The sequence below is a fragment of the Aeromicrobium sp. genome, assembly GCF_047607065.1.
Classification (GTDB): Bacteria; Actinomycetota; Actinomycetes; order Propionibacteriales; family Nocardioidaceae; genus Aeromicrobium.
Genome location: NZ_JASGDU010000062.1, coordinates 1 through 57671, shown reverse-complemented (window position 1 = coordinate 57671; position 57671 = coordinate 1). Strand labels below are relative to the sequence as shown.

At 68.7% G+C, this 57671-nt stretch carries 52 protein-coding genes and 1 tRNA gene (1 of these 53 running past the window's edge); 27 read left to right on the top strand and 26 right to left on the bottom strand.

Annotated elements, in window-relative coordinates; all coding sequences use genetic code 11:
* The coding region annotated (locus tag QM597_RS10715) for a transglutaminase-like domain-containing protein (protein WP_415004880.1) crosses the window boundary (this coding region is incomplete at its 3' end): on the bottom strand, positions 1-2037 show 2037 of its 2328 nt. 291 nt of the annotated region lie to the left of the window's left edge.
* A gap of 91 nt (positions 2038-2128) precedes the next feature.
* On the opposite strand from QM597_RS10715, the gene QM597_RS10710 reads away from it, so the two are divergent.
* A complete protein-coding gene (locus tag QM597_RS10710) occupies positions 2129-2422 on the top strand; it encodes a GIY-YIG nuclease family protein (RefSeq protein WP_415004879.1) in 294 nt (97 codons plus the stop codon).
* A 218-nt stretch (positions 2423-2640) separates the two neighbouring features.
* Here the strand turns inward: QM597_RS10710 and QM597_RS10705 are convergent, their stop codons facing one another.
* From QM597_RS10705 to glf, 9 genes are all read right to left on the bottom strand, one after another.
* Positions 2641-3912 carry a DUF58 domain-containing protein gene (locus tag QM597_RS10705; RefSeq protein WP_415004878.1) on the bottom strand — a complete coding sequence of 424 codons (1272 nt, stop codon included), beginning with the start codon at positions 3910-3912 and terminating at the stop codon, positions 2641-2643.
* A gap of 165 nt (positions 3913-4077) precedes the next feature.
* Positions 4078-5049, bottom strand: coding sequence for an AAA family ATPase (locus QM597_RS10700; RefSeq protein ID WP_415004877.1), 972 nt, complete (start codon positions 5047-5049; stop codon positions 4078-4080).
* Between the two features lie 483 nt (positions 5050-5532).
* The gene (locus QM597_RS10695; protein WP_415004876.1) at positions 5533-11424 is read right to left on the bottom strand and encodes an Ig-like domain-containing protein; all 5892 of its coding nucleotides are present in this window, start codon (positions 11422-11424) and stop codon (positions 5533-5535) included.
* 166 nt (positions 11425-11590) lie between these two features.
* Positions 11591-12295: a hypothetical protein gene (locus QM597_RS10690; protein ID WP_415004875.1), complete on the bottom strand. Its 705-nt coding sequence runs from the start codon at positions 12293-12295 to the stop codon at positions 11591-11593.
* Positions 12296-12723: 428 nt separating this feature from the next.
* On the bottom strand, positions 12724-14274 hold the full coding sequence (locus QM597_RS10685; RefSeq protein WP_415004874.1) for a serine/threonine-protein kinase: 1551 nt from the start codon (positions 14272-14274) through the stop codon (positions 12724-12726).
* Entirely contained in the window at positions 14271-15515 is a 1245-nt protein-coding gene (locus QM597_RS10680) for an FHA domain-containing protein (protein WP_415004873.1), read from the bottom strand. The genes QM597_RS10685 and QM597_RS10680 overlap by 4 nt, the downstream gene beginning before the upstream one ends.
* A complete protein-coding gene (locus QM597_RS10675) occupies positions 15515-16372 on the bottom strand; it encodes a PP2C family protein-serine/threonine phosphatase (RefSeq protein WP_415004872.1) in 858 nt (285 codons plus the stop codon). Before QM597_RS10675 ends, QM597_RS10680 begins: the two co-directional genes overlap by 1 nt.
* A gap of 376 nt (positions 16373-16748) precedes the next feature.
* Complete coding sequence (gene leuS, locus QM597_RS10670; protein WP_415004871.1) at positions 16749-19433, bottom strand: leucine--tRNA ligase; 2685 nt, start codon at positions 19431-19433, stop codon at positions 16749-16751.
* The gene (glf, locus tag QM597_RS10665; RefSeq protein WP_415004870.1) at positions 19430-20596 is read right to left on the bottom strand and encodes a UDP-galactopyranose mutase; all 1167 of its coding nucleotides are present in this window, start codon (positions 20594-20596) and stop codon (positions 19430-19432) included. Before glf ends, leuS begins: the two co-directional genes overlap by 4 nt.
* A 126-nt stretch (positions 20597-20722) precedes the next feature.
* Here glf and QM597_RS10660 point away from each other — a divergent pair, with 126 nt between their 5' ends.
* Together QM597_RS10660 and QM597_RS10655 are read left to right on the top strand one after the other, a co-directional pair.
* The gene (locus QM597_RS10660) at positions 20723-21589 is read left to right on the top strand and encodes an ABC transporter permease (protein ID WP_415004869.1); all 867 of its coding nucleotides are present in this window, start codon (positions 20723-20725) and stop codon (positions 21587-21589) included.
* Positions 21573-22880 (top strand): ATP-binding cassette domain-containing protein, encoded by a 1308-nt coding sequence (locus QM597_RS10655; RefSeq protein ID WP_415004868.1) that lies wholly within the window; start codon positions 21573-21575, stop codon positions 22878-22880. Before QM597_RS10660 ends, QM597_RS10655 begins: the two co-directional genes overlap by 17 nt.
* A 41-nt stretch (positions 22881-22921) precedes the next feature.
* Here the strand turns inward: QM597_RS10655 and QM597_RS10650 are convergent, their stop codons facing one another.
* Together QM597_RS10650 and prfB are read right to left on the bottom strand one after the other, a co-directional pair.
* Complete coding sequence (locus QM597_RS10650; protein ID WP_415004867.1) at positions 22922-23464, bottom strand: DUF4245 domain-containing protein; 543 nt, start codon at positions 23462-23464, stop codon at positions 22922-22924.
* Positions 23461-24567, bottom strand: a complete 1107-nt coding sequence (gene prfB / locus QM597_RS10645; protein WP_415004866.1) for a peptide chain release factor 2 — start codon at positions 24565-24567, stop codon at positions 23461-23463. The genes QM597_RS10650 and prfB overlap by 4 nt, the downstream gene beginning before the upstream one ends.
* 152 nt (positions 24568-24719) lie before the next feature.
* Here prfB and QM597_RS10640 point away from each other — a divergent pair, with 152 nt between their 5' ends.
* Positions 24720-25343 carry a hypothetical protein gene (locus QM597_RS10640; protein ID WP_415004865.1) on the top strand — a complete coding sequence of 208 codons (624 nt, stop codon included), beginning with the start codon at positions 24720-24722 and terminating at the stop codon, positions 25341-25343.
* A 208-nt stretch (positions 25344-25551) separates the two neighbouring features.
* Here QM597_RS10640 and QM597_RS10635 read toward each other — a convergent pair whose 3' ends face one another.
* The 4 genes from QM597_RS10635 to QM597_RS10620 all read right to left on the bottom strand — a co-directional run bounded on the left by QM597_RS10635 (position 25552) and on the right by QM597_RS10620 (position 29043).
* Positions 25552-26019, bottom strand: coding sequence for a DUF2505 domain-containing protein (locus QM597_RS10635; RefSeq protein ID WP_415004864.1), 468 nt, complete (start codon positions 26017-26019; stop codon positions 25552-25554).
* A 53-nt stretch (positions 26020-26072) separates the two neighbouring features.
* Positions 26073-26834: a PspA/IM30 family protein gene (locus QM597_RS10630; protein WP_415004863.1), complete on the bottom strand. Its 762-nt coding sequence runs from the start codon at positions 26832-26834 to the stop codon at positions 26073-26075.
* Positions 26835-26902: 68 nt separating this feature from the next.
* Positions 26903-28336 (bottom strand): sensor histidine kinase, encoded by a 1434-nt coding sequence (locus QM597_RS10625; protein ID WP_415004862.1) that lies wholly within the window; start codon positions 28334-28336, stop codon positions 26903-26905.
* Entirely contained in the window at positions 28333-29043 is a 711-nt protein-coding gene (locus QM597_RS10620; protein ID WP_415004861.1) for a response regulator transcription factor, read from the bottom strand. Before QM597_RS10620 ends, QM597_RS10625 begins: the two co-directional genes overlap by 4 nt.
* A 140-nt stretch (positions 29044-29183) precedes the next feature.
* Here QM597_RS10620 and QM597_RS10615 point away from each other — a divergent pair, with 140 nt between their 5' ends.
* Together QM597_RS10615 and QM597_RS10610 are read left to right on the top strand one after the other, a co-directional pair.
* The gene (locus QM597_RS10615) at positions 29184-29546 is read left to right on the top strand and encodes a hypothetical protein (protein WP_415004860.1); all 363 of its coding nucleotides are present in this window, start codon (positions 29184-29186) and stop codon (positions 29544-29546) included.
* A 184-nt stretch (positions 29547-29730) separates the two neighbouring features.
* Positions 29731-31248 carry an adenylate/guanylate cyclase domain-containing protein gene (locus tag QM597_RS10610; RefSeq protein ID WP_415004859.1) on the top strand — a complete coding sequence of 506 codons (1518 nt, stop codon included), beginning with the start codon at positions 29731-29733 and terminating at the stop codon, positions 31246-31248.
* A 128-nt stretch (positions 31249-31376) separates the two neighbouring features.
* Here the strand turns inward: QM597_RS10610 and QM597_RS10605 are convergent, their stop codons facing one another.
* Positions 31377-31796, bottom strand: coding sequence for a DUF1801 domain-containing protein (locus QM597_RS10605; RefSeq protein ID WP_415004858.1), 420 nt, complete (start codon positions 31794-31796; stop codon positions 31377-31379).
* A gap of 157 nt (positions 31797-31953) precedes the next feature.
* On the opposite strand from QM597_RS10605, the gene QM597_RS10600 reads away from it, so the two are divergent.
* Genes QM597_RS10600 through QM597_RS10570 form a run of 7 tightly spaced genes read left to right on the top strand, consistent with a single transcriptional unit; the run spans position 31954 to position 36337 of the window.
* The gene (locus tag QM597_RS10600; RefSeq protein WP_415004857.1) at positions 31954-33192 is read left to right on the top strand and encodes a CpaF family protein; all 1239 of its coding nucleotides are present in this window, start codon (positions 31954-31956) and stop codon (positions 33190-33192) included.
* On the top strand, positions 33180-34001 hold the full coding sequence (locus tag QM597_RS10595) for a type II secretion system F family protein (protein WP_415004856.1): 822 nt from the start codon (positions 33180-33182) through the stop codon (positions 33999-34001). Before QM597_RS10600 ends, QM597_RS10595 begins: the two co-directional genes overlap by 13 nt.
* Positions 33998-34915, top strand: a complete 918-nt coding sequence (locus QM597_RS10590) for a type II secretion system F family protein (protein ID WP_415004855.1) — start codon at positions 33998-34000, stop codon at positions 34913-34915. Before QM597_RS10595 ends, QM597_RS10590 begins: the two co-directional genes overlap by 4 nt.
* A 13-nt stretch (positions 34916-34928) precedes the next feature.
* On the top strand, positions 34929-35117 hold the full coding sequence (locus QM597_RS10585; RefSeq protein WP_415004854.1) for a hypothetical protein: 189 nt from the start codon (positions 34929-34931) through the stop codon (positions 35115-35117).
* Positions 35110-35505 (top strand): TadE family protein, encoded by a 396-nt coding sequence (locus QM597_RS10580; protein WP_415004853.1) that lies wholly within the window; start codon positions 35110-35112, stop codon positions 35503-35505. The genes QM597_RS10585 and QM597_RS10580 overlap by 8 nt, the downstream gene beginning before the upstream one ends.
* Positions 35502-35936 carry a hypothetical protein gene (locus QM597_RS10575; RefSeq protein ID WP_415004852.1) on the top strand — a complete coding sequence of 145 codons (435 nt, stop codon included), beginning with the start codon at positions 35502-35504 and terminating at the stop codon, positions 35934-35936. The genes QM597_RS10580 and QM597_RS10575 overlap by 4 nt, the downstream gene beginning before the upstream one ends.
* A complete protein-coding gene (locus QM597_RS10570) occupies positions 35933-36337 on the top strand; it encodes a pilus assembly protein TadG-related protein (protein ID WP_415004851.1) in 405 nt (134 codons plus the stop codon). Before QM597_RS10575 ends, QM597_RS10570 begins: the two co-directional genes overlap by 4 nt.
* A gap of 160 nt (positions 36338-36497) precedes the next feature.
* Here the strand turns inward: QM597_RS10570 and QM597_RS10565 are convergent, their stop codons facing one another.
* Genes QM597_RS10565 through QM597_RS10550 form a run of 4 tightly spaced genes read right to left on the bottom strand, consistent with a single transcriptional unit; the run spans position 36498 to position 39983 of the window.
* Entirely contained in the window at positions 36498-36800 is a 303-nt protein-coding gene (locus QM597_RS10565) for a hypothetical protein (protein WP_415004850.1), read from the bottom strand.
* Complete coding sequence (locus QM597_RS10560) at positions 36797-38203, bottom strand: WS/DGAT/MGAT family O-acyltransferase (RefSeq protein ID WP_415004849.1); 1407 nt, start codon at positions 38201-38203, stop codon at positions 36797-36799. Before QM597_RS10560 ends, QM597_RS10565 begins: the two co-directional genes overlap by 4 nt.
* A gap of 11 nt (positions 38204-38214) precedes the next feature.
* Positions 38215-39381, bottom strand: coding sequence for an AAA family ATPase (locus tag QM597_RS10555; protein WP_415004848.1), 1167 nt, complete (start codon positions 39379-39381; stop codon positions 38215-38217).
* Positions 39378-39983 (bottom strand): hypothetical protein, encoded by a 606-nt coding sequence (locus tag QM597_RS10550; RefSeq protein WP_415004847.1) that lies wholly within the window; start codon positions 39981-39983, stop codon positions 39378-39380. Before QM597_RS10550 ends, QM597_RS10555 begins: the two co-directional genes overlap by 4 nt.
* A gap of 185 nt (positions 39984-40168) precedes the next feature.
* Here QM597_RS10550 and QM597_RS10545 point away from each other — a divergent pair, with 185 nt between their 5' ends.
* From QM597_RS10545 to QM597_RS10535, 3 genes are all read left to right on the top strand, one after another.
* Positions 40169-40405, top strand: a complete 237-nt coding sequence (locus tag QM597_RS10545) for a helix-turn-helix transcriptional regulator (RefSeq protein ID WP_415004846.1) — start codon at positions 40169-40171, stop codon at positions 40403-40405.
* Between the two features lie 57 nt (positions 40406-40462).
* The gene (locus tag QM597_RS10540) at positions 40463-43015 is read left to right on the top strand and encodes a hypothetical protein (RefSeq protein ID WP_415004845.1); all 2553 of its coding nucleotides are present in this window, start codon (positions 40463-40465) and stop codon (positions 43013-43015) included.
* A gap of 51 nt (positions 43016-43066) precedes the next feature.
* Positions 43067-43142: transfer RNA gene (locus tag QM597_RS10535), tRNA-Lys, on the top strand.
* Positions 43143-43239: 97 nt separating this feature from the next.
* Here QM597_RS10535 and QM597_RS10530 read toward each other — a convergent pair.
* Positions 43240-43599 (bottom strand): DoxX family protein, encoded by a 360-nt coding sequence (locus QM597_RS10530; protein ID WP_415004844.1) that lies wholly within the window; start codon positions 43597-43599, stop codon positions 43240-43242.
* Positions 43600-43836: 237 nt separating this feature from the next.
* Between QM597_RS10530 and QM597_RS10525 the strand changes: the two genes are divergently transcribed.
* On the top strand, positions 43837-45318 hold the full coding sequence (locus tag QM597_RS10525) for an ABC transporter permease (protein WP_415004843.1): 1482 nt from the start codon (positions 43837-43839) through the stop codon (positions 45316-45318).
* Between the two features lie 27 nt (positions 45319-45345).
* Positions 45346-46029 carry an ABC transporter ATP-binding protein gene (locus QM597_RS10520; protein ID WP_415004842.1) on the top strand — a complete coding sequence of 228 codons (684 nt, stop codon included), beginning with the start codon at positions 45346-45348 and terminating at the stop codon, positions 46027-46029.
* A gap of 18 nt (positions 46030-46047) precedes the next feature.
* Here QM597_RS10520 and QM597_RS10515 read toward each other — a convergent pair whose 3' ends face one another.
* On the bottom strand, positions 46048-46458 hold the full coding sequence (locus tag QM597_RS10515; protein ID WP_415004841.1) for a CoA-binding protein: 411 nt from the start codon (positions 46456-46458) through the stop codon (positions 46048-46050).
* A gap of 233 nt (positions 46459-46691) precedes the next feature.
* Here QM597_RS10515 and QM597_RS10510 point away from each other — a divergent pair, with 233 nt between their 5' ends.
* From QM597_RS10510 to QM597_RS10485, 6 genes are all read left to right on the top strand, one after another.
* Positions 46692-46931, top strand: coding sequence for a zf-TFIIB domain-containing protein (locus QM597_RS10510; protein ID WP_415004840.1), 240 nt, complete (start codon positions 46692-46694; stop codon positions 46929-46931).
* 31 nt (positions 46932-46962) lie between these two features.
* Complete coding sequence (locus tag QM597_RS10505; protein ID WP_415004839.1) at positions 46963-47262, top strand: DUF503 domain-containing protein; 300 nt, start codon at positions 46963-46965, stop codon at positions 47260-47262.
* A 187-nt stretch (positions 47263-47449) separates the two neighbouring features.
* On the top strand, positions 47450-48415 hold the full coding sequence (locus tag QM597_RS10500) for an HpcH/HpaI aldolase/citrate lyase family protein (protein ID WP_415004838.1): 966 nt from the start codon (positions 47450-47452) through the stop codon (positions 48413-48415).
* Between the two features lie 133 nt (positions 48416-48548).
* Positions 48549-49418: an HpcH/HpaI aldolase/citrate lyase family protein gene (locus tag QM597_RS10495; protein WP_415004837.1), complete on the top strand. Its 870-nt coding sequence runs from the start codon at positions 48549-48551 to the stop codon at positions 49416-49418.
* 603 nt (positions 49419-50021) lie between these two features.
* Positions 50022-51167, top strand: a complete 1146-nt coding sequence (locus tag QM597_RS10490; protein WP_415004836.1) for a ferredoxin reductase — start codon at positions 50022-50024, stop codon at positions 51165-51167.
* Positions 51164-52372, top strand: coding sequence for a fatty acid desaturase family protein (locus QM597_RS10485; RefSeq protein ID WP_415004835.1), 1209 nt, complete (start codon positions 51164-51166; stop codon positions 52370-52372). Before QM597_RS10490 ends, QM597_RS10485 begins: the two co-directional genes overlap by 4 nt.
* A gap of 88 nt (positions 52373-52460) precedes the next feature.
* Here the strand turns inward: QM597_RS10485 and QM597_RS10480 are convergent, their stop codons facing one another.
* A complete protein-coding gene (locus QM597_RS10480; protein WP_415004834.1) occupies positions 52461-53339 on the bottom strand; it encodes an alpha/beta fold hydrolase in 879 nt (292 codons plus the stop codon).
* A gap of 85 nt (positions 53340-53424) precedes the next feature.
* Here QM597_RS10480 and QM597_RS10475 point away from each other — a divergent pair, with 85 nt between their 5' ends.
* Entirely contained in the window at positions 53425-54051 is a 627-nt protein-coding gene (locus QM597_RS10475) for a winged helix-turn-helix transcriptional regulator (protein WP_415004833.1), read from the top strand.
* Positions 54052-54085: 34 nt separating this feature from the next.
* Here the strand turns inward: QM597_RS10475 and dapC are convergent, their stop codons facing one another.
* Entirely contained in the window at positions 54086-55198 is a 1113-nt protein-coding gene (gene dapC / locus QM597_RS10470) for a succinyldiaminopimelate transaminase (protein ID WP_415004832.1), read from the bottom strand.
* A gap of 5 nt (positions 55199-55203) precedes the next feature.
* A complete protein-coding gene (fdxA, locus tag QM597_RS10465; RefSeq protein WP_415004831.1) occupies positions 55204-55527 on the bottom strand; it encodes a ferredoxin in 324 nt (107 codons plus the stop codon).
* 76 nt (positions 55528-55603) lie between these two features.
* On the opposite strand from fdxA, the gene QM597_RS10460 reads away from it, so the two are divergent.
* Positions 55604-56542: a GNAT family N-acetyltransferase gene (locus tag QM597_RS10460; RefSeq protein WP_415004830.1), complete on the top strand. Its 939-nt coding sequence runs from the start codon at positions 55604-55606 to the stop codon at positions 56540-56542.
* 225 nt (positions 56543-56767) lie between these two features.
* The gene (locus QM597_RS10455) at positions 56768-57616 is read left to right on the top strand and encodes an intradiol ring-cleavage dioxygenase (RefSeq protein WP_415004829.1); all 849 of its coding nucleotides are present in this window, start codon (positions 56768-56770) and stop codon (positions 57614-57616) included.
* Positions 57617-57671: the final 55 nt, after the last annotated feature.

The following is a 57671-nucleotide window of genomic DNA, read 5'->3' as shown; positions in this document are numbered from 1 at the left end:
CCGCACGCCGAGGTCGCGGGCGCGGTCGGTGACCTCGCGCCAGCCGCCGCTCAGTCGCACCGCCGGGTCCTCGGCGTTGCGCCGCGCACGGCGCCGCAGCAGTTTGACCACCAGCAGGCCCCACAACGGCGACAGCAGCAGGATCTTCAGCAGGTCGAAGATCACCCCGACAATGGTCATCAGCAGGCCCCACAGGTCGAAGCCCTCGTCTCCGCCGGCACCCTGCGGCGGCGGCTGCTCGGCCTGCTGCGGGTCCTCCGGCACCTGCGGCGGCTGCGGGATGTACGGCTGCGGAACCGGATCGGGTTCCTCCTGCTGTTCCTTGAGGATCTGATCGTCCGGCGGCGTCGGCGTGAGCGGAACCCACCCCAGCCCCTCCAGATGGACCTCCACCCAGGCATGCATGTCGTCGCCGCGCACCACGCCGCCAGACGGCACCACGGCACCGATGACGACCCGCGAGGGGATCGCCCGGTCTTGCAGCGCCACCCCGAGGGCGGCCGCGTACTGCTCGTCGTTGCCGACGATCTCGCGCGGCTTAGCGGTCAGGTCGGAGATCCGTTTGAGTCCGTGACCGGCCGGGGACGGGTACCCCGTGGGCTTGCCGTCGCTGTAGAAGCCGCGCTCGTGGAACTGGCTGGCGAGATACTGCGCCAGCGCGCCCTCGTTGGACGGCAGCTGCTTCTCGCCGAGCCAACGGTCCACGAGTTTGTCGAGGTTCTCCGGCACCTGTTCGGGCCATTCGATGTGGTCGCCTTGGGCTGCGGCGGCCGCCTCGATCTCCTTGTCCGAATACGTCTGCGGCAGCACCGTCTCGTAGACGTAGGTGGCTCCCGGTTCGAGTCCGCCGACCTGGGCCACGGTGCCGGTAGCGTGGTTGTAGAGGACTGAGGTCGCCAGTTGCGCGTCGACGTCGCCGTCGGCGTTGCGCACGGTCACCCGCTCGGTCTGGCCGATGGACGGCACCCAGACGCCGCTGAACTTGTCGATGGTGACCTCGACCGTGCTGGCCTTGGCCGACGCGGGACGGTCCTGGAGCCGGACGAACGTGCCCGAGGCGTCGCCGTTTCCGGCACCGCCGGTGACGTTCCAGACGATGCCGTCGTACATATCCATCGTGGCGACGCGCACGAGGCTGCCGGACTCGACGCCGTCGACGCTGAACAGCTTGACCTGCTTGAGGTTCGTCTGGTCGGCGTAGGCGCGGAACTTCGACAGCGGGCTGGGGTAGTCGCGCGGATCGAACGGCGGGGTAACGTAGTCGCGCAGGACCTGGCGGTCGTCTCCGGCGGTGACGGCGGTGAGTCCGACCGCGCCGACGGTGACCACGGCGAGGGTCGCTGCGGCCAGCACGATGCGTCGCATCCAGGCCGCCTTGACGTGCCGCATGGCCCGCCACCGGGTCCACATCAGCAGGGCCAGCGCGAGCACGACCCCTCGGGTCAAGGTGAGGTCCGACATCGCATCGCCGAAGGCGGCCGAGGCCACGAATACTGCGGCGATGACGCCTGCGGCGGCACCCGGCCACCGGCTGCGCCACAGCAGGACGCCGGCGAGCACCCCGCCGAGCAGACCGATGACGAACGGCACGATCAGGACGCCGCCGACCGAGCCGAGGGGTGCCACCAGGGTCAGCGAGTCCCGCCAGGAGTCGACGATCCCGGTGAGGAGTTCGCGCATGGCATCGAGCGAGGGGAGGACCGTGGCGGCGGCCAACTGCGGGGTGGCCAACGCGGGACCGAGCAGGAAGTACGCCACGGTCAGGGCCAGGGCGGTCAGCCAGGGGCCGAGCCGGTAGACCCGTGAGGCGAGCGCGACCAGCGACCCGAGCAGCAGGCCGCCACCGGCGGCGACCAGCCAGCGCCATCCGCCATAGGCGTCGGCCAGCGGGCTGGCGGCGACGATGCCGAGGGCGAGCAGGGCCAGCACGTCGACCACGGCGAGCCGCAGCGACAGGCCGGTGTTCGAGGCACCGCCGGTGCGGATCGTGCGGGCGCGTTCGGTGTTGCCCCGTCCGGTGCGGGAGTTCTCAGTCATGTCCGTACTCCTGTCCCGTGGCGGGTGGCTCCCCCGGGCTGCCTGTGGAAAAGCAGGTGCGCCAAACGGCAACACGTGGTGTCCTCGGCCTATGGCTGCCGTCTATCTCCTCCGGTGCGCCGACGGCACGTACTACGTCGGCAGCACCCGCAACCTGTCGCACCGCCTCCAGCAGCACGCCTGCGGCAAGGGAAGCGCCTACACCAGCACTCGCCTGCCGGTCGAACTCGTGTGGGCTTATGAAACCGACCGCATCATCGACGCCTACGGGTGGGAACGACGTATTCACGGCTGGTCCCGCGCCAAGAAGGAAGCGCTCATTCGCGGTGACTTCGAGTTGCTCCCGTCGCTGTCGAGCCGCCGAGGCGGGCGTCCGCAGGGTTAGTCCGGTGGCGGGTCCCTTCGAGGCTCCTTCGTCGCACCTCAGGGACCGGGGACCGGTGGCTGAGGTGCGCAGGCCGCCCGCGGCCGAAGCCTCGAAGCCACCTCGCGCACGTCCCTTCGAGGCTCGCTCGTTCCTCGCTCGCACCTCAGGGACCGGGTGGCCCGGTCGTCCCTTCGAGGAGCCTCGAAGCCACCTCAGGGGCCGGGGATGGCGGCCGGTCATGTGGCCAGCCTTCGCATGGTGGAGGGGAGATCGTCGAGGCTGCCGAGGGTCGCCACGTCGAGATCACCCATCGGCGCAATCGTGGTCTGATCCCCCAGCCGGGACTTCACGACGATGGTCCGCACGTCGACCGGCAGGAACCGCCGCGCCCGGCGCACCTCGGCCGCCTCCACAATGGATCCGCACACGATCACGGCCACGCTCGCACCGTCGACCTCGCGGGCCAGCCGCCGCACCACCTCCGACAGCCGAGGCGCCTGACGCTCGAACTCGACGCCCGAGAGCTGGTCGAGCAGCTGCCGCGGCGTCGGCGTCCTCAGGCGGCTGACCGACGTGGCCGCCGTCAGCGTCTGCCCCTCCCCGAGGCACTGAATGCCCAGCGACCCGGCAATCGACACGGCCGTCTCGAACTCGTCGTCGCTGGCGTAGTCGTCGAGGCGGGTGCTGAGCGCGACGAGCAGATGCGAGCGCCGCGTCTCCTCGAACTGGCGCACCATGAGCATGCCGGTCTTGGCCGTCGACTTCCAGTGGATGTAACGCCGGTCGTCGCCGGGCACGTACTGGCGCAGCGCGTGGAAGGCGACATCGCTGTCGGTGAGTTTGCGGACCGTCTGGCCTTCGAGGTCGCGGATCAGGCCGGTGGCCGACCCCTCGATACGGACGGTGCGCGGATGCACGTAGAGCAGGTGGTCGTCGGTGAGGTTCTGCTCGCGGCGCAGCAGGCCGAAGGGGTCGGTCCGCACCGACAGCACCGGTCCGACCGTGAGCACGGCGCGGCGCTGCGTGGGGATCGCGAACAGGTCTTCGTGCTCGCCTCCGGCGGGCAGTGACGGCAGCTCGAAGGCGGCGCTTGCCGACCCGACCGGTAGTTCGATGGTCAGCGGGAGGCTGCGGCGTTTGGAGGCGTTGGTCAGCAGCAGGCGGCCGTTGGCGCGCTCGCCCACGACCACCCGGTCGCGGTTGAGGTCAAGTTCGGCGGCGAGCTGGTGGCGTCCGATGACGAACAGCGCGCACACGGCCAGCAGGGTCAGGCCGATCCAGAAGCCGGCGACGGCTTCGGTCCAGTCCAGCCGCCAGCCCAGCAGCCCTGCGGCCACGGCGAACAGCAGCACCACGACGGCACCGGGGGTGATGACCTCGGTGACCGGACGTAGTCGTGTGCGGATTCCGGTGGTGTGGTCGGCGAGCCAGGCGCGCGCGTCGAGTAGTCGATTGACTGCGGTGCGGCGCGCCCCGACCGCGCGCCGCGCGATCACCGATTCAGTCATCGGAGAACCTCCCGTACGTCCCTTCGCCCTTCGAGGCCGCTCCTTCGTCGCGGCACCTCAGGACCCGGCTCGCAAGCTCGCACCTCAGGGACCGGGTCCGCCGAACCCGGTCCCTGAGGTGCGACGAGGAACGAGGAGCCTCGAAGGGACGCTCCCGCAGACCGGTCATACGGCGGCGCGCTCCTGGGGGGCGACCTCGGTGTCGAGGATGCGCTGCACGATCTTCTCCGTGGTGGCTCCGCGGAACTCCTCTTCGGGGTCGAGCACCATGCGGTGCGCGAAGATGGAGACGGCCAGCGACTTGATGTCGTCGGGCAGCACGTAGTTGCGGCCCGAGGCGGCGGCCCAGGCCTTGCTGGCGCGCACGAGCGCCAAACCAGCGCGGACCGAGCAGCCGAGTTGCACCTCGGGGGCTTCGCGGGTCTGCTCGACCAGGCGGGAGACGTAGTCGACCACGGCCTCGTCGATGTGGACCAGGGCGGCCATGTCGATCATCGAGGCGACCGCGTCGGTGGTGATGATCGCGCTCAGTCCCTTGGCGCTGGCCTTGGTGCCGACGCCGGTGAGGATGCGCATGGTCGAGGCGTGGTCGGGGTAGCCGAGCGAGGTCTTCATCAGGAAGCGGTCGAGCTGGGCCTCGGGCAGCCGGTAGGTGCCTGCCTGCTCGATGGGGTTCATGGTGGCGACGACCATGAACGGTCGACCGACGGGGTAGGTGGTGCCGTCGACGGTGACCTGGCCTTCCTCCATGACCTCCAGCAGCGCCGATTGGGTCTTGGGCGAGGCGCGGTTGATCTCGTCGGCGAGGACGATGTTGGCGAAGATCGGCCCTTGGTGGAACTCGAAGCGCTGGCTCTTCTGGTCGAAGATGGTCACGCCGGTGACGTCGCCGGGGAGCAGGTCGGGCGTGAACTGGATGCGGTTCTGTTTGCCGTGGACGGTCTGGGCCATAGCGCGGGCCAGGGAGGTCTTGCCGGTGCCGGGGTAGTCCTCCAGCAGCAGGTGGCCCTCGGCGAGCAGGCAGGTCAGGGCGAGCTGCACCTGTCGGGTCTTGCCAACGACGGCCTGCTCGACGTTGCCGACCATCTGGCCGAACGTCGAGGCAAACCACTGGGATTGTTCAGGAGTGAGTGTCATGGGGTTCCTTTACTGAGAAGTTGAGGGATTCCTTTTTCCAGGCGAGCGGTTCCCGGTCATTGAGGCGCGAGCGAGGAACGAGCGAGCCTCGAAATGATCCGGATAGCGGGCCGCTGATTGGGTCCCTTCGAGGCTCCGGCCGCAGGCGGCCTACGCACCTCAGGGACCGGCCTCCGAGTTTGCGTCATGGTCAACACGGATCCTGGTCGCCGACCGTGTATTGCAATACCTGACTACCCTTCGCGAAATGGATACCTACCGAACCACAATATCCGGTGTACCAATATTCGTCAGTATAAGTGCCTTTACCATTGGAACCGACGTTGAAGGTAATGGGATAGTCCTCCCAGCCATCGGCGGTAACCGTATATGTTCCCGGATCAAAGTTCTTGACACTGAACTGAATCCATCTGCATGAACCCAACCGCGCATCCGGGACTGTGCAATTTTCTGTTGGCGTCGGCGCCTCGGGGAACGACACCGTCACCGAGCCAATCGGCTCGTCCTCGGTGGTGGCGGAGCGAGTGACCGTTTCGGAACGCTGTCCCTCGGAATCCACCGCGACCACCGTGATCTTCTTCGTCTTGCTGTACCCGTATTCGCAGTTAAGACCCCCGTGTCCGTGTCGGTGCTGCTCCAGCAGTCCTGCAACGTGACCTCCAGGTGGACCTCGCGGCCATTAGCTGACGGCTCCGTCCACGAGTAATCGATCGACGTTCCCGACGCACTGGCCGAAGCGCCCGGCGTCCGAACCGGCCCGTACGGCGAGATCGTGGCGCTATTGGAGCGATCCCCGGGCACCTCCCGACCACCGTCGGACGAATCTTCCTTGCTGATCGGCACCATCGTGTAGGTCTTCGTCGAATTCGATCCGAAACACACCTTGGCCGAAGTACTAGCGTTCTCGGCTTGCGTCGGCGCATTGATCCGCGCATCACCGCCTCGCCACTCGACCGAGTAGGCCACCACCGGGCGACCCCCGTTGTCTTTCGGCGTCGTGAAATTGATGGTCACGCATGCATTATTCGACGCATCGTATTCGTCGCCGTGACCGGTGATCTTGGGTGCGCTGGCCGGACCATACGGATTGACGGCATTCGACTTAGCGCTGGGATCGGAATATCCGGCCCTGTTCTCGGCCTCGACGCTGAAGGAATAGTCGACGCCATTGTCGACGTTGTCGTATTGCTTACTCGTCTGCCCCGCCGAGATCTCCTCCACCTTCCACTGCGCACCGTCGCGATACGTGACGAGCCGGTAGCCGCTGATCGGGTCGCCGTTGTCCTTCGGCGCGACCCAGGTGGCCTTGATCGTCTTGCCGTCACCCTTCGTTCCGCTATTGGGCGCAGTCGCGGTCGGCGCGGCCATCTTCGTCGGCTTGCCGAACGGGGCCACCGCAGCCGACGAGGGAGAGAACTGCTGCTGCGTCGGCGTCTTGTTGATCGCGCGAATCTGGAACTGATACGTCTTGCCGTTCTCCAGCCCGCCCCACGTGTACGAGGTGGCACCACCGCTGACCGTCTGCGTCTGCCCCGACCCCACCAGTTTGATCTCGTACGAACTGATCTCCGAACCCTCGTTGCCCGGCTTGGTCCACGACAGCGACAACTGCTTGTCCATCTTCTTCGGCTCGTCGGCGATCTGCGGCGGTGCCATGACGTCCGGCATCTTGTCCGGCGTCACCGGCGACGAAGCCGCCGACGGGTCGCTCTCACCGATCTTGTTCACCGCGACCACCGTGAAGGTGTACTGATCGCCGGGGTTCAACCCCTCCAGCGTGCAGGTCGTGGACTGGCACTCCTGGCTGAAGCCGTTCGACCCGCTCACCTTGTACGACGTGATCGGGGCACCCCGGTCGTTCGGTGCCGACCACGTGAGCACCGCCGAACGCGCCTCCGTCGTCGTCACCTGCGGCTTGCCCGGTGCCTCCGGGCGGCCCGCGACGATCACCTTCGCCCGGCCGACCACATCGCGCACGCTGTCGCCCGACGCATCGGACACGGTGAACTTGACCGTCACCACGCCCGAAGTGTCCTTCTTCGGCGTCACCGTGATCTTCGTGCCGCTGACATCCGGGCTACTCGCGTCACCGCCCTCAAGACCCACACTCGACAACTTCAGCGACTCGTCCGGATACGGGTTGGTCGCATAGTCGGCCACGTCGATGGTGATCGCCTCGCCCGCCGTGCCCTCCAGCTCGATCGGCGCGATCCGCACCAGCGGCCTGGCCGTCGACGAGATCGTCACCAGCACCTGCCCCGACACCTCGGCGGTGCCGTCCGACACGGTGATGTCGACCGTGCCGGTATCACCCGGCTTCGCCTCGTCATTGGCCGTCACACTCAGCGTCGAACCGCTCGTGATCTCCGCCGACAACGGCCCGTCCGACGCCGCCACCTCGAACGACAGTTTGTCTTTGTTGGCGTCCTTGGCCGCCGGCTGCAACGGCAGCTCGGCCGCCTTGCCGTCATCGGCCACCGTCATCGTCAGATTGCGGAACGTCGGCGGCACATTGTCGACCGGCGTCACATCGATGGGGATCGTCAACAGCGAGGTCAGCCCGTCCGGGTCGTTCAGGCTCTCGCCGTCAGTCACCTCGAAGGTGATCGACGCCGGCCCCACGTAATCCTTCTCCGGGGTGAAGACCAGCTTCGTGTCGTCGCCCTCGACATTCAACGCGCTGCCGTCGTCGTGCTGAGCGTCGAAGGTGTCGGTCGTCGTCAGGATCGGCGTGCGCCCCGGCCGCACCAGCACGTAGGAGTCCAGGTCGATCGTCAACGGCGTGTTCGCCTTCGTCGTCGCCGGAATCTTCTCGGGATCGAGCGCCGGCGGCGCGCTGTTCGTACCCGAGACGAACACGAAACCGAACGCCTCCTGGTCGTCGCCGTCGGTGACCTTGTAGACCACCACCTGATCGGTCTCGGCCAGCGTCACCTCGATCTTGCGGCCCTTAACCCGCGACACGTCACCGTCGACCGCCTCGATCTCCAGATCCTCCAGGCGACCGTCCAGATCGCCGTCATTCTCGAGCACGTCGATCGTCGCCTTGTCACCCGGCTTCTTCCCGGTGACCTCCGACAACTCGGCTGAATCGTCGCGCACAATGGGCGCGTGCAGCGGTGCCAGATCGCTCGCCGTCACCGTGAGGAAACCGGTGTCCTGGCCGCCCAGGCCGTCGGTGATCGTGTACCCGACCGAAACGCCGGCATCCATGCCGTCCTTCGTGTCCGGCGCGGTCAACTCGACGAACTGCCCGGCCAGCTTCGCGCCCGAATCGGCCGGTGCCGACAGGCCCTCCTGCACCACTGGAGCGTCGCCATCGGGATCGGAGTCGTTGATGCGCGGGTCGTACTGGATCTGCTTGCCCGGACGCACCAGCAACTCGTCGTTCAATGCGACCGGCGGCTGATTGGCCGACGACGGCGGCACCACACCGATACGCACCTCCGCGTTGCCGCGTCCGCCATACTTGTCCTCCACGGCCACGGTGAACACCTCCGTGCCCACCTGGCCCTCCAGCGCCTCGTACTCCAGCCAGTCGGCACCCGTCGCCACGATGCGGCCCATCTGCGGGGCCAACACCACCGACTTGAAACCCACCGCGTCGCCGTCGGGGTCCGACCCCTGCACGTTGAGCGGAATGCGGATCGACTCACCCGTGATCGCCCGGTCGATGATCGGTGCCGGCTGCGGCACACCGTTGCTCTCGGCCGTATCGGGCTTGACCGTCAGCCAGATCGTCGAAGCCACCCGCACGCCACGGGCGTCACGCACGCCGTAGGTCAGCGCATACGACCCGGCCTGTTCGGGTGCCCGCACCTTGATCGCGTCCCCGGAGACGAACGCCACCAGGCCCGCGTTCGTCGCGGCCTCGTCCAACACGATGTCCTCCTGCAGAAGGCTCAGCGCATCACCGTCGGGGTCGCTGTCGTTGTCGAGCACGTCGATGCTGGCCACCGAGTTCGCCCGCATCGTCTGGTGATCCTCGTTGAGCACCGGCGCGCGATTGGCCTCCAACGCCGTGCCCGGACTGACGGACACCGCGCCCTCGACCGTCGCCTCACCGTCGGAGACCTGATAGGTGAACTGCGCCGGAGCCGTCAGATCACCCGTGGCCTCGACGCGCACCATCTGCTTGTCGATCAGCGACACCTTCAACGGCACCGTGCGATCCACCGAGACGCCCTGCACCACCAGCACGTCCTCGTCGGCGTCGTAGTCATTGCTCAGCAGATCGACCAGCACGCTGCCGCCCGTGGGCAGGGTGCCCTTGTCCTTGACCGCCACCGGCGGAACGTTCACGCCCTGATCGGCCTTGACGTCCAGGCGCACCACCGACTCGGCCGTCTGGTCGTCGTTGGCCGCCGAATAGCGCAGGTAGTACGTGCCCGGCTTGGCCGCCAACGCCGTGAACGTGCCGCCCACCGGGTCCTTGACGATCTCCACCCCGTCGAGCTGCGTCACATCGCTCAGCATCAGCGGCGTACCCATCGGGTTGGCATCGTTGACCAGCGGCTCGACCAGGATCTTCTTGCCCGCCGAACCGGCCGTGCGATCCGGCGTCAACTGCGGCTTGGCCTGGGCCGCGCCCACCACCTCCACCGGCAGCACCGTCGTCACCTGCTGGTCGCGGCCGTCCGAGACCGTCACCTCGATGCCGGTCTTGCCGGCCTGGCCGTCGGTGTCGAGGTACTCGACCGTGCCGTCGGCGCGGAACTGCACCTCACCGCCACCTTGCGGCTTGGCATCGACCACCGTGAGATCGTCACCATCGGGGTCAACCCAGTCCTGCAACATGAAGACGCTCGAACGCTGCCCCTGGCCGACATACAAGGTGGTGTTGCGGTCGGTCAGCTTCACCGGTGCCAGGTTCTCGCCCTCGCCGCGCAACACGACCGTCGCCTGCGCACTCGCCGTACCGCCACGACCGTCGGAGATGTCATAGGTGAACGTCGACTGGCCGGTCGCGCCGGCCGGATAGGTCGCCTGAACCTGCGTGTCGTTACCGACCACGGCGTAACCACCCACCGGCTCGGGACCGGAAGCGTGTACGACCTTCGTGATCGTGATGATATCGCGGTCCGGGTCGGTGTCGTTCAACACCACCGGCAGGATCGTCGACTGGCCGGGGCGCGCGCCGAGCGTGTCCGGATTGGCCACCGGCGGCCGGTTCTGCTCCTGCTCCTCGACCTCTTCGAGCTTCTGCTTCTCGAGTTCCTGCTTCTTGGTGTTCGGGTCGACATCGTCCCAGTTGTTGACGATGTCGAGGGAGTCCCGCTGCACCAGCCACGAGTCGCCGCTCACCACATCATTGAGCACGACCACCTTGCGATTCGAGCGGAACACCAGATCCGCACCCGCGCTGACCTGCGGGATCGCCTTGTGGAAGTCCTCCTCGCCGTCGCACAGCCGGGAATAGGACTTCGCCTCCGGATCGGCCCATGCAGCATGGACACAGCCGTCCATGACCACCGGCGCGGCCGGACGCCCGTTGACCTCGGGACGCTTCACCTTCGTCAAGTCGCCACCGCCAGGAGAAGCCGTCCACAGCCCCTCGACGCCGGCCACGTAGACCGTCTCGCCCTGCGCCGACGGCTGCTGCAACCGCACCAACTCGGGGTCCTCGGACGGCACCTTCACCGGCTCGGCACCCGGACGGTACAGCGTGCCGTTGTTCTCGTCATAAGCCACCGGCGTCGAGCCGACCACGCTCAGCTGCACCTTCTCGCCCAGCGACTCGCCGAGGTCGACGACCTCCTGCTGCACCGGCTGACCGTTCTCGTCCACCGCGAAACTCGTGACCTCGCCACTGGTGCGATCCAGGACATAGGCCACACCCGCCGGGCTGACGGCCACCGCACCGTCACGGGCGACCTTGATCGCCTCCTGCGACGCCTTCGCCGAGAAACCGCCGATGTTCGCAGCCGTCTGCACCCACGCCTGGCCGGTCTTCAGGTCCAGCATCGCGATGGTCTGACCGCCGAAGGCCGCATCGAGCGTCTCGGGCAGCTCGACCGGATCGGACGACGTCGACGTCGCCACGTCGACCGCACGCAGGGTACGCGGAGTGCCCTGGCTGTCGACGAAGACCGTCGGACCGTTCTGGAAGATGTCGACCTGGCCCGAATCGGTGCTCACGCCGAGGTCGAGCTGCTTGATCTGCGGGTTCAGCCGGCCCGCCAGGAGGCGCTGCGAATTCGAGACCCACACGCTGCCGTCGTGCAGTTCGACGTCGGTGACCGGCGAGCCGTCCGCGTTGACCGCCAGCGCGACCAGCGCCGTCGCCACCAGCGCCAGGGAGGTGCCGGACGCGGCGCGGCGCTGGCCCTTCGACGGGCGCCACTGCGGCAGGGAGGAGGGAAGGGAGAGTTTCACGACGAGACCGCCTCACGGATCGACGAGCAAAAGGATGGGCGGCTGGTCCCTTCGAGGCTCGGGCGCGAGGCGCCCTCGCACCTCAGGGACCGGGCAACCGCCGACTGAGGCGCGACGACGAAGGAGGAGCCTCGAAGCCACCTCACGGACCGAGCGAACGCGCACCTCATGGCTGGACCGCCTCGGAGTCGTCGAGCAGTTCCAGATGCTCGATGCGGACGATCTTCGCGGCCACGGCGTACTCGACCAGCCGCGCGCGGCGATTCGTCGCGAGCTTGCCCGGACCACCGCGCAGGCCCTTGACTCCCGCACGAGAGAACTTGTCGCAGACGTTGTCGAGTTTGCGATTGAAGGTGGTCAGCGGCCAGCCCAGGCGCGCCGCAGCCCGCGCGTTACTCGGCAACTCGCTGACACCGCTGCCGGCCCGGCGCAACGTGCCCTCGGCGAGGGCCAGGATCAGCCGGAACTGCGACGGAGTCAGATCGACCGCACCGAGCGTCATCGCCCCGTCGACCTCGGGCACCGGACGAGCCACGTCGAAGGCCGGAGCCTCACTGAGGATCTGGACCTCGTAGGTGGTCTCTCCCGCAGTGAAAGTCACCGCCATCTCCGGCAACACCACCGGCACCCGCGAACCGGGGCCGACGACCGACTGCAACGTACCGACCTCGCCGCTGACCGTGACCGACAGGCGCGAACCGATGTTGCTGATCCACCAGAAACCTTCGATGGCCCGCAACTCGACCAGTTGGCGATGCAGGTAGGGGTTGTCGTCATCGACGATGAGGTCCGCTTCCCGGCCGATGGTGAAAACGTCATCGGCGGCCAGCGCGTACACCTCGCCACAGAAGTCCACCGTCAGGCCGGGCACGGCATGATCCTTCCCTCTCACGATTTGTCCCCCGACGCATCGCTCACCATCGTGCCTGCCGAAAGCAGCCCGGTGCAGCCAATTCGCGTCCCCAAAAAGGACGACACCCCGCACCCGTAACCCCGAATTGAAGGCCCCTTCGAGGCTCGCTCGCTCCGGATCCTGAGGCGCGACGAGGAACGAGGAGCCTCGAAGGGCGCTCGCACCTCACGGACCAGAGGGCCGGTGGCTGAGGTACGAAGGCCGGCCACGGCCGAAGCCTCGAAGCCACCCCACGAGACCCGGCATGTCCCTTCGAGGCTCCTTCGTCGCACCTCAGGGACCAGAGGGCCCGTGGCTGAGGTGCGACGACGAAGGAGGAGCCTCGAAGCCACCTCACGGACCGGGGAAGGCTGAAAAGCAGACCCCCCCCGGCCGAATCGGGGCGTTCATGCGGCACACACCGGGGTCGCGGCATCGGCCGGCGAGGTCACGCCGTTGGCCCGGCGCACCAGCACCGTGATGCAGGTCGGCACCCCAGGCGTCACGTCGACGTCAACCATCGGCTCCAGCACCTCGTTGGCCGTATGCTGCTGGCCGTCACCGGTGCGCGTCCACAGGAAACTGTCGCCGTCACGCGGATCGGGATTGACCCAGGTGAACGTCGCCACCGCCCCGTTGACGACGCCCCGCAGGTCCTCCGGCGGCTCGGGCACCTCGTCGGAGACCACCGTGGCGTCCTGCCTGCTGCGGTCGTCGAGGTCCGGTGCCCGCTCATCGGGCGAACTCTCGCCGAGCACCACCGCCAGGCCGGCACCGACCACCAGGAGCAGCACCACCACGGCGGCACCGATCCACAACCAGACGGGCCGCTTCTCCTCGGCGGGCACCGGCTCGATGACCGGGGCCGGTGCCATGACCGGTGCCGCTGGGGCCGCGCGCACGGGGGACTTCGCCATCGTGTCGGGCACCACCGGCACGCCGCGTTTGACCTGGGTGCGGTCATCGACCTGCTCGACCACGATGGGCCGCAGGCGGGTGCCGATGCGCGGCAACTCCTCGGGAACGATGATCGCCACTGGCCGCACCCGCGTCCGCAGATCCTCCACCGGCTCGGCGGCGACCGGTCCGGCCTGCGCGTCCAAGACCTCCGCGCGCGTGGGCGGCAGTCCCAGCTCGGCCTGCACGTCCTGCAACGCCGTAGCCAGGGCCAGCGCACTCGGCGGGCGGCCGGACACCTCCTTGGCCATCGCGCGGTTCAGGTGGTTCCAGAGCGAATCGGGGACGTCACCGCGGTTGATCCGGGTCAGCCCCTGCCGCTCGATGCGAGTCATCAGCGTCGCATTGTCGTTGGCCGCGCCGGGAATCTCGAACGGCGAACGACCCGCCAGCAGCGTGTACAGCGTAGCCGCGAGCGACCAGACATCACTGCGCGCGTCGGTCGGCGGCTCGTCCCAGAACGCCTCCGGCGGCGACCACGGCACCGACATGCCGGAGGCCTCCTGGCTGTCGCCGTGGGTCGTCGCGGCGATGCCGAAGTCGGTGAGCATCGGCCGCCCGTAGGCCGTCGTCAAGATGTTGTGCGGCTTGATGTCGCGGTGCAGGATGCCCGCCCGGTGCGCCGTCTCCACCGCACTGCAGATGCACACCCCGATCTCCAGCACATCGGCGACCGGCAGCCGCTCGGCCGACGACCGCTGCGCGAGGTTGGGTCCCGGGCAGTACTCCATGACCAGGTACGGCCGCCCGTCGGCACTGACCCCGGACTGGAAGATCGACACGATGAAGGGGTGGTCCGACAGCTGGGCCATCACCCGAGCCTCGGCGTCGAAGACGTCCTGTTCCATCTCTGCGGCGGCAGCCGGAAGCAGCACCTTGACCGCGACCTGGCGGCCGTACTTGTCGCGGTACAAGAACACGTCGGCGAAACCGCCCTCGCCGATGTGCTGGACGACGGTGAAATCGTCCAGCTGCGGCGGGGTGCTGCGGGTTCGGCTCATGCGCCGCCTCGCACGCGAACGGTGATCTTGAGGTCGTCCGACAAGGTGAGCACGTCGCCGTCGGCCACGCTCGTCGGCACGTGACCGGGCAAGCGCTCGGCCGCTCCGCCCGCGCGCGAGAGCAGCGTCCCGTTGGTCGAGACGTCGGTGACGGTGACCCGGCTCCCGTCCTCCACGGCCACGGACAGATGCGTGCCCGACACGTAGGGATCGTCGACGATGACGAGGGTCGGCAGCTCAGCCCCGGCAGCTTGGGAGGTGCGGGGGCTACGGCCCACCACGGCCGCGCCACTGATCGTGTGGGTCTCGCCGGTGCTCAGCGCGAGTTCCACGGTGGCGCGGACCGGCTCGGCCGCACGGGAGCTGGCGCGCTGTTCGCGCAGGCGCCTCAGGTCGGCGCGCGCGATGGTGTGACCGTCGTGGTCGCCGATACGCGGGGCCGACTCGGCGGCCTGCGGCTCGGCCGACGGCTCCGGTTCAGGCTCGGACAGGTCGCGCACGGCGGCGTCCTCCGGGCGGCGGCCCGGAACCGTCGCACCGAACATCGCGTCGAACTCCAGGTCGTCCGGCTCCGCGATGGTCGCCGCGGGGTCCGGAGCCTCTTCGGGGTCGGTCCCTTCGAGGCTCGTTCCTCGTCGCACCTCAGGGACCGGGGCTTCCTCGGGTGGAGAGGTTTCTGGGAGCAGCACCTCTTCGAGTTCGGCCGCGTGCTTCGGAGCAGCGGGAGCCTCCTCAGTCTCTGGGGTGTCAGTCCCTTCGAGGCTCCTCGTTCCTCGTCGCACCTCAGGGACCGGGGCGGGGGCAGCCCCTTCGTCCATCACCTCGGGGACCGGGGAACCGACCCGGACGGATTGCGCCAGCACCACGCCGAGATCGAGCGGCAGATCTTCACCCCCGCCGGCCGACTCCCCCGTCGTGATCGTGAAAGCCGATGCCTCCCGCGCCGCGAACTGGCGCTCGGTCCACGTGGCCACGCCCTCGCCGCTGATCGTCTCCCCCGCGATGCCGACCGCGAATCCACCGCGCACCAACACCTTGGCGACACCCGCGTCGACCACCACGCAGGCGAACTGGGGAATGGAGGCCCAGCCGTCGCTCAACAGGGCATCGACGACACCGCCCACCGACAGAGGCTCGCCGTACAACTCAGCCAGCAGTTCGTGGCGACCCGGCTCCACGACGACGACCCCACCGTCGGCGATCCAGGCCGGGTACCCACCCGGCGTGTAGGCGGCGCGCATTACGACGCCTTCTTCTTCGTCGGGATCGTGTCGACCGTGGGCCGTGACGAGAAGGAATGGCCCAGCGTGGTCGCCACCCGGTCCGTGCCGGAGTCGACCACATCGACCACGACCGCCGTCACGTTGTCGTGGCCGCCGGCCTCGACGGCACCGGCCACGAGACGCGCCACGGCGACGCTCGGCGGCTCGCCGTCACGCAGGATGCGTTCGATGGCCGCATCGCTCAGTTCCCCGCTCAGGCCGTCGGAGCACAGCAGCAGGCGCGAGCCGCCCACGACGGGAATCAGCACGAACTCCGGCGGGGAGTCCGGCATCGCACCGATGGCCCGCGTGATGACGTGACGCTCCGGATGCACGCGGGCCTCGTCGCTGTCGATCTCGCCGGCATCGATCATCTCCTGCACGACCGAATGGTCACGGCTGATCTGCTCGAAACCGCTCTCCGACAGCACATAAGCGCGCGAATCCCCGATGTTGGCCACCAGCCAGTAACCCTGGCTGCCCTCGGCCACGAAACCGGCGGCGATCAGCGTCGATCCGGGCGCGGTGTCGGGGTCTGTCGCCAGCGCGGCAATCGAGGTGCGCGCGGTGCCCACGGCCTGCTCGATGTCGGCGACGGTGATCGAGGGGCGGTCGCGCAGGTCGGCGAAGGACTCCACGACCAGGCGGCTGGCGACGTCACCGGCGCTGTGCCCGCCCATACCGTCGGCGACCAGGAAGATCGGCGGACCCACGAGCCAGGCGTCCTCATTGTGGGCGCGCACGGCCCCCGGATGACTGGCTCCGGCCGCCGTGATGACGGGCGCGGGCGATGCATCGACTTGCGGAGTCCATCGGACCCCCGACGTTTGTGCCACCGACACGTCCATCCTTCGCCTGAGCCGGGTTCGGGTCGTGGCCGATCCTAGGAACGCCTGGCCTCCACCGCGATGGGGAGAAGTCCCCATGCTGCGGGCAGGCCCCTTCGAGGCTCGCTCGCTCCTCGCGGTGGCTGAGGTGCGAGCTTGTGAGCCTCGAAGCCGCCCACCGCCGAGAAGCATGTCGGTCGATCTGACCATTACCGCGCAGGCCCGCAACCGTTCCCACCGGGACCAGTCCACGCGAATGTCGACAAAGGCATTCGCCAGGGGGTCCCGCTGGCTGAGGTGCGAGGCCGCTTGCGGCCGAGCCTCGAAGCCCGTGATGGCAGGTCCCGTCGGGTGTGCGGCAATCGCACCTCAGGGACCCCGCCGACTACACGACGATGTTGACGAGCTTGGGGGCGCGGACGATGACCTTGCGGACCTCACGGCCGTCGATGGCGCGCTGCACGTTCGCCTCGGCGAGCGCCAGCCCGCTCAGCGCCTCGTCGCGCGCGTCAGCAGCGACCTCGATCTTGGCGCGCACCTTGCCCTGCACCTGGACGATACAGGTCACCGTGTCGGCCACGAGGTAGCGCGGATCGGCGACCGGATAGGGCGCTCGCGCCAACGACTCGGCATGCCCCAGGCGCGACCAGATCTCCTCGGCCAGGTGCGGCGCGAACGGTGCGAGCATGAGCGTCAGCGGCTCGACGGCGGGCCGCGCGTTCACCCCCGTCTTCGTCAAGTGATTGGTCAATTCGATGAGCTTGGCGATGGCGGTGTTGAAACGCAGATGCTCCATGTCGGCGCTCACGCCATCAATGGTCTTGTGCAGCACGCGCAGCGTCGCGTCGTCCAGTGCGTCGTCGGTGACAACCAGAGCGCCGGTCTCCTCGTCGACGACGAGACGCCAGACCCGCTGCAGGAAGCGCTGCGAGCCGACGACCGCACGGGTCTCCCACGGGCGCGAGACGTCCAGCGGACCCATGCTCATCTCGTAGACGCGGAAGGTGTCGGCACCGTAGGCGTCGTACATCTCGTCGGGTGTGACGACGTTCTTGAGGCTCTTGCCCATCTTCCCGTACTCGCGGAAGACCGGCTCGCCGTTCCAGGTGAACGTCTCGCCGTCGCCTTCGACGACCTCGTCGGCGGGTACGTACGCGCCACGCGCGTCGGCGTAGGCGTAGGCCTGGATGTAGCCCTGGTTGAACAGCCGCTGGAACGGCTCCTCGCTGGAGATGTGTCCTAGATCGAACAGGACCTTGTGCCAGAACCGTGCGTACAGCAGGTGCAGCACCGCGTGCTCGACGCCGCCGACGTACAGGTCGACGCCGCCGGCCGCTCCGGCCTCGCGCGGACCGAGCCAGTAGCGCTCGTTCTCCGGATCACACACCTGATCGGCGTTGTGCGGGTCGGTGTAGCGCAGCTCATACCAGCTCGACCCGGCCCAGTTGGGCATCGTGTTGGTCTCGCGGCGGTACTGCTTCGGCCCGTCGCCGAGATCGAGGGTGACGTTGACCCAGTCGGCCACGCGGCCCAGCGGCGGCTCCGGCTCGCTGGTGGCGTCGTCCGGCGCGAAGGTGCGCGGGCTGTAGTCGGGCACCTCGGGCAGCTCGACGGGCAGCATCGATTCGGGCAGCGCGACCGGCCGGTCGTCCTCGTCGTAGACGATGGGGAACGGCTCGCCCCAGTAGCGCTGGCGGCTGAACAGCCAATCGCGCAGGCGGTAGGTGGTCTTCGCCGTACCGAGGCCCTTGGACTCCAGCCAGGCGATGATGCGCGCTTTGGCATCCTCGACGCCCAAGCCGTCGAGCGATACCTCCGCATTGGCGGAGTTCACCGCGACGCCCGCGCCGGTGAACGGCAGCTCGCCGCCCTCGATGACCCGCGGTGTCGGCAGGCCGAAGGCCGTGGCGAAGGCGAAGTCGCGCTCGTCGTGGGCGGGCACGGCCATGATCGCACCGGTGCCGTAGCCCATGAGGACGTAGTCGGCGATGAAAACGGGGATCTGCTCGCCGTTGACCGGGTTGGTCGCGGTCGCGCCAAGCGCCACGCCGGTCTTGTCACGGTTCTCCTGACGCTCCCGGTCGGTCTTGGCGGCGGCCTCGGCGCGGTAGGCGAAGACCGCATCGGCCTGCTCCGGCGTGGTCAGCGCCTCGACCAGCGGATGCTCAGGCGAAAGCACCATGAACGTCGCGCCGAACAGCGTGTCGGGGCGCGTGGTGAACACCCGGATCGAACCGGCAGGCGAGGCGAAATCGACCTCCGCACCGTGCGAGCGCCCGATCCAGTTGCGCTGCATGAGCTTGACCGGCTCGGGCCAGTCGACCCGCTCCAGGTCGTCGATCAGCCGGTCGGCATAGGCCGTGATGCGCATGTTCCACTGGCGCAGATCGCGAGTGAACACCGGGAAGTTACCGCGCTCGGAGCGGCCCTCGGCGGTGACTTCCTCGTTGGCCAGCACCGTGCCCAGGCCGGGACACCAGTTGACCGGCGACTCGCTGACATAGGCCAGCCGGTGCTCGTCGATGACGGCCGGATCGTCGGTCCCGAGCTTCTCGATCAGGTCGGCAATGGGCCGCGCCCGGCCGGTCTCGGCGTCGTACCAGGAGTTGAACAGCTGCAGGAAGATCCACTGCGTCCAGCGCACGTACTCCGGTTCGATGGTCGCAAAACTGCGGCGATCGTCGTGGCCCAGGCCGAGGCGGCGCAGCTGGCGGCGCATGTTGGCGATGTTCGCCAGGGTGTTGTCGCGCGGGTGCTCGCCGGTGCTGATCGCGTGCAGCTCGGCCGGCAGACCGTAGGCGTCGTAGCCCAGCGCGTGCAGCACGTTCTTGCCCAGCATGCGCTGATGGCGGCCGACGACATCGGTGGCGATGTAGCCGAGCGGATGCCCGACGTGCAGGCCCGCACCAGAAGGGTACGGGAACATGTCCATGAGGAAGTACTTCTCCCCCGAGGCGTCCCCCGCGAGATCACCCGTGGGATTGGCTGCGTGGAACGTGCCCTCGGCCTCCCAGTGATCCTGCCAGCGCGCCTCGATCTCGGCGGCCAGTTCGGCGGTGTACCGGCTCATTCAGCTTCTTTCAGCGCCGGGATCAGCTCGGGCAGCTGGTTGTCGAACATCGACAGCGCCGAGCCGATCGCCATGTGCATGTCGAGATACTGGTAGGTGCCCAAGCGGCCGCCGAACAGCACCTTCGGTTCGCCCTCGGTGCGCTTGCGGTAGGCCAGCAGCATCTCGCGATCCTCGGGGGTGTTGACCGGGTAGTACGGCTCGTCGTCACCCTCGGCGAAGCGGGAGAACTCGCGCATGATGACGGTCTTGTCGCTGGGCGAGGTGCGCTCGGGATGGAAGTGCTTGAACTCGTGAATGCGCGTGTACGGCGCGTCGGCGTCGGCGTAGTTCATCACCGAGGTGCCCTGGAAGTCGCCGACCGGTAGCACCTCCTCCTCGAAGTCGAGCGTGCGCCACGACAGGTGCCCCTCGGCGTAGTCGAAGTAGCGGTCGACCGGGCCGGTGTAGACGACCGGGATCTGGCCGAGGACCTTCGCCTTGCTCGCCTCGTGGGAGTCGTCGAAGAAGTCCGTATTGAGCCGCACCTCGATGTTCGGGTGGTCGGCCATACGCTCCAGCCACGCGGTGTAGCCGTCGGTCGGCAGGCCCTCGTGGGTGTCGTTGAAGTAGCGGTTGTCGTAGGTGTAGCGCACGGGCAGGCGGCTGATGATCTCCGGCGGCAGCTCGGTCGGCGAGGTCTGCCACTGCTTCGCGGTGTAGTCGCGGATGAACGCCTCGTACAGCGGCCGGCCGATGAGGCTGATGCCCTTCTCCTCCAGGTTCGTCGCGCTGGCCGACTCGAACTCGCCGGCCTGCTCGGCCAGCAGCGCCTTGGCCGCGTCCGGAGAATGCGCCGAACGGAAGAACTGGTTGACCGTGCCCAGGTTGATCGGCAGCGGGTAGACCTCGCCCTTGTGCACGGTGTAGACGCGGTGCACATAGTTCGTGAAGGTCGTGAAACGGTTGACGTACTCCCACACGCGCTCGTTGGAGGTGTGGAACAGGTGCGCGCCGTAGCGGTGGACCTCGATGCCGGTCTCCGGCTCGAACTCGCTGTAGGCGTTGCCGCCCAGGTGCGAACGACGCTCGATGACGAGCACCTTCAGGCCGTGCTCGGCGGCACGCTCGGCGATCGTGAGGCCGAAGAAGCCTGAACCCACCACCAACAGATCAGCATTCACCACGAGATTCCCTTACTCCTCGACATCGACAGCGCGGGCGGCGCATCCACCAACGTTACCGGAGTCGGCCGCTACACTCGCCGAGACCGCCTCACGCCGGGCCGGTTTCAGCGCAAAGGAGAGCAAGTGTCGGTTCGCACGAGCGATCCAGTGTCCGAGATGGTCGATCCGGGCCGCGGCCACGGACTCGTCGATGTCCTGCGTCACGGCTATCTGCTGCGTCTATTGACCCGCAAGGACGTTCAGGTGCGCTATCGCGGCTCGGTGCTCGGCTGGATCTGGTCCTTCGTCAAGCCTGCGGCCCTGTTCACGGTGTATTACCTGGCCGTCGGCGTGTTCTTACGGCTGAATGATTCGATCGAGAACTTCGCGATCTACCTGTTCTCGGGCCTCATCCTCATCAACGTCTTCTCCGAGGGATTCATCAACGCCACCCGCTCGCTGGTCGACAACGGTGCGCTCATCAAGAAGATCTACATGCCACGCGAGCTCTTCCCGGTGGCGACTATCGGCGTGGCAGTGGTGAACTTCCTGCCGCAGGTCGCCATCTTGCTGATCGCCTGCCTCGGGGTGGGATGGACACCGAGCATCGCACAGGTCGCCGGCATCCTCGTGGCCATCGTCATCACCATGTGCTTTTCGCTGGGCCTGGGCATGCTGTTCGGCGCGGCGAACGTCTCGTTCCGCGATTCGCAGAACTTCGCCGAACTCATCGTCATGGTCGCACCCTGGGCCTCACCGGTCCTGTATCAGTGGCACATGGTCCACGAAACCGTGCCGGACTGGCTGTTCACTCTTTACCAGCTCAACCCGCTGACCTCGGCGGTCAACCTCATGCACCAGGGCTTCTGGCTGCCGACCACGCAGCACGGCGAACTCGCACCGGACACGTGGGTCTTCGCCGGCCTCGGCCTCCTGTCGTCACTCGTGGTACTGGCCGCCGGTCAGTTCGTCTTCCGCCGCCTGGAGGGTCGCTTTGCCCAAGACCTCTGAGACCGTGCTGACCGACGTCACACCGACCACGGCCATCGCCGTGCGCAATGTACGCAAGACCTTCCTGCTGCGCCACACCCACTCGCTCAAGGAGTCGTTCGTCGCCAAAGTGCGCGGCAAGACCATCGCCTCGACCTTCGACGCGCTCAAGGGCGTCGACTTCACCGTCGAGGCCGGCGAGTCCGTGGCGCTGCTCGGCTTCAACGGCTCGGGCAAGTCCACGCTGCTCAAGCTGGTCTCGGGCGTGCTGCGTCCCGACGGCGGCGCGATCCGCACGCGCGGGCGGATCGCGGGCCTGATCGAGGTCGGCGCGGGCTTCCATCCAGACCTGTCGGGCCGCGAGAACATCTACCTCAATGCGGCCATCCTCGGGATGACCAAAGAGGAGATCGACGCCCGCTTCGACGACATCGTCACATTCAGCGAGATCGAGAAGTTCATCGACACCGAGGTCAAACACTATTCCTCGGGCATGTTCTTGCGGCTGGCGTTCTCGGTGGCGATCCATACCGAAGTCGACATCCTGCTGATCGACGAGATCCTGTCGGTCGGCGACGAGCCGTTCCAAAAGAAGTGCCTGGCGCGAATCCGCGAGCTGCACGAGGCCGGCCGCACGCTGGTCGTGGTGAGTCACGATCTCGACATGGTGGCTCAGTTGTGCGACCGGGGCATCCTGCTGCGGGGCGGCGAGGTGCTCTACGACGGTCCGGCGACCGAGGCGGTCGTACAGATGCGGGCGCTCTACGACGTGCCGAACGAGCACCCGTATCGGCGCGAGATGACGTGGATGGCGCTCAAGGGCATCACCCGCGGCAGCGGCCACGGGCGCTTCGAGCCGGAGGCACCGGTGCTGCGCGAGCAGATGGCGGCGTTCCTGCATCGCCTGGCGGGGGAACCGCGTGTGGCGGACCTTCCGGCGTCGTCTCCGTTCGTCGATGTGCTGACCGAGCACGTCTTCTATCCGGCAATCGTGTGGCTACAGCGCCAGGGCATCGTCGGCGAGGAGCACACCTTCGAGCCGAGCAAGCCGTTGACCCGCGAGCAGATGGCGGTCTTCCTCGCGCGCTATGCCGAGGCTGATCTGTCCGATGAGCTCGGCGGCGATCCGTTCAGTGATGTGCCGGCCGATCATCCGGCGGCGCGGGCAATTGCCTGGGTTGCCGAGAAAGACCTCACATGGACCTACGAGGACGAGGACGGTTCCCGGCGTTTCGCCCCGGACGAGCCGGTGCTGCGCGAGCAGGTGGCGGTGTTCCTCCACCGCTACGCCCACCGCGACACCCGAGCCTGAGGACCCTTCGAGGCGCTGGCTTCTTGGCCTCCGCAGGGGCCTCAGCCGGTGGTGAGGGTGCCGATGAAGGTGCGCAAGTCCTCCACCGGTGCCGTGCTGGTCGTGACCAGCGTCGTCACCTCCGGCGTCTCCCGGACCAGCGTGATGCGATCCTTCGGCCCGTCGAAGCGCTGCCAGGTCACCCCGTCGATCTCGACCATGCCGGCCTGCTTCGCCCCCTCGGCGTGCTCCTCCAGCACGTCATCGAGCGGACGTTTGTCCTGCTCCAGGCCGATATACCGGTCCTCGTCGGTGAGCACGCCTAGATGCCACGCCTGCGTGCTGCCCGGCGTGAAGCGCACTCCGTTGGCCCGCCAGCCCTCCGGCAGGTCCGCCGGCGCCAACAGCCCGTAGGTCGCCGCCTGGCGCGCGCTGTCGGCGGTCGTCGCATAGTCGACGTCGCTCACCGGGTCGTCCGGTGTGTGCGTGATAAGCAGCCCGAGGCCCCACAGCGCCAGCACGATCACCGCGAGCACCCCGACACTGCGGACGATGTCACCCATCGACGGGTTTCCCCGCGACGACCCCGGCTTCGGAGCGCTCACGCCGAATGCGCCCGGCGCCAGCGGATCCCGGCCTCGATGAAGTCGTCAATCTCGCCGTCGAGCACCGCCTGGGTGTTGCCGGTCTCGTGCTCGGTGCGCAGATCCTTGACCAACTGGTACGGGTTGAGCACGTAGTTGCGCATCTGATCGCCCCACGACGCCTGCGCGTCACCGCGCAGTTCGTCGAGTTCGGCGCGCTCCTCGGCCTTCTTCAGCGCCAGCAGCTTCGCCTTCAGCACGACCATCGCGCTGGCTTTGTTCTGCAACTGGCTCTTCTCGTTCTGACAGGAGACGACCGTGCCGGTCGGCAGGTGCGTCAGGCGCACCGCCGAGTCCGTCGTGTTGACGCTCTGCCCGCCCGGACCGCCGGAGCGGAACACGTCGACCCGGATCTCCTCTTCGGGCACGTCGATCTCGTCGGTCTGCTCCAGCACCGGCACGACCTCGACGGCCGCGAACGACGTCTGACGCCGGCCTTGGTTGTCGAACGGCGAGATGCGCACCAGCCGGTGCGTACCGGCCTCGACCGACAGCGTGCCGTAGGCGTACGGAGCCTTGACCGCGAAGGTCGCGGACTTGATCCCCGCGCCCTCGGCCCACGAGGTCTCGTAGGTCTCGACGGGGTACTTGTGGCGCTCGGCCCAGCGCACGTACATGCGCTGCAACATCTCCGCAAAATCGGTGGCGTCGTCGCCGCCGGCACCCGAGCGGATCGTCACGATCGCCTCGCGCTCATCGTATTCACCCGACAGCAGCGTGCGGACCTCCAGGCTCTCCACCGCTGTGCGCAGGCGAGTGATCTCGGCCTCGGCCTCGGCCAGCGACTCCGCGTCGCCCTCCTCGGTGGCCAACTCCACGAGCACCTGCACGTCATCGATGCGCTGGCGCAGGCCCTCGACCCGCTCCACCTCGGCCTGCAACGCCGACAGCCGGCCGGTGACCCGCTGGGCGTTGGCCTGGTCGTCCCACAGGTCAGGAGCACCGACCTGCTCCTGCAGTTCGTCGATCTCGCCTCGCAACGTGGGCAGGTCGAGGACCTTCTCGATCGACGTCATCGTCTGGTCGAGGTCACGGATCAACTCGGAGAAATCAACGGCAGCCACGCCGTCGAGGCTACCGGACCGGAAAGACTCGCCAGCACGCCCGTTCGTGGCCCAAGATGGGTCTGCTCGGGGAACATTCCCCCGACCGGGGTCATCGGACCGACGTCCCTGCCCCGCCCCCATCTTTCGCAGAAGTTACCGAGGTGCCCGCCATGTCGCCCCACGTCCCCGGCCCGGTCCCGCCGCCGTCCCAGACCGCCTACCCGCCCGCACAGCCCGGCTACCCGCAGGCAGCCGGTTACGGCGGATACAGCGGCGGGGGCTACGGCTCCGCGCCCACCCCGCCCGGCGGAGGCGGCAAGAAGACCGGACTCATCATCGGCATCGTCGTGGCGATCCTGCTGCTGGTGGCCGGCCTGGTCACCGCCGTCATCCTCATCGCCACCGGCGGCGACAACTCGGAGGACCGCTCCGACGACGACACGCACGACGACACGAAGACCGAGCAGACCGGCGAGGAGTACCTCGCGGTGGTCGAGGACTACCTGGCCGCCTACGACGACGGCGACTGCGAGGCCCTGGTCGATCTCTACCCCGATCAGTTCGACGACGCCGACGCCTGCGAGGACGAATACCCCTACAGCGACCCCGACGATGTCGAGATCGACATCCAGAACATCGAGGCGACCGACTTCGACGACGAGGACGATCCTTCGGAGGTCACCGTCTCGGTGGAGTTCACCGAGAACGATCTCGACGCTGACGATGAGGAGGACCATACGGTCGACTTCACCGTCGAGAAGGACAACGGCGACTGGATCATTACCGACTACTGAGGGCAGGTCCGGGTCCCTTCGAGGCTCCGGCCGCAAGCGGCCTCCGCACCTCAGGGACCGGGCACGACACGGCCCCACCCGGTCATTGAGGTGCGAGCGAGGAACGAGCAAGCCTCGAAATGACCCAGACAACGGGCCGTAGTCGAGGGCACAGCATGGGGCGGGCACCGCAACCGGTGCCCGCCCCCTGCTGTCGTGGACGCTGTTCTCAGAGCTTGGCCAGACCCAGCTCGACCTCGTTCTTCAGCGAACGGACGATCTGCTTGTGGAACTCGCCCTCGAACTTCTTGCCGATGATCGGGATCGAGACCTTGACGTTGCCCTCGACGGTGAACACCGTGTCGCCCTTGCCGGTGAGCGTCGCCGTGCCCAGCATCTCGGCCGGCTGGCCGATGATGGAGACCTTGACGTCGGCCACGCGCGTCCCGTCGCCCGGGTCGCGCCAGTTCTCCGTCTGCTTGACCTTGACGGTCGAACCGGTGAGCTTCTTGACGAAGTCGGGGACCTCGGCCGGCATGGTACGCACGATGGTCACGGTGCCGCCGTCAACGGTGACCTCGTATTCGATGGCCCCCTGATCCTCGCAGGCCTCGCTGCGGAACGCCTGATCGGTGATCAGCCCGTACACCGCGTCGATGTCCGCGCCGCTGTAGGTGAATGTCTCGCTGAGTTTCATGGCGTCATCTTGTCAGCCGGCCACCCGGTTTGTCAGGCTTCTGGCGACGGAATTCACACGTCGTCGCCGACAGTGCCCTCGACGACCGGAGCCGCGCCGCTCGCCAGGCGCTTCAGCTCGGCGAGCCGGGCCTCGACCTCCAGCGCGTCGCCGTCGGCCTCCAGCTCCTCGAACTGGGCGTCCAGGCTCGATGAGGCCAGCTCGGTCTTGCCCGCGACCAGCGCCTCGTCGCGGCGCACCTTCTCCTCGAACCGCGACAGTTCGCTGGTCGGATCGAGGACGTCGATGGATTTGACCGCGTCGGCCACCTTCGCCTGCGCCTCGGCGGTCTTGGCGCGGGCCACGAGCTGATCGCGCTTGGTCTTGAGTTCGTCGAGCTTCAAGCGCATCTGGGTCAAGCCGGCCTTGAGCTTCTCAACCGTCTCACCCTGCGAGGCGATCAGCGGGGCCGCAGCCTTGGCCTCCTGCTCGAAGGAGATCTGCTTGGTCAGCGCGACCTTCGCCAGCTGGTCGAAGCGGTCCGCCTCGGTGCCCTGGCCGCTGGCGCGCAGCGCATCGGCCTTCTGCGAGGCCGCCAGCGCCTTGGCACCCCACTCCTTCGCCGCCGCGACGTCCTCGGCGTGGTCGGCCTCGGCCAGGCGCAGGTTGCCGATGGTCTGCGCCACCGCGTCCTCGGCCTCGGCGATGGAACTCGTGTAGTCCCGCACGAGCTGGTCGAGCATCTTCTGCGGGTCCTCGGCCTTGTCGAGCAGGGCGTTGATGTTGGCGCGGGTCAACTGGCTGATCCGGCCGAGGATGGACTGCTTCTGGGCCATGATGGTCGTCCTTCGTCGAAGTGAGTGGGTGTGCTGTGTCTCGATCCAACCCGATCAGCGACCGGTACTCAACCACCGGCCGGAAGACGGACGGTGAAGGTCGTCGAACCGGGACGACTGTCGACCGTGACCCCGCCGCCGTGGGCCTCAACGATGGCCTTGACCAGCGAGGTTCCCAGGCCCGCGCCGCCGGAGGCCCGCGTGCGCGAGGAGTCGCCCCGGACGAACCGGTCGAAGATGTGGCCCAGCAGGTCCGGATCGATGCCCGGGCCGTCGTCGTGCACGGTGAGCCGGACATCGTCGCCATCGCGGCGCAGCGCCGTCGTGACGGTGGTGCCCTCGGGCGTGTGGCGCGAGGCGTTCGTCAGCAAGTTGAGCAGTACCTGGTTCAAGCGGCCTTCGTCGCCGACGATCTCGAGGGGTTCGCTCGGCAGGTCGATCTCCCAGCGCCGGTCGGGATCGACCACCTGCCGGTCGCCGACCGCTTCCAGCACGACCCGCGTCAGGTCGACGTCACAGTGCTCCAGCGGCCGGCCGGAATCGATACGGGCCAGCAGCAGCAGGTCCCCGACGAGGGCGGCCATGCGCGCCGATTCGGTCTCGATCTTGGCAAGCGCCTGGCGGGCGACGTCCTCGCTGCCGCCCGAACGGCGCACCAGTTCGGTGTAACCCGAGATCGTCGCCAGCGGCGTGCGCAACTCGTGCGAGGCATCGGCGACGAACTGCCGTACCCGCTGCTCGCTCTCGTGCCGTGCGGTCAGCGAGGTCTCGACATGATCGAGCAGGGTGTTCAGCGCGTCGCCAACCCGCCCTACCTCCGAATCGGGCACCGCGAGGTGAGCGGCCACACGCGGGGTGTCGGCAACCTCGCCTCTCGACAACGGCAGCGCCGCCACCTCGTGAGCAGTCTCGGCGACCTCGCGCAGCGGGCGCAGTTGCTGGCGCACCAGCACCCGTCCGAGTCCCGCTGCGGCGACGACCCCGGCGAGCGTCAAGGCGATCTCCCACAGCAGCAGGCTGGAGATCGTGTCGTCGACGTTCGCGGTCGGCAGCCCGGCGACGATCCTCAGGCCATCGGGGGTTTCAACGGCCATCACGCGATAACTGCCCACGCCATCGAGGTCGACAGTGTGGGTGTCGTCGTCGGCCGGTACCCGAGCCAGGTCGGCGAGCACCGAGGCCGGCAGTGTGGTCCGCTCCCCGTTGCCGATGACCTCCCCGCGCCGGGTCGCGCCGTCGATCACCGCAGTCAGGGTGCCGGCACCCTGCCCGAGAGCCACCGGAAACGGCCCGGCGTCCGGTCGCCCGGCCGGACGCTCCTCGCCGAAACTGCGGGTCGACCGGTCGAGGCTCTGGTGTAGTTCGGCGTCCAGGCGGCCGGTCAGGTACGACCGCATGGTCACCGTGGTCAGCGCCGAGACCGCAACCCCGACGAGCGCGACGAGCGCGACAAGAGTGACGACGAGCCGACCGGTCAGGCTTACCGGCGCGAGACGCCTCACGCGGCCGGCTTGAGCACGTAACCTGCGCCCCGTTTGGTGTGGATCATCGGCTCGCGTCCGGCGTCGATCTTCTTGCGCAGGTAGGAGATGTACAGCTCGACGACATTGGCGTTGCCGCCGAAGTCGTAGTTCCAAACCCGGTCGAGGATCTGCGCCTTGCTCAGCACGCGGCGTGGGTTACGCATGAGATAGCGGAGAAGCTCGAACTCCGTCGCCGTCAACTCGATGGGGTCGCCGCCGCGGGCAACGTCGCGACTGTCCTCGTCCAAGGTGAGGTCGCCGACGGTGAGCGTGTGGTGGTCGCGGTCGAGCAGCGCGCCCGAGCGGCGCAGCAACCCCCGCAGTCGCGCCACGACCTCCTCCAGGCTGAACGGCTTGGTCACATAGTCGTCACCGCCGGCGGTCAAGCCGTGAATACGGTCTTCGACGGCGTCCCGCGCGGTCAGGAAGACGACCGGCACGTCCGGGGTCAGCGCGCGTATCCGGCGCAGCACCTCCAAACCGTCGACATCGGGCAGCATCATGTCGAGGATGATCGCGTCCGGGCCGATCTCGCGTGCCGCGTCGACCGCCGCACGTCCGGTACCTGCGGTGGAGACGTCCCAGCCCTCATAGCGCAGGGCCATCTGGAGGAGTTCGGCGATGTTGGGTTCGTCGTCGACGACGAGAACGCGCACGGGCGAGCCGTCGGGCCGGGTCAGGTTCATGATCACCAGTGTCCCGCCTGTGACTACGCGGCGGCTGGGGTGATGCTGTGTGAAGTCTATGAAGGCGACTCACTCGCTCTCGCAGAGCCTTACTGGCCCTGACACAGGCCCTCGACAGACTCCCGTCCGACGCTGGAGCCATGACTGACACCACCACGTTGACCGAAACGTCCACCCAAGTTCCGCCCGCTCCGGCGGCTACCCCTGTCCCGCCCGCCTCGGCGACTACCCCGGCCCCGGCGGCCGCTTCCCCCCGCAAGCGCGGCTGGATCACCGCCGCTGTCGCCACCGGCGCACTCCTGGTCGGCCTCGGTGCCGGCATCGCGCTCGGCTTCGCGCTCGACGAGGAGGGCAGCACGACTCCGACCGGCCCCGGCCAGGGCGGGCAGATGGGTCAGATGCAGCAAGGCGGACCCGGCGGCCAGGGCGGCACTCAAGGCGGGCCGCCCGGTTCCAGTGAGCAGGGCGGCACTCAAGGCGGTACGGAGGGTTCGGCGTCCTGAGGTCCCGTTCGCGGCTCCTCAGTCCCCGAGGCACCCGAGCAGCCCAGACCTTTCCCGAAGGAACTCACCCCGAGGAATTCCCTTCGCCCTGCGAATCGCCCCACTCGCAGGGCGAAGGGAATCACTCAGGCGCCACCTCTCCGACCGCCTCCGAGAGGCGGCGGCGGACGGTATAACAACAGCCATGGCCTTCTCCCCCCGCGCCCAGCGCATCTCCCTGGTGTGGCGGCTGCGCGTAGCGATGCTCGCCGGAATGTCCATGACCAGCCTCGTCGGTGCCGTCGTCGTGTATTGCCTGGCGACGCTGGTGATCCCGATGCCGACCCCGCACCACGACAACCTGCCGCTGGTCAACCTGATCGTGGCGGCGATCTACGTCCCGATCCTGCTCGCGGTCGGCGTCACCGTAGGCATGCGGATCGGACGGCCTGGTCTGCGATGGATCCGCGAAGGCCGTCCGCCGACAGACGCCGAGAAACGAGCCGTGCTCAACGCTCCCCGCCGGTTCTTCACCCTGCACGCGGTCTCCTGGGGACTATCGGCGGTGTTCTTCGCAGTTTTCAACGCCTTCTTCTCACTGCCGTTGGGCGTAGCGGTGCTCCAGATCGTCGCGCTAGCCGGCATTACCACCAGCTCCATCGCCTACCTCGTAGCCGAGCGCATCGCCCGCCCACTCGCCGGGCGCGCACTGGCCACCGGCATCCCCGACCGGCTGCGGGTGCGATCGGTCGCCAACCGCACGATGTTCGCTTGGATACTCGGCACCGGAGTCGTGGTCTCGGGTATCGGTGCCGTCGGCCTGGCCGCCCTCGTGCGCCGCGAGGACGTCACGGTTTTTCAACTCGCCATGACCATGCTGGTCCTGGGCGCGATCGGCGTCGTGATCGGGGGCTTCACCATCTACGTCGCCGCCCGTGCCAGTTCGGACCCGGTGCGCGGCCTGCGGCAGTCACTCGCCCAGGTGGGCGCGGGCGATCTCGACGTGCGCTCGCCGATCTACGACGGCACCGAGATCGGCCTCCTGCAGGCCGGATTCAACGACATGGTCGCCGGGCTGCGCGAACGCGAACGACTGCGCGACCTATTCGGTCGTCACGTCGGCGACGACGTGGCCCGCACCGCGCTGGTCGGGGGCGTTCAACTCGGCGGCGAAACCCGTGAGGTGGTGGTGCTGTTCGTCGACGTCATCGGCTCGACCCACCTGGCCTCGCAACGCCCGCCAGAAGAGGTCGTGTCCCTGCTCAACCGATTCTTCACCGTGGTCATCGACGTCGTTCACGACCACGATGGATGGATCAACAAGTTCGAGGGCGACGCGGCCCTGGCCATCTGGAACGCCCCTGTCCCGGTCGATGCGCCGGAGGCGAAAGCCCTCGCGGCAGCACGGGTCATGGCCCGACGGCTGGCTGCAGAGGTGCCCGAACTCTCCGCCGGGATCGGCGTCTCCGGCGGGCGCGCAGTCGCCGGAAACGTCGGCGCGGCCGAACGCTACGAGTACACGGTGATCGGCGATCCGGTCAACGAGGCCGCCCGGCTGACCGGCTACGCCAAACAGGTCCCCAGCTATGTGGCCGCGAACGCCGCACTGCTCGATGCCGCCGGCGACGAGGCCGGCGCGTGGGTCGAGATCGAACCCTTCACAGCCCGCGGCCGCCCCGAACCTACCCGCGTCGCCACCCCGCCGTTGACCAGCGGCGGGTGACCGAGGCTGAGGGATCGTGGTTGTCCCGGAAGCCGTTTTCCCTCAGATTGCGTCCCCCGACGGCAGGCTTCGAGGCTCGGCCGCAAGCGGCCTCACACCTCAGCCAGCGGACCTCCCTGTAGAACCTCCTAAGCCCAGGCGGCCTTCGTCGCGGCGTAGGAGGCGGCCAGGATCTCCTCCAAGACCACCAGATCGATGTCCGAGAGACGTTTGACGTGCAGGCAGACCTTGGTCTCCGTGTGGCGTCCCAGCCGAGCCAGGGCACCGGCATGCTCGGCGCAGCCGTCGACGAGGTAGATCGAGATCTTGCCCGAGCGCGGCGAGAAGCCGATGACCGGTCCGTCGCCTTCCCGGCCGCTGTCATAGCGGTAGTGATAGGCATCGAAGCCGATGATGGCCGGCCCCCACATCACCGGCCGGTGGCCGCTGACCCGCGCCATGATGTCGATGAGGGCCCGACTGTCGGCAACCTGTCGCGCATCGGACAGGCCCGCGAGGAACTCCTCGACCGGCATCTGCGTCGGCACCGTCTTCGCGTCGTCGGCCATGCCCGCAGCCTAACGAGAACCGGTCCGCCGGCGCACGCCTCGCCTTTCGCGCGAGGCTCCATCCACAACCACCTGCCGGGAGGGGTTGACCTGATGAGGTGAGCCACGCCACAGTATGCGGCAAGATTTCTGCGTCTTTCGGGGGAAGGAACGCCGGATGGATCCGACGGCCACACTGTCCACGCGCGTCCGCGACCTGGTGCGTGAGCGCCGCATCGACCCGCGCGCCGACCCTCTCGCCGTCCGGCGGGCCGCCCAGGAGGTCGTCGCCGCCCACGAACGCGCGAGCCTGACCGGCGACGCGGTCACCGCCATCGAGGAGACCGACGCGGCCATCGCCCAGCTGGTCGCCGACGTCGCCGGCCTCGGCCCGCTGCAACCCTTTCTCGACGACCCGGCGGTCGAGGAAATCTGGATCAACGCGCCCGACCGGGTCTTCGTGGCCCGCGCCGGACGGCACGAGTTGACCAGCGTCATCCTGACCGCCGACGGCGTGCGAGAGCTCGTCGAGCGCATGCTGTCGACCACCGGCCGCCGGCTCGACGTCAGCCAGCCGTTCGTCGACGCGAACCTGCCCGGCGGACACCGGCTGCATGTCGTGCTCGACGGCATCGCCAAGGGGTTCACCGCAGTCAACATCCGCAAGTTCGTCGCCCGCGTCCACGAGGTCGGTGCGCTCGTCGAACTCGGCACGCTCGATCAGCACGCCGCGGAGTTCCTGCGGGCCAGCGTCGTAGCCGGCCTCAACATCGTCGTCTCGGGAGCGACCCAGGCAGGCAAGACGACCCTGCTGAACTGCCTGGCCGGGGCGATCCCCGGTCACGAGCGCATCGTGTCGGTCGAGGAGGTCTACGAGCTGCAGATCGCCCATCCGGACTGGGTGCAGATGCAGTGCCGCCCCGCCGGGCTGGAGGGCAACGGCGAGATCGACCTACGGGCGCTCGTCAAGGAGTCCCTGCGGATGCGGCCGAGCCGGATCATCGTCGGTGAGGTCCGCGCCGCAGAGTGCCTCGACCTGCTGCTGGCTTTCAATTCTGGCCTGCCGGGCCTGGCGTCCATCCACGCGAACTCCGCCCGGCAGGCGCTCGCCAAACTCTGCACCCTGCCGCTGCTGGCCGGCGAGAACATCGGTTCAGCGTTCGTACTGCCCACCGTCGCCAGCACCGTCGACCTCGTCGTGCACACCGCCCTGGACGCCCACGGACACCGGGCCGTGCAGGAGATCGTGGCCGTCACCGGGCGCATCGAGGCAGGCGTCGTCGAGTGCGAGCCGGTCTTCGAGCGGTCCGGCGGCGACCTGCGGCGCTCCCTCGGGCGGCCGATGCGGGCCGAGGCCTTCTCCCGCGCGGGCCTGGATCTCGACGCGATCCTCGGCGGTGCGACATGGGCGCACTGATCGGCCTGGCCTTCGGTCTCGGCGTCACGCTGCTCGCGTCGTGGTGGAGCACGCCGGAGCCGCCGCGCCTGGGTCGCACGGCCCGCAGCGGCCCCGGCCGCTCAGCGGCGGCGATCCTGCCAGCGGCCGGTTCGGCGCTCGCGGCCCTGGTCGTCGTCGCCGCAGTCACCGGATCGACCGTCATCGGCGCGGGCTTCGCACTGCTGGCCGCCTTCGCTCCGTCGGCGATCCGTCGCGGACGCCGGGAGCGGCAGATCCGCGAGCGCCGGGCCGTGTGGCCCGACGCGGTCGACCACCTGGCCTCAGCGGTCCGCGCCGGGATGTCACTACCGGAATCCCTGGCTGCGCTCGGACGGCGCGGGCCGGACCAGTTGCGTCCCTATTTCGAGCAGTTCGGCCGCGACTACCAGGCCGCCGGGCGGTTCGACGACGCCCTGGACCGGCTCAAGGACCGCCTCGCCGATCCGGTCGGCGACCGCGTCGTGGAGGCCCTGCGGCTGACCCGGCGCGTCGGCGGCCACGACCTCGGGCGCGTGCTGCGCTCCCTGTCCGGCTTCCTGCGCGACGACCTGCGCACCCGCGGCGAACTGGAGTCGCGCCAGTCCTGGACGGTCAACGGGGCGCGGATCGCAGTGGCGGCCCCGTGGCTCGTCCTGCTCAGCATGGCCGGCCGCCCCGAAGTCGTGGCCCGGTATTCCACGCCGACCGGAGCCGTCATCATCGTGGCCGGAGCCGTGGTCTGCCTCGCGGCCTACCGGCTGATGGTGCGGATCGGGCGGCTTCCGGCCGAACGGCGGGTGTTCGCATGAGCGTCGGTCCGGTGCTCGGTGCCCTCCTCGGCGGGGCGTTCACGCTCGGTGTGCTGCTCGGCGTCACCGGCTGGCTGCGCGGCCGGCGTCCCGCCCTGATCGACCGCGTGGCCCCGTATGTGCGCGATGTCGCCGACCTGAACCCGCACGCCAATGTCGACACAGTCTCGATCCCTCAACGGCTGCATGCAGCGGGCACGGCTGTCGCCGATGCCATCGGCAGCGCCGACAGCGTCCGCCGCAGGCTCGACCGGCTCGGCTCGGCGATGAGTCTGGAGGTCTTCCGCGCCCGGCAACTGCGCCGGGCCGGAGCCGCTGCGGGCCTGTCGGTGGCGCTGAGCCTGCTGATCCTGGCCCGGCACCCGACCCCGCCACTGGCCCTGCTCATCCTGTGCGCCATCGCAACCTTCGGGGCCGCCTGGTGGTGCGACCACGACCTCACCCGGCGAGTCGAAGCGCGCGAGGCGGCCATGCTGCAGGAGTTCCCCACGATGGCCGACATGCTCGCCCTCGCCGTGGCGGCCGGTGAGAGTCCGGCCGCCGCCGTGCAGCGGGTGTCCACGCTCGCGCACGGGGACCTTGCCGACGAGTTGCGGCGCGTCATGGGCGACGTCCATGCCGGCGGCACCGTCGCCGACTCCTTCGACGCCCTGGCCTCGCGCACCGGTGTCGGTGCCATCGCGCGGTTCGCCGAAGGCCTAGCCGGTGCCATCGAGCGGGGCACCCCGCTGGTCGACGTACTCCACGCCCAGGCCGCCGACGTCCGCGAAGCCGCGCGGCGCGCACTGATCGAGACCGGCGGCCGGCGCGAGGTCCTGATGATGGTGCCGGTGGTCTTCGCCATCCTCCCGGTCACCATCGTCTTCGCGTTCTATCCCGGCCTCATCGGCCTGCATTTGACATCCGGATCCTAACGAGAGGAAAGCCATGTCCCACCGTCCCTGGTACGCCCGCCTCACCTCACGCCGCCGCACTCCGCACCGCGACGACGGCGACGTCCCGGGCTGGGTGATGATCACCGTGATGAGCGCCGGAATTGTGGCCGCGCTCACCGCCATCGCCGGTCCGGAGCTGTCGCGCATCCTCCAGCAGGCGCTGGCGTCGGTCGGTGGCTGACCGGCCTCCCCGGCACCGCGACGGCGGAACGGCGGTCGTCGACTTCGTGCTGGTCATGGTGATCGTCGTTCCGCTGGTGCTCGGCATCGCCCAGGTGGCGCTCATCATGCACGTGCGCAACGTGACCACCGCAGCGGCCTCCGACGGAGCGCGGGCGGCCTCGGTCCTCGACGCGCCGCCGGGCATCGGCAAACAGCGCGCCCGCGAGCAGATCGAGGCGGCCATCGGCGACCGGTTCCTGCGCGACATCGAGGTATCGCCGGCCGAGGTCGGCGGCGCTCCCGGTGTGGAGGTCCGCGTCGTCAGCGAGATCCCGGCGCTCGGCCTCTTCGGCCCGGCCTTCACCGTCGAGGTGACCGGCCACGCGGTCAGCGAGGTCGAACCGTGACCCGGCGGCCCTCGCAGGGCACGGCGACGGTCGAGTTCGTCTGGCTCACGGTCCTGCTGCTCGTACCGCTGGTCTACCTGATGCTCGGCGTGTTCGAGGCCCAGCGGGCGGCCTTCGCCGTCTCGTCAGCGAGCCAGGCGGCCGGACGCTCGTTCGTCCGCGCACCGGACCTGGCCACGGCCCAGCAGCGGGCCGAGCAGGCGGCCCGCGTCGCCCTGGCCGACCACGGGGTGACCGGTGCCCGGGTCGACATCGCCTGCCAGCCGACTCCCGCCGACTGCCTGCAGCCCGGATCAAAGGTCCGCGTGACAGTGACGGTCGACCAGCCGCTGCCCCTCATGCCGTCAGTGCTCGGCGACGACCTCGGCACCATCACCGTCGACGCCGTCCACACGCAGGCCTACGGCTCCTACCGCGAGGGCAAGCGGTGACCCGGCGCGACGACGGCCAGATCACCCTGCTGACCGTGGGCCTGTTCGCCGTGCTCGGCGTGCTCGCCGCCGTGGTCGTCAACGCCTCGGATGCCTTCCTCGAGCGCCAGCGGCTCAACGGGCTGGCCGACGGCGCGGCCATCGAGGCCGCCGACGCCCTCGACCTCGCCGCCTACTACGACGACGGCCAGATGACGCTCGACCTCGGTGCCGCGCGAGCGCGCGTGGCCGAGCACGTCGCCGACACGCCGGGCGTCCGGGTCCTCGAGGTGCGTCTCGACGGCGACCGCGTCACGGTCCGGCTCGCGCAGGACATCAGCCTGCCGCTGGCACCGCCGGGCATGCCGTCGACCACGACGATCACCGCCGAGGCCACCGGACGGCTACACCCCTCGAGCTGATCGCGGTTGAGAGACACCGCAGACAGGAGGAATCCGGTCCCTGAGGTGCGAGGCCGCCTGCGGCCGAGCCTCGAAGGGACTCCACCGTCGCAGGCTTCGAGGTGGTGGCCCCTCCCGCTTGCGGGGGACAATGACCGGCTCCGCCTACCGGCGGTCGCTCTTACGCGCCGACGAGCAGCCCCCGAACCGTGTCGATCTCGGTCGCCGCGAACCACTGCAGATGGCCGGATTCGTCGAGCGCCAGATGGAACGACGCCACCTGGTCGAGCGCCACCGGATCGTCAGCTTCGGCCACATCGGCCGCAACAGCCACCGGACCGGCCTCGGCGGCCTCCTCCAGCGCCGCCAGCTCGTCTTCCTCGTCGGCCGTGGCCGCCACCCACTGCTCGTTGCCCAGTGCCTCCCCCGCAGCCAGGCGCGCGAGGTCGTCGGCGGAGGCGGCGAGGTAGACCCGCACGGTCACGCGCCGTCTCGCTTCGGTCGCTGGCGGCCCCTCGGCGCGCGGCGGCGCGCGGAACTGACCGACTCGACCAGTTCCTCCATCGACTCGGCGATGCACTGCGCGAGCACGTCGAGGTCCGCCATGGCGTCGCGGTCGGCGACCAGCCCGTAGAACACCCGTCCGTTGTAGGAGGTGACGGCGATGGACAGCGCCCGGTGGCCGTGCAACGGGATGCACGAATAGACCTCGCGTACCTGCTGTCCGGCCAGGTAGACCGGATCGAACGGGCCGGGGACGTTGGTGATGGTGATGTGGTGATCGCGCCGCGCCTCGGCCATCGCCACGCGCGCGCCGACCGCGTGGAAGGTCGAGGTGGCAAAACCTGGCAGATTGGCCAGCTCGTTGGCGGCCACGGCCTGCCCCGTCTCGCGGTGGTCCTTCAAGGCGTACGAGACCTGATGCAGGCGCACGACCGGGTTGGACTCCCCGACCGGCAGCGACACCAGGTGACCGGTGACCCGGGAGCCGAGCGACGTCGGCAGGCCGTCGGAGAGCACCGACATCGGCACGAGGGCGCGGAAACTCGTCTTCGGCGTGACCGATTCGGCCCGCGTGAGCATCCAGCTGCGCAGGCCCCCGGTGATCGAGGCGAGCACAACATCGTTGACAGTACCGCCGTGGAACTCGCGCACCCGGCGCAGATCGTCAAAGGACACCGACAGCGTGGCGAAACGGCGGTGCCGCGACAGCGTGGCCTGCAGGACCCCGGTGGCCGGCGGTGTACCACTGCCGACGGCCGGCAGGTGCCGCACGAAGCGGCCGGCGATGCGCTCGACGGTCTTCAGCGCCTCGCCAGGGCGGGTGACGGTGTGGTTGAGGGTGGCTGCGGCCAGCGCCACCGGCCCCGGATCGGGTCGCGGGTTCCATTCTTCATGGGGGATGTCGCGCGCGTGCGCCACCTCCTCCAGCAGAACCTGTGCCAGATCGACGGTCTCCGACCCGTCCACGAGCGCCTGGTGGGCCTTGAACAGCAGCGCGACCGCGCCGTCCTCCAGCCCCTCGATCAGATACAGCTCCCACAGCGGCCGGTCGAGGTCGAGACGGCGCGCGATCAGCCGCGCCACCAGCTCGTGCAAGGCATCGCGCGTGCCGGGCGACGGCAGGGCAGAACGGCGCACGTGCATCGTCATGTCGAAGTTCTCGTCATCGGCCCACACCGGCGCACCGAGCCGCGCGGGCACGTGCCGCGGTACCTGTCGATAGCGCGGCACGAGGTCGATGCGCTCGTCGATGATGCGCAGCAGCCGGTCGTAGTCCAGCGGCATCTCACCCGGTTGGAGGATCGTCAGCGTCGCGATCTGACGGGGTACCGCAGGGCTGTCGCTCTGTAGAAACAGAGCGTCCAGCGGACTCAGACGCTGCATGTCACTCCTCACTATGGTGAGGGCGAGGCTACCACCGCAGACCGCGTGAGAAGCGAGGTGACCAGGGCGTCGACCGCGAGGACGAACGGCGATTGCGGCGCGGCCGCCCGTGGAGTGATCCCGACCATCATCGCGGCGTCCAGGCAGGCGGGATCGTCGGGGAGAAACGCCTCCGGCCGGACCCCGGCCAGCCTCCAGATCGTTTCGGCGACCTCGCGCTCACTCCATCCGAGCGTGGGCCGATGCCGGTTGACGACCAGCGCGTGAGGTAGCGCGGCGAGGAGGTCGCGCACCTCGTTCAGACCGCGGACCAAGCGAGCGAGTCCGAGCGGATCCGACCGGCCGACCGCAACGAGCAGGTCCGCCTGTTCGAGGCCCTGCCGGGCCACCGCGTGCCGGGACCGCGCACCGCCGCCGTCGAGGTCGAGTCCCGAGCCGACGTCCACGACCACCAAGTCGACCTGCCCCCGCAACCGCTCCACCGCCTGCTCGAAGGCACCGGCCCGCAGCAGCGGCCACTGGTCGGGCCGGGCCAAACCGGTCAGCAACCCGAGTCCCGGCTCGATCTCGAGGAGGTGCTGCGGCACTTCCTCGGCACGCGCCTGCGCAGCGGCCCGGCAGGCCGCCAGCACGCCGCTGACCTCGTCGAGCACCCCGAGCATCGGCGCGAGGGCACCACCGGCGACATCGGCGTCGACCAGGGCGACCGTCATGCCTGGTTCGCGGGCCGCCGCAGCCGAGGCCAGCGCCACCGCGAGGCTGGAGCGGCCCGGAGCGCCCGCCGGGCCCCAGACCGTGACGACGCGCCCCCCGCGCCGCTCTGGAACCGCCTGCACCGTTTCCGTCGGCACCTCCTCCTCGGGCTGGTCGAAGTCGATCCGACCGAGGTCCTCGGGCGGACAGTGCACGGCGATGCCGAGCGCCTGCGCTGTGGCAGCATCGCCGCAGCTGACGACCCGGACGCCCGCCTCGGTTAGGTCGCGGACGGCATCGAGGTCGAGTCCGGCCAAGCCGGTGTCGACCACGGCGACCCGCGCAGCCCCGGTGCGGGTCACGGCCAGCAGCTCGGCGAGATCAACGCACCGGCGTGCCAGTGTGAGGTGGTCCGACGCCTCAACCGCTGCGAGCGCCACGGCCTCCCACGAGGCCCCGACTGCGGCCACCGCGACGGGGGTCACGGCACCCGCACCACGGTCACGTGACCGGCAGCGAGAGCTGCCACCTGGTCACCAACCAACACAGTGTCACCGAGATCGACCACGATGGTCCTCGTCACGCTCGCCCCGAGGGATTCGACCTGCCCCGGATCGATCACCCGCACGTCCTCCACGGTCACAACCGCCGCTTCTGCGGTGCCCTCCCCCGGTGCCGGGCCGACCCAGACATCAACGCGATCACCGGCCTTCAGGTCGTTCGGGAAGTAACCGGTCTGCACGCTGATCGGCAGGTGTCCGTGGGAGCCTGCGTCACCGTTCCACGATGCCTCGCTGACGAGGGTGCCCGCAGCGAAGTCCCCGGCCCAGGTCAGATCGTCGAGCCGCTTGGGTAGTTCGGCGTCACTGCGCAGGTGCGCCTCGGCCGCCGCGCCGCTCAACCGTGCTTCGACGGCCACGAGATCGTCAGCCGAGACCGGATCGCCGGCACGAACGTCGTCGGCGACCGCCCAGTACGACACGGTGTCGTCGGCCGCCGCCACGAGGCGCGCGCCCACGACCATCGCGCCGACGACGAGCACCACCCCGGCCAGCAGTCGCGGATCGCGCCATCGCCGTGCGCTCATGCGGAGCGCGGGGCGCATCACGGTGCCCGATTGCGTCATTGTCCATCCCCCCGAACGGTCCTGATCGGTGCCGCTGCGGCACCTGCTCCCCGATGTGTAGTCGATCCGGGCGGGCGCGTCCAGCCCCCGTCTCGGTTATCCACAGGACGGATGTTTTTGACACGGCGGCGTGCCAGACTGACGTCATGGTTTCGCCGTCCCCGCGGTTCCTCACGCTCCCCGATGTCGCCGAGGTCTTGAACGTCACGGTGCGTCAGGTGTATGCGCTCGTGCGCAGCGGCGACCTGCGAGGCATTCAGATCGGCGGACGCGGCCAGTGGCGGGTCGAACAGGTCGAACTCGAGGACTACATCCAGCGTCAGTACGCGCGAGCACAGGCGAATCTATCCGAACTGGACCACGAGCACTCCTCCGCCGAGTGAGACGCAGGCCACCTCTTCCCTCGCGCTAAATGGTGCGGTCGTACTACTATCGCGGCCATGCCGCGATCGCCTCGCACGCCTGGATTCCTGCCCGTCACCGCTGCGGGCGCGGTCATCATCGCGGTCACCTTGTCGTTCGCCCCCGCCCTCGCGAAAGACGGCCTGGAGCCGGTCGGCTCCCGCGACGCGGCCGAGCAACGCCAGGAGTCCAGCCCAACACTGGTTCCGGTGCCCGAACCGCCGCCGCGCGCCGAGGTGCCCCAGGACAGGTACGCGATGGCCGGCGGCTGCTACGCCCTGCAGGCCGGCGACGGCAGGTGGGTCGCCAAGAGCGGGGACGGCTACGTCACGATCGCTGACGAGGCCGATGCCCACCCCTTCCACTTCCAGGCCACCGAACTGGGCCGCTACCTGATGTTCGACGCCGACGAGAAGTTCGTTTCGCGCGCAGGCGGCATCACGGCCGCCGACGAACCGAGCACGGACGCGGAGTGGACCGTCGACGCCGCCGACGGCGGTTTCGTGTTCACCGAGGGCCTGACCACCGACGCAGGCACGCTCACGAGCGGTGCCGTCACTGCCTTCGCCTTGAAACTCACCAACGGCTGCGCACCCTGGGACGAGGTCGAGGTCAACGTGACCGGCCCGGTCTTCGCCGGCACCTCACCACTGCAGGAAGTCCGCGGCTACCTCGACGACCACATTCACCACATGGCCTACGGCTTCCTCGGCGGCGGTATCCACTGCGGCCGGCCCTGGCATCCGTACGGCGTGAAATACGCGCTCGCCGACTGCCCCGACGCCGAGACGCTACTGCCCGAGGCGATCCTCAACGGCGGCGTCAGCGACCAGCCCGGCGGCTGGCCGACCTTCGCCGGATGGCCCGCCGCAAGTGATCTGATCCACGAGGGCACCTACTACAAGTGGGTGGAGCGGGCCTGGCGCGGCGGCCAACGCCTGTGGGTCAACCTGCTCGTCGAGAACACCGTCTTGTGCAAGCTGTATCCCGGGCCGAACAAGACCTGCACCGACATGGACTCGATCCGCACGCAGGCCGCCCAGACGCACGCCTTCGAGAACTACGTCGACGCCCAGTGGGGCGGCCCCGGCAAAGGCTGGTACCGGATCGTCGGCACCCCAGCCGAGGCCCGCGCGGTCATCAACCAGGGCAAACTCGCCGTCGTGCTCGGCACCGAGACCAGCAACCTGTTCGGCTGCAGCATCATCCTCGACAGCGAACTGCCGGCCTGTAACGAGCAGGCCATCACCGAGGGTCTCGACGAGCTCTACGACCTCGGCATCCGCCAGATCGTTCCCACCCACAAGTTCGACAACGCCTTCGCCGGGGCCAAGGGCGACGAGGGTTTCAACGGCATCGCGACGAACCTCGGCAACTTCATCCAGAACGGCACCTTCTTCGACATGCAGACCTGCCAGGAGGGGCAGACGCCGGACCACACCCAGCTCAACCCCGACTCGATCCCCGAGGAGAACCTCGCCGCCGCACTGGGCGACCTCCTCAGCCGGGTCTCGGCGGCCAGCCCGCTTCCGGTGGCCCTGCCGGCCTACGGACCCGGCCCGCACTGCAACCAGAAGCACATGACCGACCTGGGGCGCTTCATGTTGAACGGCATGGTCGAGCGCCACATCATCTACGACGTCGACCATATGAACGCCTTCAGCCGCTCCGACGCGCTGGACGAACTGGAGCAACTGGGCTACTCCGGCGTCATCTCCAGTCACTCGTGGGCCGACCCGACCGCCTACCCGCGGGTCTACGCCCTCGGCGGCATGGTCAACCCGTACGCCGGCCACAGCGAGGGCTTCGCTAGCGAGTGGGCGAGCCACCAGGACAGCATGGACGGCCGCTTCTACTACGGCGTCGGGTACGGTGCCGACACCAACGGTCTCGGCCCGCAGGGCAGCGCGCGCGGGGCCGATGTCGACAACCCGGTGACCTATCCGTTCCAGGCGTTCTTCGGCGTCCAGGTCGACCAGCAGGTCTCCGGCGAGCGCACCTACGACATCAACACCGACGGCGTCGCACACTACGGCCTGTACCCGGACTGGATCCAGGACCTGCAGATGGTCGCCGGACAGGACATCAACACCGACCTGCTGCGCGGCCCCGAGGCCTATCTGCTCATGTGGGAGCGCGCCAACGGCATCACCAACGACGCCTGCCGCCAGCCCGAGTTACGCCGCCAGGCCGCCGACTTCGGCACGATCACGGTCGGAACCAACTCCGACGCCGTGCTGACCGGCTTCGGCCAGCCCCATCTGCGCCGCGACAACACCTACCAGTACTGCGCGCTCGACGGCCAGGCCGAAGCCACCGTGACGGTGACCTTCGACGGCACGACGGTCACCGCCGTCGACACCGGCGCACCGAGCGACGGCACCGGCGGCCAGGGCGCGGGAACCGGCGGTGACAGCGGGAACGGAAACAGCCTCGGCGGCGGCACCGGCGTCGTGACGCAAGCCGGTGACGGACTGCCGGGCACCGGCGGCCCTGGTCTGGACACCCTGCTCGCGGGTCTTCTCGCGCTGCTGTGCGGTCACATCATGGTCACCTCGGCACGGCGGCTGCGCTCGCGCACCGGACGCTGAGCGCGGGCCGGTTTCCCATCGAGAAAAACGGCTGGTAGTGTTCCTGCTCGCGCACCCCTAGCTCAATTGGCAGAGCAGCTGACTCTTAATCAGCGGGTTCAGGGTTCGAGTCCCTGGGGGTGTACCAAACGGCAGAATCGTGGAGATTCCCGCCGATCCACCAGGCCCTCGACCCTCACGGTCGGGGGCCTGTCCCGTTTCCAGCCACTCCAGGCTGTCCCCGGTCAGGCCAGGTAGGACACCGCAAGCACGGCCGCCGACAGTGCGAGCATGCCCAGGCAGTTGAGCCAGAACGTCCATCCGACGAAGCGCGCCCGGATGTGGGCGTAGGCGGCGCAGCAGAAGTAGGCGACCACGGCGATGTTCGTGGCCAGGCCGACACCCTCGTACTTCAGGCCGGCGAGGAGGCCTGCGACCGCGAGCAGCTTGACGACGATCAGCGTCCACCACCACTCCTGCGGGTAGCCGACGCCGTCGAGGCAGTCCCGGATGAGTGCGGGCGGCTTGATCGACACCAGCGCGTCGCCGAGCAGAATCAGCGCCAGGAGCGCGGTCGGCAGCCACAGGTCGGGGGTCTCGGTCATGGCGCTTCCTCTCGTCGTACGACGATTGTGCCAGTAGATCCGCCGTCTGAGGTGTGCTGCGCTCGCACTGGGGGCACCTCCCGCCTGCGGGGGCAATGACCGGGTGCCCGCCTACCTGCAGCGCGACGGAAAGGCCGCGAGTTCGGTCACAGGATCAGCACAGAGCGACGCCAGCGCGAACCCAACGGCGCTTCCTACGGTCGCAGCACACCCATTCGCTGCCCGGAAGGAAGACCGGTGTTCCTCACCCATCTGAAACGAGAACTCGGCGGTCGCCGCAAGCAGACCGCCATCATCGCCATCGGCATGGCCGTGGCCATCGCCCTCGTCATCGTCGTCAATGCCTTCGCCGCAGGGGTCCGCGATGCCCAAGACGAGGTGCTGGAGTCGGTCTACGGCGTCGGCACCGACATCACCGTGACCCAAGCGCCCGAAGCCGGGTCCGGCGGACCCGGAGGCGGGCAGTTCGACTTCGACGAAGATGCCGGCGAATCCACCGACGACGGCACCCGGCAACTGTCACAGCAACGCCTCAGCGCCGCCAGGGGTTCGGCGACCTTCGCCGCGACCTCCCTCGCCACTGTCGCCGATCTCGACGGTGTGGCCGGTGCCGTCGCTACCTTGACGCTCGAGAGCACGAGTTTCAGCGGTGAGATCCCCGACGCGGCCGCCTCCAGCGAGAGCGGCTCCAGCGAAAACGGCCCGCCCAGCGGCGGTGGAGGCTCCTCCGGTGGAGGCGGCCCCAGTTCGTTCTCCATCGATCGCTTCACTGTCACCGGCGTGGACGCCACTACCGACGCTCTCGGCCCACTCACCACCATGGAGATCACCGACGGCGAGGGCCTGTCGAGTGCCGGGGCATCCGATGCGGTCGCCGTTCTCGATTCGGTGTACGCCAGTGAGGTCGGCCTGGCCGTCGGAGACACCCTCTCCGTGGCTGGCACCGACCTGTCGATCATCGGCATTGCCACCTCCACCAGCGGCGAGGGCGTAGCCACCGAGTCCAACGTCTACATCCCGCTGACTCTCGCGCAGTCGCTGTCGGGCCTGACCGATCAGGTCTCGACGATCTACGTGCAGGCCACCTCCGCCGACGCGGTCAGCACGGTCGCCGCCGACATCGAGGCCGCGCTGCCGGACCAGTCGGTCGAGACCCAAGAAGACCTCGCCTCCTCGGTCACCGGCTCATTGTCGAGCGCCGCCGATCTCGCCTCCTCGCTGGGTAAGTGGCTCTCGGTCGCGGTACTGGCTGCGGCCTTCGGACTCGCGATCTTGTTCACGGTCTCCGGCGTCAACCGCCGCACCCGCGAACTCGGCACGCTCAAGGCGATCGGCTGGTCGCGGCGACGAGTTGTGGCCCAGGTGGCCGGCGAGTCGCTGGTGCAGTCGCTCATCGGCGGCCTCATCGGCGCAGTCGTGGGCCTGCTGGCGATCATCGGCCTCAACCTGGCCAAGATCACCCTGACCGCCGCCCAGCAGGCAGCCGGCGGGCCGGATGGGGCCGGCGGCGGTCCTGGTGGCGGCGGACCCGGTGGCGGCGGTTCGGCGCAAGATGCCGCAACGAGCGCCGTCGACCTCATCCTGCGCGCCCCCATCAGCCCGCAGATCATCGCCATCGCCCTCGGCGTCGCCATCGTCGGCGGCCTTCTGGCCGGTGCCGTAGGCGGCTGGCGCGCCGCCCGACTCAGCCCAGCCGTCGCCCTGCGATCCCTTGCCTGACCGTCACCGACCATACGGAGAATCGACATGTATTCCATCACCGGACTGACCAAGACCTACAAGACACGGGAACGCGGCACCATCCGCGCACTCGACGGCATCGACGTGGAGATCGCCGACGGCGAACTGGTGGCCATCCAGGGACCGACCGGCGGCGGCAAGTCGACGCTGCTACAAATGCTCGGCGCTCTCGACCGGCCCACCGACGGCTCGATCAAGGCCTTCGACCACGACCTCGCGGCCCTCGGGGACGGCGAGTTGACCCGCATCCGCGCCCAGCGGATCGGCTTCGTCTTCCAGCACTACAACCTGATCCCGACACTGACGGCGGCCGAGAATGTGGAAGCCGCGATCCTCCCGGCCAACTCCGGCTCGCTGAGCGCCGCAGAGCGTCACGAGCAGGCGCGCGAGGCGCTGGCCCAGGTGGGCCTGGCCGACCGGGTCACTCACCGCCCGGCCGAGCTGTCCGGCGGCCAGCAGCAGCGGGTCGCCATCGCGCGGGCGCTCGTCAAGCGGCCCGACGTGCTGCTCGCCGACGAGCCGACCGGCAATCTCGACGAGCACATGCGCGACGAGATCTGGGACGTCATCGAGGATCTGTGGCGCACGGCCGGGCTGACGGTCGTGCTCGTGACCCACGATTCGGCCATCGCCAGGCGGACCCCCCGCCGCCTGCGCATCGCCGCTGGCCGGCTCACCGAACTCGACTGACTCGCGGGGCGGAGGCGGTCAGTGCAGGTACCACTGGATCGCCGGGCAGGTGTCCATGACCATCGGGATGCCGGCCGCCTCCGCCCGCGCGAAGGCCGCCTCGTCGATCACCCCGAGTTGCAGCCAGATGCCCTTGACTTCGAGGTCGATGGCCTCGTCGACGATCTGCCCGGCCGCCTCCGAACGCCGGAAGACATCGACGACATCGATCTCGAAGGGCACCTCAGCCAGGCTCGGGTAGCCCTGCTCCCCCAGCACCACGGGCGCGTCGGGGTGGATGGGCACGATGCGCTTGCCTCGCTGCCGCAACAGCGAGGCAATCGTGTAGGCCGTGCGCGACGGATCGCCCGACAGGCCCACCACGGCCCATGTGCCGAGTTCGTCGAGCATGAGATCGACCGCCGCGCGGTCCTGCCAATCCGGTGACATGAACCCAATCTAGAGAAGTCTGGTTTATTCGGGCTGTGTGCCGCCTGCCGGTCCCTGAGGTGCGAGCTTGCGAGCCTCGAAGGGACCAGAACCGTAACTCATTTCGCCCTTCGAGGCCGCTCGTTCCTCGCTACGCACCTCAATGAGCGGCCTCGACCTCTACATCGGCACCTCTCTAGGCTGGAACTCCCCAGCGCGCCGGCGCGTTGGAGCCGCAAAGGAGTGATGCCCCCATGAAGTGCCCCACCGACGGAACGACCCTCGTGATGAGCGAGCGATCCGGGGTCGAGATCGACTACTGCCCCGACTGCCGGGGCGTGTGGCTCGACCGCGGCGAACTCGACAAGATCCTCGACCGCGCCACCGCCAACCTCTCGCCCGCGCCCGCGCCTCGAACCTCTGCGTCCGCCTACGCCGGTACGCCGCGGCGAACCAAGAAGAAGGAGCACTGGCTCATGGAGTTGTTCGACTGAGCCGTCTTCGGGCGGCTGACAGAATCGCCGCATGTGGATCGGCTGGCTCACCCTCGACCTACGGCTCGGCGATGTCCATTCGCTCAAACAGAAGCGCTCGGTCGTGAGGCCGCTCGTCGCCGAGGTCAAGCGGCGCTTCGCGGTGTCGGTCGCCGAGACCGGCCACCTGGACCTGTACCGGCGCACCGAGATCGGCGTCAGTGTCGTGGCGGCCGACCGGGCACACGTGGCCGAGGTGCTCGACGCCGCCGAACGGCTCGTCGCGGCCCACCCGGAGGTCGAGGTCGCCGAGGCTCGCCAGCGGGTGCTGCGCGACGACGACATGGATTGACCGGCCGATCGCGCGTGACCCGTCTTCGGGCGCACGGCGGATGCTCGGCATACTGACAGACGTCCAGATCGTCTGCAGGCTCGCTCCTGTCGAAAGGAATATCGTGCGCAATCCCCGTGCTTTCCTCCGCCCGCTCGCCGTCGGTGCCCCCGCGCCCCTCGCGGACGTACCCTTCCGCCCGAGCCGGATGATCCACTTCTTCGACCCGAGCAACCCGAAGATGGCCGAGAAGGTGCCGTCCATCGCGGCGAAGGTCGACATCATCCTGGGCAACCTCGAGGACGCCGTCAAGACCGAGAACAAGGATGCCGCGCGCAACGGCCTCATCGAGATCGGCAAGAACAATGACTTCGGGGACACACAGTTCTGGGTGCGTATCAACTCGCTGGATTCGCCGTGGGTCCTCGACGACCTGGTTTCGCTGGTGACCGAGATCGGCGACAAGCTCGACGTCATCATGGTGCCGAAGGTCGAAGGTGCCCAGGACATCCACTACATCGACCGCCTGCTGGCCCAGTTGGAGGCGAAGGCCGGCGTCACCAAGCCGCTGCTCGTGCATGCAATCTTGGAAACCGCGCTCGGCGTGGCCAACGTCGAGGAGATCGCTGCGGCCAGCCCGCGCATGCAGGGCATCAGCCTCGGCCCGGCCGACCTGGCCGCGAGCCGCCGCATGAAGACCACCCGCGTCGGCGGCGGCCACCCCGGCTACCTGGTGCGCACCGACCCGACCGGTGAGGACCTGAACGAGGGTCGACAGTCCTTTCAACAGGACCTGTGGCACTACACGATCTCGCGCATGGTCGACGCCTGCGCCGCCAACGACATCCTGCCCTTCTACGGCCCGTTCGGCGACATCAAGGACGTTGTGGCCTGCGAAGACCAGTTCCGCAACGCCTTCCTGCTCGGCTGCGTCGGCGCATGGAGCCTGCACCCGGTGCAGATCGACATCGCCAAGAAGGTGTTCTCCCCGTCGAAGGAGGACGTCGAGCACGCCAAGACCGTCGTCGAGGCGATGGGCGACGGCTCGGGCGCAGTGATGATCGACGGCAAGATGGAGGACGACGCCTCCTGCAAGCAGTGCCTCGTGATGCTCGACCTCGCCCGCGAGCTCGCCGCCCGCGACCCCGAGCTGGCCGAGCTGTACGCCCTCTAACCCTCCCAGGTCCCTGCCCTTCGAGGCTCGCAAGCTCGCACCTCAGGAACCGGCACCTCGGTCCCTGAGGTGCGAGGAGGAACGACGAGCCTCGAAGGAACCTCAGGGAGTCCTACCCCTTTAGGAGACCCACATGACCGACATCCGCCCCCGCCGCAGTGTCCTGTACATGCCCGGCGCCAACGAGCGCGCACTGGAGAAGGCCAAGACCATCGACGCCGACGCGCTGATCCTCGACCTGGAGGACTCTGTCTCCCCCGACGCCAAGGAGGCCGGCCGCGCCAATGTGGTCGCCGCCGTGAAGTCCGGCGAGTACGGCCACCGCGAACTGGCCATCCGGGTCAACTCCATCGGCACCCAGTGGCACGACGACGACGTCGTGGCTGCCAGCGAAGCCGGCCCGGACGCGATCCTCGTCCCGAAGGTCGAGTCCGCCGAGCAGGTGCTCTCGCTCGTGGCCGCGATGGAGGCCGCCGGGGCCCCCGATCACACCCAGTTGTGGGCCATGATCGAGACGCCCCGCGCGCTGCTGCACGCCGAGGAGATCGCCGCAGCGCACGAGCGCCTGACGGTCATCGTCATGGGCACCAACGACATCGTCAACGAGACCTACGGCCTGCACGTGCCGGGCCGCAACCCGGCGGTGCTGACCTCGCTGGCGTGGACGCTGCTGGCAGTGCGGGCGGCGGGCAAGGTCATCATCGACGGCGTCTACAACAACGTGAAGGACCCCGACGGCTTCGAGGCCGAGGCTCGTCAGGGGCGCGAGATGGGTTTCGACGGCAAGACGCTCATCCACCCCAGCCAGGTCGAGCCGGCCAATGTCGCCTTCAGCCCCTCGGAGGCTGACATCGAGCGCGCGAACGGCATGATCGCCGCCTTCGAGGAGGCCGCCCGCGAGGCCAAGGGCGTGGCCACCTACAACGGCAAGATGATCGAGGAGTTGCACATCCGCGACGCCAAGCGCATCCTGGCGTTCGCCGAGGCGCTCACCGGACGCTGAAAACTCAGAACCCGCGCGGATAGGCCGAACCCCCGGTCATTGAGGTGCGAGGAGCTTGCGACGAGCCTCGAAATGAGCTGCGGCTTGAGTCCCTTCGAGGCTCGCAAGCTCGCACCTCAGGGACCGGAAGGAGCGGCCTCGAAGGGCGCACCTCAGGGACCGGCAACTTGCGGTGGCTGAGGTGTGAGGCCGCCTGCGGCCGAGCCTCGAAGTCACCTAACCGGCGCCTCGGTAGGTCCCTTCGAGGCTCGCAAGCTCGCACCTCAAGGACCGGAAGGAGCGGCCTCGAAGAGCGCACCTCAGGGACCGGAAGGCGGCACATAACCCGCATAGATCAGCACTTCCTCAGAACCCGCGCGGATAGGTTCACTGGCGGAACCTACTGGTGCCTGTTCTTATCGCCCTTCCCGCCCGCGAGGCCGTCGCAGCAGTGCTGTGGCGGCCTCGCGGCGTCTCAGGGCGCGAGACATCCGTCAGATTAGTGTGTCCTAAGTCACATTTCCTGTCGCACAATGCCATGAGTTTGTCCTCGTACGCGAAGGCGTACCCAGGGCTTGCGGTGCATATATCAGCGCGTCCGGCTGTCGCGAAAGGCGAAGAAATATGGTGGAGATCGGTGCTCGTCCAGAAGTTCATCCGGTCCGCCGGCTGGTTCGTAAATACGGACGGGCACTGACAACGCCGCTGGTCCCCGACGACTATTTCGAGTTGCTCAGCAGCCAGTGGTCCACCCGCGAGTTGACCGGCGAGATCGTCGCCCGGCGCAAGGAGACCCCCAACTCCACCACCTTGGTCATCCGGCCGTCAGCGCCGTGGCCCGGACACTCCGCCGGCCAGTACCTGCGCCTCGGCGTGGAGATCAACGGCATCCGGCACTGGCGGGCCTACACGATCACCTCCGATCCCGAGCACCGCGACGGCCTACTGTCGGTCACGATCAAGCACGTCGGCGGCGGCCGCGTCTCACCCTGGGCCAACGACTACCTGCGTACCGGCGACAAGGTCTTCCTCGGCGAGGCCGAAGGCACCTTCATCACCCCGGACCCGGTGCCCGGGAGCATGCTGCTGCTCACCGCCGGAAGCGGCATCACCCCGATCTGGGGCGTCCTACGCGAGCTGACCCGCCTGGGCAACCTCCGCGATGTGGTCCACATCCACTGCTGCCACGACGCCGAGGACTTCATCTTCGGCACCGAGCTGAACGCCGCCGCCGAACTCGAACCGGGCTACACCCTCATCCCGCACTACCGCTGCGATAACGAGCGGCTCAGCCCGGCCGACCTGGAGCGGCTCGTGCCCGACTGGGCCGAGCGCACCACCTTCCTGTCCGGGCCGAGCGCGATGATGAACGACTTCATCGCCCACTGGGACGCCCACGGCAACCGGTCCCTACTGCACCTGGAGCGCTTCCAGCCCATCGTCGGCGGCGACGCCACGGTCGATCCCGGAGCCGGCGGCACAATCCGCTTCCGAGTCAGTGACTTCGAGGCCGACAGCGACGGGCGCACCTCGATCCTGGAGGCCGGTGAGGCCGTCGGCCGCCAGCTCCCCCACGGCTGCCGCATGGGCGTGTGTCACACCTGCAAGTGCACGCTGGTCAGCGGCAAGGTGCGCGACCTGCGCACCGGCGAGGTCAGCGGCGATCCGGGAGACCTGATCCGCACCTGCGTCAACGCCCCCGAGGGCGACATCGAACTCGACGAAGGACACGTCGTCATCAAAGGAACGAACGCGAGGAACCCAGCATGAGCGCCACGTACGCAGAGTCCGACATCACCGGCACCTCTGCCGACCCCAACCACCCGCTGCACAAGCTCACCCGCGAACAGCTCGACGAGATCGGCCGTGAGTTCCAGGCGATCCACGACGAGGTCTACGCCGATCTCGGTGAGCGCGACGCCGAGTACATCCGCGGCCTGGTCCGCTTCCACCGCAGGCTCGCGGCGCTCTCGCGCGTGGCCCTGCTCGGCTCGAAGTCGACTCCGGCCCTGATCGGCGGCACCATCGGCCTGTCGATCGCCAAGATCATCGAGAACATGGAACTCGGCCACAACATCCTGCACGGCCAGTGGGACTGGATGAACGACCCGCACATCCACTCCTCTTCCTGGGAGTGGGACAGCGCCTCGCCGTCGAGTTCGTGGAAGCACTCGCACAACTACATGCACCACACCTACACGAACGTGATCGGCAAGGACCACGACGTGGGATACGAGATCATGCGCGTCGACGAGCGCCAGCCGTGGAAGCCGGCCTACCTCGGACAGCCGCTGTACAACCTCATCCTCGCGGCGCTGTTCGAGTGGGGCGTGGCCTTCCACGACCTCGACATGGAGGCCATCAAGAAGGGCACCAAGTCGAAGGACCAGCTCAAGGCCGAGCTCAAGGAGATCGGCCGCAAGGCACGCAACCAGATCGTCAAGGACTACATCGCCTTCCCGCTGCTGAGCGGCCGGGCTTGGAAGCGCACCCTGCTGGCCAACGCCACCGCGAACGTGGCGCGCAATGTGTGGGCCTACGCGATCATCTTCTGCGGTCACTTCCCCGACCAGGCCTACACCTTCACCGAGGAGGAGGCGGCCGACGAGTCGCTGGGCGCCTGGTACGTCCGGCAGCTGATCGGCTCGGCCAACATCGACGGCGGCGACCTGTTCCACCTGATGAGCGGCAACCTGAGCTTCCAGGTCGAGCATCACCTCTTCCCGGACATGCCCAGTTCGCGGTACAAGGAGATCGCGCCGCGGGTCAAGGAGATCTGCGCGAAGTACGAGTTGCCGTACAACACCGGCCCGTTCCGCAAGCAGTTCGGCTCGGTGCAGCGGGCGATCCTGCGGCTGGCGTTCCCCGGCGGCGGACCCACGCCCAAGCCCGGCCCGTTCCGCGCCGGACCGAAGGATCGGCGCCGCACGGTCGATGCGAACCCGCTGCGCGAGCCTTTCCCGGCGGCCACATGAGGCGATGACGCCCCCGATCTCGGTCTGCGTCTCTCGCAGTCGCTGGGCTTCGGCATCGGCCGGCGGACCTCTCCGCACCCCCTCAGCGTCACCAGGAGCGCAGCGCGGCAACGAACTCCTCGGGAGCGTCAGAGGCGACGTAGAGGCCGGCATCGTCGACGATCACGGTCTCATGCTCGGGGAACGCGGCCTCCAGTCGCTCGCGCTCCTTGGGGCGGAAGACCTTGTCGGCACCGCCCCACACGATGAGCGTCGGCAGCCCGGCGAGGTCGGGCAGCCCGGCCTCGAGATCGGTGAAGAAGGCCCGGCTTCCCGTGATGCAGCCGGGAAGCGTAGCGGAGGCGCGGCGGCGCTCCGGCGTGTCCTGCGCTCTGCGGTAGTGAGCCATCTCGGCGGTAGTGGGCTTGCGCCGGTGATGCCCGGTGGCGAGGAAGGCGTTGATCAGGAGGTCGGTCCGGCGGGCGAGCAGCCGCATCGGGGCCGCACCGCCGACGCGGGAGGCCAGCTCAAACCACGGATCGCCGTTGGCCGGCCAGGCCCACGTGTTGGCGAACACCAGCCGCCTCGCCGTTCCCGGCCTCCGCAGCGCCGCGGTCAGGCCGATCGGGCCGCCCCAGTCCTGTCCGACGAGGGTGACGCCCGTCAGGTCCAGAGCCTCGACGAAGCCGGTCACCACGGCTGCGTGTTCCTCGGGTCCGAAACGATAGCCCCGTGCCGGGACCGACAGCCCGAAGCCGGGGTAATCCAGGGCGAGGCAGCGGTGGTCGTCACGCAGGGCGGCGATCACCTCGCGCCACAGGAAAGACCAGGTCGGGTTGCCGTGCAGGAACAGCAGGATCGGCGCGTCAGCCGGCCCCTCGTCGACGTAGTGGACGAGGTTCCCGTCGATCTCCACGAAACGGCTCTCGAAACCGAAGAGGTCGTCGTCGACCCAGTCGGGGCGGACTCCCGCCGGCATGTCGGTCATGCGCACCCTTTCCTCGAAACGGTTCTTCGGTCGACTACAATGACTTGAGATTCTCAAGTGAACTTGAAAAAGTCAAGTAGGTGTCATGCGAAGCTACGGCCAGTACTGCGGACTCGCCCGCTCCCTGGAGATGATCGGCGACCGCTGGAACCTGCTCATCGTCCGCGAACTGCTCGTCTCCCCCGCCCGCTACCGCGATCTGCAGCGCGGCCTGCACGGGATCGCCACCAACCTGCTCGCCGACCGGCTCCGCGACCTCGAAGCGGCCGGAGTCCTGGAGCGGCGGCTGAGTGACAACGGGCAGGTCGTCGAGTACACGCTCACCCCGTGGGGGGCGCAGTTACGCGAGCCGATACAGGGCCTGATCCGCTGGTCCTTGCCGCTGATGATCCGCGGACCCGAGGGCGATGAGTTCCGGCCGGCCTGGCTGAGCCTGGTGCTGCCCACCCTGCTCGCACCGCGGGTGCCCGAACCCGAGACGTCCGCCATCGGCCTGGACATCGGCGAAGAGCTGTTGCGCCTCGTATCCGGCCCGGCCGGATACGAGGTCACCCCGCGCGGCGAGGATCCTGTGGACGCCACCGTGCAGGCCGATGCGCACGGCCTCCTCGGCCTCGCCTCCGGCGCGCTCAGCCTCGATGACGCACTCGCGCTAGGTCTCGTGCGCATCGACGGCGACGTCTCCGTCGTCCGCACTGCCTTTGCCGCCTGACGGGAGGGGTTGTGGTCGCGGGCAGACGCATCCCTCAGCTTGCGTCCCGCGCCAGGCGGGCGGCGGCCGCGTCGATGCGCTCGTCGGTGGCGGTGAAGGCCACGCGCACATGCCGGGCACCGGCCGGGCCGTAGAACTCCCCCGGCGCGGCCAGGATGCCGCGTTCGGCGAGCCAGTCGACCGTGACACGGCACGGCTCGTCGCGCGTCGCCCACAGGTACAGCGAACCCTCCGAATGATCGATCCGGAAGCCGGCCGCTTCCAGCGCGTCGCGCAGGCGCGCCCGGCGGGCCGCGTACCGCTCGCGCTGCTCGGCCACGTGCGCCTCGTCGGCCAGGGTCGCGGCCAGCGCCTGCTGCACCGGTGCCGGCACCATGAAGCCCAGGTGTTTGCGGACCGCGAGCAGTTCGGCCACCACCGCGCGGTCACCGGCGAGGAAGGCCCCCCGGTATCCGGCGAGGTTGGAGCGCTTCGAGGCCGAGTACACCGCCAGCAGACCGGTCGGGTCACCCCCGCAGACGTCCGGATGCAGGATCGAGACGGCGGGAGCCTCCCAGGCGAAGTCGAGATAGCACTCGTCGGAGACCACCATCGCACCCCGCTCGCGCGCCCAGTCGACGACCTTGCGCACATGGTCGACACCGAGGATGCGCCCGCTGGGGTTGGCCGGCGAGTTCAGGTACAGCAGCGCGGGGCGGCGCGGTCCGACTGCGAGCATCGAGTCGGCCGCCAGCACCTCACATCCGGCATAGCGGGCACCGACCTCGTAGGTCGGATAGGCCAGTTCGGGGTAGACGACCAGGTCACCGGGACCCAGCCCGAGCTGTGCCGGCAGGTTGCCGATCAACTCCTTGGATCCGATGGTCATCAGCACGTGCTCGGGCGTGATCGTCCCTGCAACGGCACCGCTGGCCCGCGTCACCCAGTCCGCGATCTGCGCGCGCACCGCCTCGGGACCGGCCACCGTCGGATATCCGTGGGCGTCGCCGGCCGCAGCCAGTGCTTCGCGCGCCACCTGCGGCACCGGGTCGACCGGCGTCCCGATGGACAGGTCCACCAGGCCGCCCTCGTGCGCGGCGGCGCGAGCCTTGGCCGCAGCGAGGGTGTCCCACGGGAAGTCGGGAAGCCGGCGCGACACCGCTGCCACGCGGATCAGTCCTGGTTCTGCGGCGGCAGCGCCTCGATCATCGCGTGATCGCGGTCGATCTGACCGAACTTCGCCGCACCGCCGGGCGAGCCGAGTTCGTCGAAGAAGTGCACGTTGGCGTCGTAGTAGCCGGCCCACTCCTCCGGGGTGTCGTCCTCGTAGAAGATGGCCTCCGGCGGGCACACCGGCTCGCAGGCACCGCAGTCGACGCACTCGTCGGGGTGGATGTAGAGCATCCGTTTGCCCTCGTAGATGCAGTCGACCGGACACTCATCGACACACGCGCGATCCTTGACATCCACGCACGGCTGGGCGATCACATATGTCACTGCTCGGTCTCCTTACGAATCTGCCGTCTTCCAGTATCGCCGCTGGTCAGGGTTGCCGGCACGTTAGGTTCACCTCATGGACACCTCCCCTGTTCGACCCCCCGGACCCGAGACGACCGGGCGGCGGATCAGCGTGCGCTTCCGCACCGACGACGGCGGCGCGAGCGATGTCGTCGGCCGGGTAATCGGCACCGCCCCGGCCCTGCGGCTGGAGCGGCGCGACGGCACGGTCGCCTCCGTCGATCCCGCGACGGTGTTGATCTGGCGTCTCGTGCCCGACCGGCCGGTGCGGACCCGCCGGGCCACCGCGACCCCCGTGGACCGGCTCGCCCGCATCGCCTCACTCGGCTGGCCTGCGGCCGAGACCCATGCACTCGACGGCTGGGAGCTGCGGGCTTCGGGCGGATTCACCAAACGGGCCAACTCGGCCGCAGCGTTCGGCCCGCCCGAACAGCCGCTGGCCGATGCCCTCGCCGAGGTCACCGGCTTCTACCGCGACCGGGGCCTTGCTCCCCTGGTGCAGGTCGAGACGGACTCCCCGGTGGATCAACAGATCCGCCGAGATCACCACTGGCGGCCGGTGCCCGGCGGCGACACCCTGGTCCACGTCGCCCAGCTCGACCGCCGCTGGCCCGTCAGCGGCGATCTCACGATCACCGCCGCACCCGATACGGCGTGGCTGGACGCCTACGGCCCGCCCGCGACCCACCGCGCCGCCGCTCTGGCGGTGCTCTCCGGGCCTCCGGCAGCCGCGCACCTGCGCCTCGGCGGGGCGGTCGCGCGCGTAGTGGTGACCGGCGAATGGGCGGGCCTGTCGGCCCTGCGCGTGCCCGAGGAGCATCGGCGAAGCGGTCTCGGCCGCCGCCTGGTGACCGCCTGCCTCGGCTGGGCGGTCGAGCACGGCGCGGACAAGGCATACGTCCAGGTCACCCTCGGCAACGAGGCGGCCGAGCGCCTGTATCGCAGCTTCGGCTTCGTCGACCATCACGCCTACCGCTACCTCACCCCCGGCTGAGCGCCCCGGATAGGCGCTGGCTGAGGTACGTAGGCCGCTTGCGGTGGAGCCTCGAGGCCTGCGGTGGCGGGTCATTTCGAGGTGTGCTGCGCTCGCACCTCAATGACCGGGTTCCGCCTACCCGCGTACCTTCTAACTGCCGGCCCGGAGAGTCCCGCCGAGGCACACAGCATGTCCACAGTCATCCGCCGGGAAGTAGCCAGGATCGCTCCCTACGATGGCGCTATGAGCCACCATGACGATGCCCCCGAAGCCCACGACCTCGGCTTGTCGCACGACCTGCCGACGATCCTGACCCGTCGCCGCGCACTCGGGATGCTGAGCGCAGCCGGCCTGGCCGCAGCCCTGGCCGCCTGTGGTGCCGACGGCACCACCCAGACATCGACCGACCAGAAGTCGCAGGGCACGCCCCCGAGCGACAGCACCAGCACGTCCACCGGCGAGGGAGAGATCCCTGAGGAAACCGGCGGCCCCTACCCGGCCGACGGCACCAACGGTGTCAACGTCTTGACCGAGAGCGGCATCGTTCGCAGCGACATCCGCTCCAGCTTCGGCGAAGCGAGCGGCGTCGCCGAAGGCATCCCGCTGACCTTCAGCCTGACCGTCGTCGATGTCAGCGGCAGCGACGACGTGGGTAGTGCCTTGGCCGGCGCGGCCGTCTACGCCTGGCATTGCAACCGCGACGGGCACTACTCGATGTACGACGACGACATCGCCGAGGAGAACTACCTGCGCGGCGTGCAGGAGTGCGACGAGGACGGCACGGTGACCTTCACCTCGATCTTCCCCGCCTGCTACTCCGGACGCTGGCCGCACATCCACTTCGAGGTCTACCCCTCCGTGGACGACGCGACTTCCGCCTCCAACCGGATGCGCACCTCCCAGCTGGCCTTCCCCGAAGACGTCTGCGCCGAGGCGTACGAGACCGAGGGGTACGAGCAGAGCGTGCAGAACCTGTCCAAGGTCAGCCTGGACAGTGACAACGTGTTCGGCGACGGCTACTCCCTGCAGATGGCCACGGTCAGCGGCTCGCCGAGCGAGGGCTACACCGCCACCCTCCGCGTCCCCGTGTAACAGCGGCGGGGGCGGGCGCAAAACCGGCCCGGCCCCCCCACCCGCAGCCCGGGGG

Bases quoted from the DNA above. Each gene is read 5' to 3' on its own strand.
- QM597_RS10710 (WP_415004879.1), top strand. From the start codon at position 2,129: ATGGCTGCCGTCTATCTCCTCCGGTGCGCCGACGGCACGTACTACGTC.
- QM597_RS10705 (WP_415004878.1), bottom strand. From the start codon at position 3,912: ATGACTGAATCGGTGATCGCGCGGCGCGCGGTCGGGGCGCGCCGCACC.
- QM597_RS10700 (WP_415004877.1), bottom strand. From the start codon at position 5,049: ATGACACTCACTCCTGAACAATCCCAGTGGTTTGCCTCGACGTTCGGC.
- QM597_RS10685 (WP_415004874.1), bottom strand. From the start codon at position 14,274: ATGAGCCGAACCCGCAGCACCCCGCCGCAGCTGGACGATTTCACCGTC.
- QM597_RS10680 (WP_415004873.1), bottom strand. From the start codon at position 15,515: ATGCGCGCCGCCTACACGCCGGGTGGGTACCCGGCCTGGATCGCCGAC.
- leuS (WP_415004871.1), bottom strand. From the start codon at position 19,433: ATGAGCCGGTACACCGCCGAACTGGCCGCCGAGATCGAGGCGCGCTGG.
- QM597_RS10640 (WP_415004865.1), top strand. From the start codon at position 24,720: ATGTCGCCCCACGTCCCCGGCCCGGTCCCGCCGCCGTCCCAGACCGCC.
- QM597_RS10635 (WP_415004864.1), bottom strand. From the start codon at position 26,019: ATGAAACTCAGCGAGACATTCACCTACAGCGGCGCGGACATCGACGCG.
- QM597_RS10630 (WP_415004863.1), bottom strand. From the start codon at position 26,834: ATGGCCCAGAAGCAGTCCATCCTCGGCCGGATCAGCCAGTTGACCCGC.
- QM597_RS10620 (WP_415004861.1), bottom strand. From the start codon at position 29,043: ATGAACCTGACCCGGCCCGACGGCTCGCCCGTGCGCGTTCTCGTCGTC.
- QM597_RS10615 (WP_415004860.1), top strand. From the start codon at position 29,184: ATGACTGACACCACCACGTTGACCGAAACGTCCACCCAAGTTCCGCCC.
- QM597_RS10610 (WP_415004859.1), top strand. From the start codon at position 29,731: ATGGCCTTCTCCCCCCGCGCCCAGCGCATCTCCCTGGTGTGGCGGCTG.
- QM597_RS10605 (WP_415004858.1), bottom strand. From the start codon at position 31,796: ATGGCCGACGACGCGAAGACGGTGCCGACGCAGATGCCGGTCGAGGAG.
- QM597_RS10600 (WP_415004857.1), top strand. From the start codon at position 31,954: ATGGATCCGACGGCCACACTGTCCACGCGCGTCCGCGACCTGGTGCGT.
- QM597_RS10595 (WP_415004856.1), top strand. From the start codon at position 33,180: ATGGGCGCACTGATCGGCCTGGCCTTCGGTCTCGGCGTCACGCTGCTC.
- QM597_RS10590 (WP_415004855.1), top strand. From the start codon at position 33,998: ATGAGCGTCGGTCCGGTGCTCGGTGCCCTCCTCGGCGGGGCGTTCACG.
- QM597_RS10585 (WP_415004854.1), top strand. From the start codon at position 34,929: ATGTCCCACCGTCCCTGGTACGCCCGCCTCACCTCACGCCGCCGCACT.
- QM597_RS10560 (WP_415004849.1), bottom strand. From the start codon at position 38,203: ATGCAGCGTCTGAGTCCGCTGGACGCTCTGTTTCTACAGAGCGACAGC.
- QM597_RS10550 (WP_415004847.1), bottom strand. From the start codon at position 39,983: ATGAGCGCACGGCGATGGCGCGATCCGCGACTGCTGGCCGGGGTGGTG.
- QM597_RS10545 (WP_415004846.1), top strand. From the start codon at position 40,169: ATGGTTTCGCCGTCCCCGCGGTTCCTCACGCTCCCCGATGTCGCCGAG.
- QM597_RS10540 (WP_415004845.1), top strand. From the start codon at position 40,463: ATGCCGCGATCGCCTCGCACGCCTGGATTCCTGCCCGTCACCGCTGCG.
- QM597_RS10530 (WP_415004844.1), bottom strand. From the start codon at position 43,599: ATGACCGAGACCCCCGACCTGTGGCTGCCGACCGCGCTCCTGGCGCTG.
- QM597_RS10520 (WP_415004842.1), top strand. From the start codon at position 45,346: ATGTATTCCATCACCGGACTGACCAAGACCTACAAGACACGGGAACGC.
- QM597_RS10515 (WP_415004841.1), bottom strand. From the start codon at position 46,458: ATGTCACCGGATTGGCAGGACCGCGCGGCGGTCGATCTCATGCTCGAC.
- QM597_RS10510 (WP_415004840.1), top strand. From the start codon at position 46,692: ATGAAGTGCCCCACCGACGGAACGACCCTCGTGATGAGCGAGCGATCC.
- QM597_RS10505 (WP_415004839.1), top strand. From the start codon at position 46,963: ATGTGGATCGGCTGGCTCACCCTCGACCTACGGCTCGGCGATGTCCAT.
- QM597_RS10500 (WP_415004838.1), top strand. From the start codon at position 47,450: ATGATCCACTTCTTCGACCCGAGCAACCCGAAGATGGCCGAGAAGGTG.
- QM597_RS10495 (WP_415004837.1), top strand. From the start codon at position 48,549: ATGACCGACATCCGCCCCCGCCGCAGTGTCCTGTACATGCCCGGCGCC.
- QM597_RS10490 (WP_415004836.1), top strand. From the start codon at position 50,022: ATGGTGGAGATCGGTGCTCGTCCAGAAGTTCATCCGGTCCGCCGGCTG.
- QM597_RS10485 (WP_415004835.1), top strand. From the start codon at position 51,164: ATGAGCGCCACGTACGCAGAGTCCGACATCACCGGCACCTCTGCCGAC.
- QM597_RS10480 (WP_415004834.1), bottom strand. From the start codon at position 53,339: ATGACCGACATGCCGGCGGGAGTCCGCCCCGACTGGGTCGACGACGAC.
- QM597_RS10475 (WP_415004833.1), top strand. From the start codon at position 53,425: ATGCGAAGCTACGGCCAGTACTGCGGACTCGCCCGCTCCCTGGAGATG.
- QM597_RS10460 (WP_415004830.1), top strand. From the start codon at position 55,604: ATGGACACCTCCCCTGTTCGACCCCCCGGACCCGAGACGACCGGGCGG.
- QM597_RS10455 (WP_415004829.1), top strand. From the start codon at position 56,768: ATGAGCCACCATGACGATGCCCCCGAAGCCCACGACCTCGGCTTGTCG.